The organism is Burkholderia sp. Bp9099 (genome assembly GCF_003857805.1).
GTDB lineage: Bacteria > Pseudomonadota > Gammaproteobacteria > Burkholderiales > Burkholderiaceae > Burkholderia.
The window spans coordinates 1-57,414 of sequence record NZ_QTPU01000002.1 but is presented as its reverse complement, the minus strand read 5'-3'; the positions used below and the strand labels follow the sequence as shown (position 1 = coordinate 57,414).

At 68.2% G+C, this 57,414-nt stretch carries 48 protein-coding genes and 1 pseudogene; 20 read left to right on the top strand and 29 right to left on the bottom strand.

All coding sequences use genetic code 11. The features are described from left to right. Positions 1-167 precede the first annotated feature (167 nt). The 4 genes from DIE17_RS01975 to DIE17_RS01960 form a co-directional block, all read right to left on the bottom strand. Positions 168-695: a hypothetical protein gene (locus DIE17_RS01975; RefSeq protein WP_082088721.1), complete on the bottom strand. Its 528-nt coding sequence runs from the start codon at positions 693-695 to the stop codon at positions 168-170. Next, positions 637-3,468, bottom strand: a complete 2,832-nt coding sequence (locus DIE17_RS01970; RefSeq protein ID WP_185641248.1) for an ABC transporter transmembrane domain-containing protein — start codon at positions 3,466-3,468, stop codon at positions 637-639. The genes DIE17_RS01975 and DIE17_RS01970 overlap by 59 nt, the downstream gene beginning before the upstream one ends. A gap of 53 nt (positions 3,469-3,521) precedes the next feature. Next, the gene (locus DIE17_RS01965; RefSeq protein ID WP_124521671.1) at positions 3,522-4,421 is read right to left on the bottom strand and encodes a BON domain-containing protein; all 900 of its coding nucleotides are present in this window, start codon (positions 4,419-4,421) and stop codon (positions 3,522-3,524) included. Positions 4,422-4,777: 356 nt separating this feature from the next. After that, on the bottom strand, positions 4,778-5,143 hold the full coding sequence (locus DIE17_RS01960; RefSeq protein ID WP_124485772.1) for a chemotaxis protein: 366 nt from the start codon (positions 5,141-5,143) through the stop codon (positions 4,778-4,780). 305 nt (positions 5,144-5,448) lie between these two features. Here DIE17_RS01960 and DIE17_RS01955 point away from each other — a divergent pair, with 305 nt between their 5' ends. Beyond that, positions 5,449-7,044: an ATP-binding protein gene (locus tag DIE17_RS01955; protein WP_124521669.1), complete on the top strand. Its 1,596-nt coding sequence runs from the start codon at positions 5,449-5,451 to the stop codon at positions 7,042-7,044. 4 nt (positions 7,045-7,048) lie between these two features. Here the strand turns inward: DIE17_RS01955 and DIE17_RS01950 are convergent, their stop codons facing one another. The 6 genes from DIE17_RS01950 to DIE17_RS01925 all read right to left on the bottom strand — a co-directional run bounded on the left by DIE17_RS01950 (position 7,049) and on the right by DIE17_RS01925 (position 13,459). Next, entirely contained in the window at positions 7,049-7,381 is a 333-nt protein-coding gene (locus tag DIE17_RS01950; RefSeq protein ID WP_124521807.1) for a four-helix bundle copper-binding protein, read from the bottom strand. 29 nt (positions 7,382-7,410) lie between these two features. Then, positions 7,411-8,616, bottom strand: a complete 1,206-nt coding sequence (locus DIE17_RS01945) for a zinc-dependent alcohol dehydrogenase (RefSeq protein WP_044848161.1) — start codon at positions 8,614-8,616, stop codon at positions 7,411-7,413. 397 nt (positions 8,617-9,013) lie between these two features. After that, positions 9,014-10,549 (bottom strand): FAD-dependent oxidoreductase, encoded by a 1,536-nt coding sequence (locus DIE17_RS01940; RefSeq protein WP_124521665.1) that lies wholly within the window; start codon positions 10,547-10,549, stop codon positions 9,014-9,016. Between the two features lie 318 nt (positions 10,550-10,867). Beyond that, a complete protein-coding gene (locus tag DIE17_RS01935; RefSeq protein WP_124521780.1) occupies positions 10,868-12,280 on the bottom strand; it encodes a PLP-dependent aminotransferase family protein in 1,413 nt (470 codons plus the stop codon). Between the two features lie 355 nt (positions 12,281-12,635). Beyond that, positions 12,636-13,088 (bottom strand): phosphate-starvation-inducible protein PsiE, encoded by a 453-nt coding sequence (locus tag DIE17_RS01930; RefSeq protein ID WP_044848158.1) that lies wholly within the window; start codon positions 13,086-13,088, stop codon positions 12,636-12,638. After that, positions 13,085-13,459 (bottom strand): LysR family transcriptional regulator, encoded by a 375-nt coding sequence (locus DIE17_RS01925; protein ID WP_260426162.1) that lies wholly within the window; start codon positions 13,457-13,459, stop codon positions 13,085-13,087. The genes DIE17_RS01930 and DIE17_RS01925 overlap by 4 nt, the downstream gene beginning before the upstream one ends. Before the next feature lie 417 nt (positions 13,460-13,876). Between DIE17_RS01925 and DIE17_RS01915 the strand changes: the two genes are divergently transcribed. From DIE17_RS01915 to DIE17_RS01895, 5 genes are all read left to right on the top strand, one after another. Further along, positions 13,877-14,956, top strand: a complete 1,080-nt coding sequence (locus tag DIE17_RS01915) for a Dyp-type peroxidase (RefSeq protein ID WP_124485766.1) — start codon at positions 13,877-13,879, stop codon at positions 14,954-14,956. Next, complete coding sequence (locus DIE17_RS01910; protein WP_044848156.1) at positions 14,949-15,764, top strand: family 1 encapsulin nanocompartment shell protein; 816 nt, start codon at positions 14,949-14,951, stop codon at positions 15,762-15,764. The genes DIE17_RS01915 and DIE17_RS01910 overlap by 8 nt, the downstream gene beginning before the upstream one ends. A 98-nt stretch (positions 15,765-15,862) precedes the next feature. Next, a complete protein-coding gene (locus DIE17_RS01905; protein ID WP_124521663.1) occupies positions 15,863-16,132 on the top strand; it encodes a hypothetical protein in 270 nt (89 codons plus the stop codon). A 610-nt stretch (positions 16,133-16,742) separates the two neighbouring features. Beyond that, complete coding sequence (locus DIE17_RS01900) at positions 16,743-19,574, top strand: ATP-dependent Clp protease ATP-binding subunit (protein ID WP_124521661.1); 2,832 nt, start codon at positions 16,743-16,745, stop codon at positions 19,572-19,574. 124 nt (positions 19,575-19,698) lie between these two features. Further along, positions 19,699-21,978: an FdhF/YdeP family oxidoreductase gene (locus DIE17_RS01895; protein ID WP_044848153.1), complete on the top strand. Its 2,280-nt coding sequence runs from the start codon at positions 19,699-19,701 to the stop codon at positions 21,976-21,978. A 226-nt stretch (positions 21,979-22,204) separates the two neighbouring features. Here DIE17_RS01895 and DIE17_RS01890 read toward each other — a convergent pair. Both DIE17_RS01890 and DIE17_RS01885 read right to left on the bottom strand, forming a co-directional pair. Beyond that, positions 22,205-22,612 (bottom strand): annotated as a pseudogene (locus tag DIE17_RS01890) (NAD(P)-binding domain-containing protein); the annotation flags it as partial. Positions 22,613-22,796: 184 nt separating this feature from the next. Then, positions 22,797-23,846 (bottom strand): tetratricopeptide repeat protein, encoded by a 1,050-nt coding sequence (locus DIE17_RS01885; RefSeq protein WP_260426163.1) that lies wholly within the window; start codon positions 23,844-23,846, stop codon positions 22,797-22,799. 430 nt (positions 23,847-24,276) lie between these two features. Here DIE17_RS01885 and DIE17_RS37245 point away from each other — a divergent pair, with 430 nt between their 5' ends. Together DIE17_RS37245 and trpS are read left to right on the top strand one after the other, a co-directional pair. Next, a complete protein-coding gene (locus DIE17_RS37245) occupies positions 24,277-24,432 on the top strand; it encodes a hypothetical protein (protein WP_185640925.1) in 156 nt (51 codons plus the stop codon). A gap of 210 nt (positions 24,433-24,642) precedes the next feature. Continuing rightward, positions 24,643-25,656, top strand: a complete 1,014-nt coding sequence (trpS, locus tag DIE17_RS01880) for a tryptophan--tRNA ligase (RefSeq protein ID WP_124521659.1) — start codon at positions 24,643-24,645, stop codon at positions 25,654-25,656. A gap of 119 nt (positions 25,657-25,775) precedes the next feature. Here the strand turns inward: trpS and DIE17_RS01875 are convergent, their stop codons facing one another. Beyond that, on the bottom strand, positions 25,776-26,189 hold the full coding sequence (locus tag DIE17_RS01875; protein WP_124521657.1) for a VOC family protein: 414 nt from the start codon (positions 26,187-26,189) through the stop codon (positions 25,776-25,778). 156 nt (positions 26,190-26,345) lie between these two features. On the opposite strand from DIE17_RS01875, the gene DIE17_RS37780 reads away from it, so the two are divergent. Continuing rightward, entirely contained in the window at positions 26,346-26,516 is a 171-nt protein-coding gene (locus DIE17_RS37780; protein ID WP_311767563.1) for a DUF1493 family protein, read from the top strand. A gap of 182 nt (positions 26,517-26,698) precedes the next feature. On the opposite strand, the gene DIE17_RS01865 is transcribed toward DIE17_RS37780, so the two are convergent. The 4 genes from DIE17_RS01865 to DIE17_RS01850 form a co-directional block, all read right to left on the bottom strand. Next, positions 26,699-27,085, bottom strand: coding sequence for a VOC family protein (locus tag DIE17_RS01865; protein ID WP_124485760.1), 387 nt, complete (start codon positions 27,083-27,085; stop codon positions 26,699-26,701). A gap of 51 nt (positions 27,086-27,136) precedes the next feature. After that, positions 27,137-28,057 carry a bestrophin family protein gene (locus DIE17_RS01860; protein WP_124485759.1) on the bottom strand — a complete coding sequence of 307 codons (921 nt, stop codon included), beginning with the start codon at positions 28,055-28,057 and terminating at the stop codon, positions 27,137-27,139. A 182-nt stretch (positions 28,058-28,239) separates the two neighbouring features. Beyond that, positions 28,240-29,247 (bottom strand): cytochrome d ubiquinol oxidase subunit II, encoded by a 1,008-nt coding sequence (gene cydB / locus DIE17_RS01855; protein WP_124521655.1) that lies wholly within the window; start codon positions 29,245-29,247, stop codon positions 28,240-28,242. Positions 29,248-29,250: 3 nt separating this feature from the next. After that, positions 29,251-30,651 carry a cytochrome ubiquinol oxidase subunit I gene (locus DIE17_RS01850; RefSeq protein WP_044848141.1) on the bottom strand — a complete coding sequence of 467 codons (1,401 nt, stop codon included), beginning with the start codon at positions 30,649-30,651 and terminating at the stop codon, positions 29,251-29,253. A 407-nt stretch (positions 30,652-31,058) separates the two neighbouring features. On the opposite strand from DIE17_RS01850, the gene fdhD reads away from it, so the two are divergent. The 5 genes from fdhD (at position 31,059) to DIE17_RS01815 (ending at position 35,379) form a co-directional block, all read left to right on the top strand. Then, positions 31,059-31,928, top strand: coding sequence for a formate dehydrogenase accessory sulfurtransferase FdhD (gene fdhD, locus DIE17_RS01840; RefSeq protein WP_124521653.1), 870 nt, complete (start codon positions 31,059-31,061; stop codon positions 31,926-31,928). After that, the gene (gene glp, locus DIE17_RS01835; RefSeq protein ID WP_124521651.1) at positions 31,928-33,142 is read left to right on the top strand and encodes a gephyrin-like molybdotransferase Glp; all 1,215 of its coding nucleotides are present in this window, start codon (positions 31,928-31,930) and stop codon (positions 33,140-33,142) included. Before fdhD ends, glp begins: the two co-directional genes overlap by 1 nt. 190 nt (positions 33,143-33,332) lie before the next feature. Beyond that, a complete protein-coding gene (moaA, locus tag DIE17_RS01825; RefSeq protein ID WP_124521805.1) occupies positions 33,333-34,451 on the top strand; it encodes a GTP 3',8-cyclase MoaA in 1,119 nt (372 codons plus the stop codon). Positions 34,452-34,496: 45 nt separating this feature from the next. Further along, complete coding sequence (locus DIE17_RS01820) at positions 34,497-35,060, top strand: molybdenum cofactor biosynthesis protein MoaE (protein WP_124521648.1); 564 nt, start codon at positions 34,497-34,499, stop codon at positions 35,058-35,060. A gap of 61 nt (positions 35,061-35,121) precedes the next feature. Continuing rightward, the gene (locus DIE17_RS01815; RefSeq protein WP_044848136.1) at positions 35,122-35,379 is read left to right on the top strand and encodes a MoaD/ThiS family protein; all 258 of its coding nucleotides are present in this window, start codon (positions 35,122-35,124) and stop codon (positions 35,377-35,379) included. A 391-nt stretch (positions 35,380-35,770) separates the two neighbouring features. Here the strand turns inward: DIE17_RS01815 and DIE17_RS01805 are convergent, their stop codons facing one another. Further along, positions 35,771-36,151 (bottom strand): nucleotide pyrophosphohydrolase, encoded by a 381-nt coding sequence (locus tag DIE17_RS01805; RefSeq protein WP_044848135.1) that lies wholly within the window; start codon positions 36,149-36,151, stop codon positions 35,771-35,773. 483 nt (positions 36,152-36,634) lie between these two features. Between DIE17_RS01805 and acnB the strand changes: the two genes are divergently transcribed. Beyond that, positions 36,635-39,220: a bifunctional aconitate hydratase 2/2-methylisocitrate dehydratase gene (gene acnB, locus DIE17_RS01800; RefSeq protein WP_124521645.1), complete on the top strand. Its 2,586-nt coding sequence runs from the start codon at positions 36,635-36,637 to the stop codon at positions 39,218-39,220. A 133-nt stretch (positions 39,221-39,353) separates the two neighbouring features. Here the strand turns inward: acnB and DIE17_RS01795 are convergent, their stop codons facing one another. Beyond that, on the bottom strand, positions 39,354-40,277 hold the full coding sequence (locus DIE17_RS01795; RefSeq protein ID WP_124521643.1) for a LysR family transcriptional regulator: 924 nt from the start codon (positions 40,275-40,277) through the stop codon (positions 39,354-39,356). A gap of 67 nt (positions 40,278-40,344) precedes the next feature. On the opposite strand from DIE17_RS01795, the gene DIE17_RS01790 reads away from it, so the two are divergent. Then, positions 40,345-40,962, top strand: a complete 618-nt coding sequence (locus tag DIE17_RS01790) for a LysE family translocator (protein ID WP_124521641.1) — start codon at positions 40,345-40,347, stop codon at positions 40,960-40,962. Positions 40,963-41,048: 86 nt separating this feature from the next. Here the strand turns inward: DIE17_RS01790 and DIE17_RS01785 are convergent, their stop codons facing one another. Both DIE17_RS01785 and DIE17_RS01780 read right to left on the bottom strand, forming a co-directional pair. Further along, the gene (locus DIE17_RS01785; protein ID WP_044848131.1) at positions 41,049-42,473 is read right to left on the bottom strand and encodes a PLP-dependent aminotransferase family protein; all 1,425 of its coding nucleotides are present in this window, start codon (positions 42,471-42,473) and stop codon (positions 41,049-41,051) included. A 748-nt stretch (positions 42,474-43,221) separates the two neighbouring features. Continuing rightward, positions 43,222-44,634 (bottom strand): PLP-dependent aminotransferase family protein, encoded by a 1,413-nt coding sequence (locus tag DIE17_RS01780; protein WP_044848130.1) that lies wholly within the window; start codon positions 44,632-44,634, stop codon positions 43,222-43,224. Between the two features lie 231 nt (positions 44,635-44,865). On the opposite strand from DIE17_RS01780, the gene DIE17_RS01775 reads away from it, so the two are divergent. Further along, complete coding sequence (locus tag DIE17_RS01775; protein WP_124485748.1) at positions 44,866-46,095, top strand: FAD-binding oxidoreductase; 1,230 nt, start codon at positions 44,866-44,868, stop codon at positions 46,093-46,095. Positions 46,096-46,131: 36 nt separating this feature from the next. Further along, entirely contained in the window at positions 46,132-47,283 is a 1,152-nt protein-coding gene (locus DIE17_RS01770) for a branched-chain amino acid ABC transporter substrate-binding protein (protein ID WP_124521804.1), read from the top strand. A gap of 30 nt (positions 47,284-47,313) precedes the next feature. Here DIE17_RS01770 and DIE17_RS01765 read toward each other — a convergent pair whose 3' ends face one another. From DIE17_RS01765 to DIE17_RS01745, 5 genes are all read right to left on the bottom strand, one after another. Next, positions 47,314-48,234: a hypothetical protein gene (locus DIE17_RS01765; RefSeq protein ID WP_124521638.1), complete on the bottom strand. Its 921-nt coding sequence runs from the start codon at positions 48,232-48,234 to the stop codon at positions 47,314-47,316. Positions 48,235-48,293: 59 nt separating this feature from the next. Next, positions 48,294-48,617 (bottom strand): TfoX/Sxy family protein, encoded by a 324-nt coding sequence (locus DIE17_RS01760; protein WP_044848126.1) that lies wholly within the window; start codon positions 48,615-48,617, stop codon positions 48,294-48,296. 107 nt (positions 48,618-48,724) lie between these two features. Further along, positions 48,725-50,461 carry a site-specific integrase gene (locus DIE17_RS01755; protein ID WP_124521636.1) on the bottom strand — a complete coding sequence of 579 codons (1,737 nt, stop codon included), beginning with the start codon at positions 50,459-50,461 and terminating at the stop codon, positions 48,725-48,727. Between the two features lie 149 nt (positions 50,462-50,610). Continuing rightward, positions 50,611-50,802, bottom strand: a complete 192-nt coding sequence (locus tag DIE17_RS01750) for a DUF2964 family protein (protein WP_124485744.1) — start codon at positions 50,800-50,802, stop codon at positions 50,611-50,613. A gap of 12 nt (positions 50,803-50,814) precedes the next feature. Next, positions 50,815-51,294: a universal stress protein gene (locus DIE17_RS01745; protein WP_124485743.1), complete on the bottom strand. Its 480-nt coding sequence runs from the start codon at positions 51,292-51,294 to the stop codon at positions 50,815-50,817. Positions 51,295-51,559: 265 nt separating this feature from the next. On the opposite strand from DIE17_RS01745, the gene DIE17_RS01740 reads away from it, so the two are divergent. Both DIE17_RS01740 and DIE17_RS01735 read left to right on the top strand, forming a co-directional pair. Further along, positions 51,560-52,321, top strand: a complete 762-nt coding sequence (locus DIE17_RS01740; RefSeq protein ID WP_124521803.1) for a 2-keto-4-pentenoate hydratase — start codon at positions 51,560-51,562, stop codon at positions 52,319-52,321. A gap of 134 nt (positions 52,322-52,455) precedes the next feature. Next, positions 52,456-53,862, top strand: coding sequence for a 3-deoxy-D-arabino-heptulosonate 7-phosphate synthase (locus DIE17_RS01735; protein WP_124521802.1), 1,407 nt, complete (start codon positions 52,456-52,458; stop codon positions 53,860-53,862). Positions 53,863-53,933: 71 nt separating this feature from the next. Here DIE17_RS01735 and DIE17_RS01730 read toward each other — a convergent pair whose 3' ends face one another. From DIE17_RS01730 to DIE17_RS01720, 3 genes are all read right to left on the bottom strand, one after another. Beyond that, positions 53,934-54,989, bottom strand: a complete 1,056-nt coding sequence (locus tag DIE17_RS01730) for a helix-turn-helix domain-containing protein (RefSeq protein ID WP_124521801.1) — start codon at positions 54,987-54,989, stop codon at positions 53,934-53,936. Positions 54,990-55,128: 139 nt separating this feature from the next. Then, complete coding sequence (locus tag DIE17_RS01725) at positions 55,129-55,455, bottom strand: hypothetical protein (protein ID WP_044848119.1); 327 nt, start codon at positions 55,453-55,455, stop codon at positions 55,129-55,131. A gap of 31 nt (positions 55,456-55,486) precedes the next feature. Next, a complete protein-coding gene (locus DIE17_RS01720; protein ID WP_124521799.1) occupies positions 55,487-57,004 on the bottom strand; it encodes a hypothetical protein in 1,518 nt (505 codons plus the stop codon). Positions 57,005-57,414: the final 410 nt, after the last annotated feature.

Here is a 57,414-nt window from a genome sequence, read left to right as displayed (position 1 = left end):
AAGCGTCCGGAATATCGAGGCGTTGACACTTGTCGTGACAAACGTCGTACCAGAGGTACAGCGAAAACCGTGCCATTGCGCGAACGCCCGCGCCACATCGCGCTCCCCCCGCGCGCCCGCTGGCTTTTTTATAACCGGCTGTAAAAACCGGCCCGCTCGCCCCGCGCTCAGATCGCGAGCGCGTCCGGCGTCGCCTGCGCGCGGTGTTTCGCGAGCGCACGCAGGCAGTGCGCGATGCAGCCCGCGAACGCCTCGTCGAACCAGGGCTGCGCACCCGACACGCCGACCACGATGCCGTGCTGCGCGACGCCGCCCCACAGGTTCGTGTCGCCCGCGCGCAGCCGGTACGGCTCGAGCGCCTGCACGACGTGGCCGTCGCGGCCGGTTTCCCACGACAGCCGCGCCTTCGCGCGGGCGTACGCACGATAATCGGCATCCCAGTCCTTCGGATCGGGCAGCGAGAACTCGTACAGGATCGCATCCTCGAACGCCGCGTCGCGCGGGCCGAGCGCCGGATCCATGATCACGACGTGCAGGCAGCCGCTGTCGCCGACGAAGTCGCTCTGCAACGCGGCCGACAACGTCGGCAACAGCAGCTCGACGGCGGCGACCGCGGCCTGGCGGTCGGCGAACGCGCTACCGGCGCGGCGCTCGGTCAGGACTTCGGGGGGCGTCGGATTCGAAAGGTTCGGCATGGATATCTCCGGAGGAAAGCGCGAGCGCCCGCAGCGTCGCGATCAGGTCGGCCGCTGCCGCGGGCTTGGTCAGATAGGCGTGGAAACCCGCTTCGACCGCGCGCGTGCGGTCGCGCTCGCGGGCATGGCCCGACAACGCGAGCGCTTCGAGCGGCGCCCGGCCGTCGCGCGCACGCTCGGCGTCGAGCTGGCGCACGCGGCGCATCACCGTGTAGCCGTCTTCCTCGTCGGCGCCAAGGTCGATGTCGCATACCAGGAGCGCCGGCCAGTCCGCGCGGCGCATGTTCCGCATCTCGTCGAGCAGCGCGTGGCCGGACGCGAACACACGCACGTCCGCACCGGCGACCTGCAGCAGCGCGGCAAGCGCTTCGCGCGCCTCGTCGTGATCGTCGACGCACGCGATGCGCACGCCGTCGAGCGGCTTCGCGTCCGCGGCCGCAACGGCGCCCGGCCCGGGATTCGGCGCGGCAGCGTCGGCCGGTTGCAGCGACGCCGGCGCAACCGCGCACAGCGGCAGCGACAGGTGCAACGTCACGCCGACGTCGTCGCGCTCGCGAACGACGTAGCCGCCCGCGTCCTCGATCGCGCCCTGCAGCCGTTCGAGATCGGCCAGCGACAGCTCCGGCGCGTCGACGCCGGTGCACGTGATCGTGATCCGCGCGTCGGGGTCGTGCCGCGCGGTGCGCACCTCGACCCGCCCGCCGCCGCTCGTGTCGATCCCGCCGCGACACAGCTCCCACACGAAGCGCCGCAGTGCGGCCGGATCGGCCTTGACGACCAGGTCCTCGTTCGACAGCTCGCGGAACACCGGCACGCCGCGGCGCGCGGCGGCTTCCGCCAGCGCATCGAGCACCTGCGCCACCAGCGGGTTGATCCGCACCGGCTGCAGCGCGAACTTCGCCTCGGTGCGCTCCAGTTCGCGCTGCTTCGCCTGCAGCGACCACATCTGCGCATACACGCCGTCGCTCGCCAGCAGTTCGTCGTGGGTGCCCTGCTCGACGAGCCGGCCATGCTCCATCACGAGGATCCGGTCCGCGTCGACGATCGTCGACAGCCGGTGCGCGATGACGAGACTCGTGCGGTGCCGCGCGACGCGCATCAGTTCCTGCTGGATCGCGCGCTCCGAGCGCGTATCGAGCGCCGACGTCGCCTCGTCGAACACGACGATCGGCGGCGCCTTCAGCAGCGCGCGCGCGATCGCGACACGCTGCCGCTCGCCGCCGGACAGCCGCACGCCGCGCTCGCCGACACGCGTGTCGTACGCATCGGGCAGCCGCTCGATGAACGCGTCGAGTTGCGCGCCGCGCGCGGCCGCGATCACGTCGCCACGCGTCGCGTCGCGCTTGCCGTATGCGATGTTGTAGGCCAGCGTGTCGTTGAACAGGATCGTGTCCTGCGGCACGATGCCGAGCGCATCGCGCAGGCTGCGCTCGGTCACGAGGCGCAGGTCCTGGCCGTCGATCCGGATCGTCCCCGCATCGGGCTGGTACAGCCGGAACAGCAGCCGCGCGAGCGTCGACTTCCCCGAGCCGCTCCCGCCGACCACCGCGACCGACTGTCCCGGCTCGACGCGAAACGACACGTCCCACAGAATCTGGCGGCTCGGCTCGTAGCCGAAGTCGACGTGCTCGAACTCGATCGCGCCGCCGCGCACCGCGAGCGGCTGCGCGCCGGGCGCGTCGCCCTCCTCGCCCGGCTTGCCGCGGGCGTCGAGCAGGCCGAACAATCGTTCGATGTTCGTCATCGCGTCGTGCGCCTCGCGGAACACGAAGCCGAGCGCATTCAGCGGCAGGCTGATCTGGATGATGTACGCGTTGATCAGCACCAGATCGCCGACCGTCATCGTGCCGCGCGCGACATGCTGGCCGGCGAGCAGCATCACCGCCGCGATGCCCGCACCGATGCATGCGCTCTGCCCGATATGCAGCGCCGACAGCGCGTACTGGTTGTCGACGCCGGCCTCGCGCCATGCGTCGAGCACGCGTTCGAGCCGGCTGCGCTCGACGTCCTCGCGCGCGAAGTACTTGACCGTATCGACGTTGAGCAGGCTGTCGACCACGCGCGCGTTCGATTCGGCCTCGAGCACGTTCACGCGACGCTGGTAGCGCATCCGCCGGCGCGTGAAGACGGTCGTGTAGGCCGCATAGACGGCGAACGTGACGAGGATGATCGCGGTGAAGCCGCCGCCATACTTGCCGATCACGATCACCAGCACCGAGCCGATCTCGATCGCGGTCGGCACGACGGTAAACACCGCGACGCCGAGCAGGTAGCCGATCCCGGCCGTGCCTTTCTCGAGGTCGCGCACGACGGCGCCGGTCTCGCGCTGCGAATGAAAGCGCGCGCCGAGCCGGTGCAGATGACCGAACGTGCGGACCGTAAACGACGCGACCGCGTGCTGCGTGACCTGCACGAACGTCATGTCGCGCACTTCGTTCAGCGCGTTCGCCGCGAAGCGCACGACCGCATACGCGAACAGCAGCAGAACCGGCAGCGCGACCGGCTGGCCGGCCGTGCGGCCCAGCCCGTCGACGATGTCCTTCAGCAGCAGCGGCACCGAAACGGCCGCCGCCTTCGCGAGCAGCAGCAGCGCCAGCGCGGCCAGCACGCGCGCGCGGTAATGCCGGATCGCGCGCCACAGCTCGACCGCGATGCGCGCGCGCAGGCCACGTGCGTCGCGGCCGCGACCGTCGCGCGGCGCGCTGGCGCTCGAGTCGCGATCGTCGCGAATGTCGCCGTCGTCACGCGGTCCGTCGTCAGAGCCGGTCGTCATGCGCGCATTGGCTGTGTCCGTGGCCTTGGCCGAGTCGTCCCGCGCATCGGCCGTCAACGGCGCGGATCGCGCTCGCGACCGGCGCCGCTACCCGGTTCGGGATCGCGCGCCGCAGGCTGCGTCGGCGTGACCGTGCGTTGGGACGGATGCAGCACCATGCCCGTATCGGGTTGTTCGCCGTCGCGGCGCACGCGCACGCGGTTCTCGACGTCGCGCACGCCCATGCAGCCGTCGGCGATGTCCTCGATGTCGTGCTTCATCCAGCGCTGCGGCACGGTGCCGTCGAGTTCGACGCGGCCGTCGCGCACCTGCACGGAGACATCGCTCACGTCGATGTCGAGCGCATGCGCGAGCCGCTCGCAGACGTCCTCGCGAATCCGCTCGTCCGAACGCGTGTAGCCTTTCGGGCCGCGCCGATGCCGCATGGCCTCGCGTTGCGCGGCGTCGCCGAAGCGCGACAGGCCGGACGTATCGGCACGGCGCTGGTCGCGCCCGTTGTAGGCGTCGTAGTCGCCCTCGCCGCCATGCCAGCCCGTCCGGTGCTGGCCGCGGAACCGCGGCTGGTCGGCATGGGCGCCTTCACGTCCCTGGCCGCCTTCCGCTGTGCGGCCGCGGTTGCCGTAGCCGCGCCCGGACTCCCACGCCGGATCGCGCGAACCGCCGGGGCCGCCCGGCCCGCCCGGCGCACCGCGCCAGTCGGCGCCGGCGTCTGCGCCGCGCTGTTCGGCCGACGAGCGGGCCGAGCGCTCGCTCCATTCGCTGCCCCAGTCTTCCGGGCCGACGTCCTCGCTCGCGAACCGCCGGTACGCGGATTCGTAGTCGGCATCGTGGCGCCGGGATTCGTCGCCGCGAAAATCGCGCTCGCCGGTGTCCCGGTACGCGCGTTCGCCGCGCTCCTGCCAGTCGGGCGGGCCGCTCCGTTCGGCTTGCCGTCCGGGAGATCGTCGTTGCATCGTGTCCCTCCTTGATCGCGCCTGTGCCTGATCGCGCGTGTGCCGCGTGCGGACCCGGACCCATGTCGCGTCGCGGCGCACGTCGGTCAGGTTGATGCAAGTCGCGTGCCGCCCGTTGGCCAGCACACCGCGGGGGCGCGGCGAAGCCCAGGGCGGCACGCCCGCGCCGACGATCGCGGTCCACGTCGCGATCGCCGCGCAGCGCGCTGACGGGGGCAATGCGGATCGTCGCGCCTCGGCGGGTGTCCCTGGCAGGGCGCACCTGGCCGGGCACCCTTTGCGCGGTGCCCCTGGCCGGACGCCCCTATCTGCAACGCAATTGCAGTTTTTGCGCGGAGGGTCGCGGTACAGCGACCCTATGCGCCGCCCGCACCCGGTTCGTCCGGCGCATCCGGATCCTCGGTGCCGCCGGGCTCGCTCAGCCGTTCCGTGCGATCCGGCTCGATATCGGCGCCTTCCTCGAGCCCCGCGTCGCCGTCCGCCGACGCGCGCTCGCCAGTGCCCGCGCGGTCCGTATCGCTGTCGAGGGCCGCGTCGCCGCGCTCCAGCGCGTGCTCGTCGAGCGGCGAATCGACGTCGAACGGATGGCGCCGCGCGCCGGCCGTGTCGCTGCCGCTGTCGGACGAATCGCTCGGACCCAGCGCGCGGCCGTCGCGGCCGCGCCGTACGTTGTCGTCGTCCGGGCCGGCCGGTTCGTTGTCGGGGTTCAGTGTGCTGTTCATGTCGATGCCCTCGGGTAGCCGTGAAGCGGCGCGCCGCCGCCGGAGGCCGGCTTTCGCGCCGGGCCGGCCGCGGCGTGCGGACCGGAGGGCGACGCAATCGGCATGCCGCGCCGCCGTCGCCGGGCCGCCACCGGCAGGATTTCGCACTGCGGGCGCGACGCGGCACAGGCCATGCGCCCCCATTGATCAGGCGATTCGACCTCCCTTATGCTTTCGGGGTGTCAATCCGATTTGAATGGCCGCAGCCGGCTCGTCCGGCCGCGGCGGGGCGGCGTTTCTCCGCCCGCATCCGACTTGCCGTTCCGATGAAGAAAGACGACGCCATTTCCGATCTCCACCCGCCGCTCGGGCCCGCCGATGCACGCGACCTGCTGCACCGCTTCGCCGAGTTCCGTTTCGAGACCGTCGTCGGTGCGATCACCGACTATGCGGTGTTCATGCTCGACGCGCACGGTAACGTCGCGACGTGGAACGCGGGCGCGGAGCGCATCAAGGGCTATCGGACGGCCGAGATCGTCGGCCACCATTTCTCGCGTTTCTATCCGCCCGATGCGATCGTCGCCGGGCGGCCCGCATTCGGGCTCCGCGAAGCCGTCGTGCACGGCCGCTTCGAGGACGAAGGCTGGCGCGTGCGCAAGGACGGTTCGCTGTTCTGGGCCAGCGTGACGATCACGGCCGTGCACGACCATGCGGGCCAGCTGGCCGGCTTCATCAAGATCACGCGCGACATGACCGAGCGCAAGCGGCTCGCCGAACTCGAGGTGTCGACGCACCGGCTCAGCGTGTTCATCGCGATGCTCGCGCACGAGCTGCGCAACCATCTCGCGCCGCTGCGCAATTCGGTCGGCGTGCTGCAGAGCCTGCCCGATCCGGCACCCGCGCTCGCGCAATGCCGCGACGCCGTGCATCGCCAGGTCGGCCAGCTGACGCGGCTGGTCGACGACCTGCTCGACGTCGGGCGCATCACCGCCGGCAAGGTCCAACTCGACCACGCGCCGGTGACCGTGCGCGACGTCGTCTGCCGCGGCGTGGAAAGCGTCCAGCCGAAGCTGGCCGCACGCGAGCAGAACATTCGCGTCGACCTGCCGGCCGATCCGCTGGTGGTGCGCGGCGACGCCGCGCGGCTCGTGCAGGTGCTGCACAACCTGCTCGACAACGCGTCGAAATTCTCGCCGCAGGGCGCGCGCATCGACGTCAGCGCGAGCGCCGAAGGGGCGGTCGTCGCGATTCGCATCACCGATCACGGCGTCGGCATCGCGCCGGGTTCGCTCGAATCGATCTTCGACCTGTTCGAACAGGAAAGCGTGCCGGGCCGGCGCGCGTCGGACGGCTTCGGGCTCGGCCTCGCGATCTGCCGGTCGTTCGTCGAGCTGCACGGCGGGAGGATCACCGCGGAAAGCGCCGGCCCCGGCCACGGCGCGACGTTCACGGTGCGGCTGCCGCTCGAGCGCGCGATGCGCCCGACGCCGGGCGACGCGCCGGCGCCGGCGCCGCGCACGACCGAGCCGCCGGCCGGCGCGCCGCTGCGCATCGTCATAGTCGACGACAATCGCGACTCCGCCGACACGCTCGCCGTGCTGCTGCAGATCAAGGGCCACGCGCCGCGCGTCGCGTACCACGCGGACGACGCGCTGGCGCTCGCGCGCGACATCGTTCCGCACCTGATGCTCGTCGACTTGTCGATGCCCGACGTCGACGGCTTCACGCTGCTGCGCGAACTGCGCGCGATCGATGCGCTGGCCGGCACGACCTGCGTCGCGTTGTCCGGCCATGCGAGCCCGGCCGACTTCGCACGCACCGCGAGCGAGGGCTTCGACGATCACCTCGTGAAGCCCGTCGAGATGGCGGTGCTCGACGCGCTGCTGGAGCGCGTCGCGCGCAAGGTTCACGGCGCGCCGTAGCCGCTCATGCCATCGCGCGGCACATCGCCGCGCACGCATCGCATGCCAGCGCGCAGCGCCGGCAATGGTCGTGCGCATGCAGCAGGCATTCGGCCGCGCACACCTCGCACGCACGCGCGCACAGGGCGCACACCTGCGGCGCGAGCACGCTGTCGCGAGCCATCGCGGCCGAGGCAAGGCGGCACAGCTGCGCGCACTCGATGTCGAGCGCGATGCAAGCGGCCAGGGCGTGCGTGTCGGGGTCCGCCAGGCACCCCGCCGTACACGCGTCGCATGCATGCGCGCACGCATCGCACGCGGACATGCAGTTGTCGTAGAGATCATGGAACCCGTTCATGGCAGCACTCCTCGTTGCGGTTCGCAGCGTCATGGCGTCAGCTTCACTTTCAGCCAGCCCGGCTCGCGCACGTCGAACGCGCGATACGCGTCGATCGCGTTCGTCAGCGGCTCGCAGCGCGTCAGCACGGACGCCGGGTCGAACGCACCGCTGCGCACGAGCTCGATCAGGTGCGGCGTGACGGTCCGGTGATTGCAGTTGCCCATCTTGATCGTGAGGTTCCGGTTCATCGCCTCGCCGACCGGAAACACGCGCGCCTGCGGCGGATACACGCCGATCACCGCGACCGTGCCCGCCTTCGCGACCGCGCGCACCGCCCATTGCAGTACCTGCGAGGGCCCGTCGCCGGGCGTCCAGTAGCGGCCGTCGGGCTTGCGGCGCGGCGCGACGGCGTCGACTTCCGCATCGAATGCACGCGCCGCGTCGTGGTCGGCGGCGGCCGGCCCATGCGTCGCGCGCATCGCGTCGACGCCCACCGCATCGATCGCACGATCGACCCCGATCCCGCCGGTGAGCCGCAGCACCGTGTCGACGGGGTCTTCCTCGGAGAAGTCGATGGTCTCGGCGCCCTGCGCGCAGGCCATCTCGAGCCGCGACGCGATGCGGTCGATCGCGATCACGCGCCCGGCGCCCATCAGCTTCGCGCTCGCGATCGCGAACTGGCCGACCGGCCCGGCGCCGAACACGGCCACCGTGTCGCCCGGCTTCACTTCCGCGAGCTGCGCGCCGAAGTAGCCGGTCGGAAAAATGTCGGACATCAGGATCGCCCGGTCGTCGTCGATCGCGTCCGGCAACCGGATCAGGCTCGCGTTCGCGAGTGGCGTGCGCGCGTATTCGGCCTGCAGCCCGTCGAACGGCCCCGTGTCGGCCGGGCCGCCGTAGAACGCGGTGCCCGCGCGCGGCCCGCCCGGGTTCGCGACGTCGCATTGCGCGGTGTAGCCCGCGCGGCAGTACACGCAGCTGCCGCACGCGATCGTCGACGGAATCAGCACGCGATCGCCGCGCTTCAGGTTGCGCACGTCGCGCCCGACCGTCTCGACGATGCCGACACCCTCATGGCCGAGGATCGTGCCGGGCTTCATCCCGCCGAGCGTGCCGCGCACCATGTGCAGGTCGGTGCCGCAGATCGCGCTGGCCGTCAGGCGCACGACCGCATCGGTCACGTCGACGACTTGCGGGTCGGGTACCGTATCGATGCGAATGTCGCCGATGCCGTGAAATACGACTGCTTTCATGTCAGGCCCTCCTTGTCGAAAGCGGTAACGGTGCAAGTACCGTCACACTGTTCGAGCAAGGCGCGCGCCCGTGCGCGCAGGGGTCGGTGCGGTGCGTGGTCAGCCGGCCGGTGCGTCGTCGTCGATCGACATGCCGATCGCGGCCGGCAGCGCGGCCGTGCGGCGCATCGTGTCGACTGCACCTCCATGTCGGCACCGGAAATACCGGAATGTTCACGCTCGGGTTCATGATCGCGAACGGCGCCGCGATCACCTCGGTCGAGAAACCGCAGTCGAGAGTCACGGGAGTCTGTCCGGCTCGGCGGTCTCTGCGCAAGCCGCGACGATGCGATGACAGTTGTGTGCGCAACTCTTTTTTCCAGAGCGTGTACCGGTCAGCGCACAGTCGGCAGCCCGTTCACGCGCGCGTCGTGCCCTGCTGCTCGAGCGCCGCTTCCGCGCGCAGGCAGTCGAGATCGCGGCCGATCGTCGCGACCGCGAGCCGTGCGTTGCCGCGCCAGAACGCGACCGAAGCGTCATGCGTGCGCAGGTCGCCGTCGATCTCGACGCGGTCCCATTGCTCCGCATGTCCGACATAACGGACCGTCAGGTCGTAGTGCTGGCTCCAGAAGAACGGCACCGCGTCGAACGGCCGCTGCTGGCCGAGCATGTTGCGCGCCGCGGCGATGCCCTGCCGCTCAGCAACGACCCAGTGCTCGACGCGTATGCGTTCGCCCGTCAACGGATCGGGCCAGCGCGCGATGTCGCCGGCCGCGTAGATGTCCGGTGCGCTCGTCCGCAGGAAACGGTCGACCGTCACGCCGCGATCGACGGCGAGCCCCGCATCCTGCGCGAGCGCGAGGTCCGGATGCACGCCGATGCCGACCACCACCACATCGGCCGGCAGCGCGTCGCCGTTCGACAGCGTCACGCGCTCCGGCGCGATCTGCGTGGGCGTCGCGCCGAGATGGAACACCACGCCGTGCGCTTCGTGCAGCGCGCGGATCGTGTCGCCGAGCGCTTCGCCGAGCACGCGCGCCATCGGATGCGCGTCGGGCGCGACCACCTGCACGTCGAGCCCGCGCGTGCGCAGCGCGGCGGCCGCTTCGAGGCCGATGAAGCTCGCGCCGATCACGACGCAGCGCCGCGCCGTCTTCAGCTTGCCGATCAGCGCCTCGCAATCGGCCCGCGAACGCAGCACGCACACGTGCGGCAGATCCGCACCCGGCACGGTCAGCCGGTTCGGCTCGGCGCCGGTGGCCAGCAGCAGCGCGCCGTAGCCGACGCGGCTGCCGTCCGCGAGCTCGACCGCGTGCTGCGCGGGATCGATCCGCGTGACGCGCATGCCGCAGCGCACGTCGATGCGCTGGTCGGTATAGAACGACGCGCCGCGCAACGGCAGCCAGTCGGCCTCGGCCGTGCCGGCCAGATAGTCCTTCGACAGGTTCGGCCGGTCGTACGGCGGCTCGCTGTCCGCGCTCAGCAGCGTGATCGCATGCGGATAGCCTTCCTGGCGCAGCGTCACGGCCGCCGCGATCGCGGCCGCACCGCCGCCGACGATCACCACCGATGCGGGCAGCCCCGCCGCGTTCAGCGCGGGCGGCGATGCGGCTGGCCGCGCATCGAGCACGACCGCGCGGCCGTCGCGCCGCTCGACGCGCCAGCACGTCAGGCCGTCGAGCGCCGGCGCGCGCAACAGCTCGCCGGTGCGCAGGCAGAACGCCGCGTGATGCCACGGACAGCGGATCGTATCGCCGACCAGCAGCCCGTCGGCGAGCGGCGCGCCGTAGTGCGGGCATTGCGCGCCCACGGCAAACAGTTCGTCGGCGCGGCGCACCAGCAGCACCGTGGCGTCGCCGACCTGGCCCTCGATCATCGCGCCGTCGGCGAGGTCGTCGAGCGCGATCCCCTGCGCGAGATCGGGACGTGAAGACGAGGCGTCGCTTCCGGACATGGCGTGGCTCCCGGAGTGTGGGGTAACGATCCCATTATCGGCGTCCTTCCCGAAAAGAACAGGTACAGACGACCCCGCAGCGCACGCAAACACGGACTGTGGCTTGTACGCGATCCGCGACCGGCGTAGAACGTCATCGACGTTGCGGCGCAACACGCCGGATGCCCGTGCGCGGGGGGCCGGCGAGCCGAGCAATCCGCGTACCGCCCCGCCTTCATCCCGTCACGAGGAGCGACCCGATGGCGACCGTTCTATGCGTGCTCTATCCCGACCCGGTCGACGGCTATCCGCCGCATCACGTGCGCGACGCGATTCAGGTCATAACGCGAGCTTGCCGACCGTGACGATCGCGCGTTCGATCTCCGGCGACCACGGGCTGCTGTAGTTCAGCCGGATGAAATTGCGGTAGGTGTCCGCGATCGAGAACATGTAGCCGGGCCCGATCGTGATCCCCTGCTCCAGCGCGAGCTGGTACAACCGCATCGCATCGACCTGCGCCGGCAACTCGACCCACAGCACGTAGCCGCCCGCCGGGCTCGAGATGCGCGTGCCTTCCGGGAAGAACCGCGACACCATCGCGCGCATCAGGTTCGCTTGCTGCGCATACGCCTTGCGAATCCGCCGCAGGTGATGCTCGTAACCGTCGCGTTCGAGGAACTCGGCGATCGCCAGCTGCGGCAGCGACGGCGTCGCCAGCGTGTTCAGGAACTTCAGCTTCTCGACCTGTTCGCGATAACGGCCCGGCAACGCCCAGCCGATCCGGTACGCGGCCGTCAGGCTTTTCGAGAACGACGCGCAGTGCAGCACGATCCCGTTGCGGTCGAACGCCTTCAGCGCACTCGGGTGCGCATTGCCGAAATACAGTTCGTTGTATACGCCGTTCTCGATCACCGGCATATCGGCTTTCGTTGCGAATTCAACCAGTTCGCGCTTGCGCTCGTCGGGCATCTGGAAGCCGAGCGGATTCTGGAAGTTCGGCATCACCATGCATGCGGCGATCGGCTGCGACTTCGCGATCGCCGCCAGCGCCGCGATGTCGATTCCGTATTCAGGATGGGTCGCGACCTCGATCGCCTTCATCCCCATCCGTTCGATCGCGTGCAGCATCGCGTAGAACGTCGGCGACTCCACCGCGATCGTGTCGCCCGGTTTCGCGACCGCCTGCAGGCACAGGTTGATCGCCTCGGTCGCGCCGACCGTCACGATGATCTCGTTCGGGTCGACCGACATCCCGTTTTCCAGGTAGCGCCGTGCGATCTGCCGGATCAGGCGCGGATGGCCGGGCGGCAGCCCGTCGGTCACGCCCCACAGCGACTTGTCGCGGCCGGCCGCGTACGCGTAGCGGTTCAGCTTCTCGAACGGGAACAGGCTCGGGTCCGGGTACGGCGAGCCGAGCGGCACCGCGTCGTCGGTGCCGATCGCGCGCAGCGTGGACAGCACGAGCCGGCTCATGTCCACCGACGACGAGATCGCGATCGGCTTCGACGGCCGCAGCTCGCGCACCGGCGCGTGCCCGTCGTCGTTGCGCAGGTTCACGAAGTACCCCGACTGCGGGCGGCTCTCCAGCAGCCCGCGGCTTTCGAGCAGCAGGTACGCGTGCAGCACGGTCGTGATGCTGATCCGGTGCTGCTGGCTCGCCTGCCGCACCGACGGCACACGATCGCCATGTCGATACACGCGTTGCCGGATGAGTCTCTCTATGTCGTTCGCGAATTTCTCGTAGAGCTTCATCCGCCTCGCCCCGCCAGCGGTGAACCAGCCTGCGACGCGCAGGTGCGCGTGCCGTGCCGCTGCACGAAGCCGCATAGCCGTGTCCGGCCGCGGGCGTTCCGGTGCGAGCCACGTCCATTACCGAAATTGAAGGCGGATAGCAATGCGAAATCCATCATGAGAAGGATCGGCATCCTACTGCGTCATTTCGGCGAATGTAAGTGACAGTTTGGCGATCAAACCTCAAATCGCACACGTGTGGTGAACAGATGGAAACGCGGCAGCCGCGAGTCGGCGCCGCACCGAATCAATCTCGGTATAACGAAATGAACTACCGAACCGACACCCCCATCGATCGGCCCCGCACACACACGCATCACCGACGCGCGTGCACATCGTCCTCGACGTCGTCGACCTCCGCCGGAAAGCGATGCTGGCCGAAGCTGAGGATCAACACGCCTACCGCGAGCAGCACGATTCCGAACGTGGTCATCAGCATCCGCTCGGGGCTGTCGGTGGCGCCGCGCAGGATCAGGTCGCGCGCGAGCGACGTCATCGCAATGAACAGCGGAAAGCGCACCGGCAGCCGGCCGAGCCGCAGGTAACGCACGTTCATCGCGAGCACTTCGAGATAGAGGAACATCAGCAGCAGGTCGGTCAGCGACACCTCGCCCGCGAGCACGACCTTCCACGCTTCCTGCGTCATCGCGAACGCGGTCGCGAGGCCGATCACGATCAGCCCGGCCAGCTCGGCCGCGTGGAGGAAGTGTCCGAAGCGGCGGCGGATGCGCTCGGCGGCCGTATCGGCGGAAACAGTGGACGTATTCAAGGCGATGACCGGTGCAATGAGGGTTGTGCCGCGATCGACGCTGGGTCGACACGGCGGATGGTTTCGGGCGGCGGAAAGCCCGCGACGCGCGCATCGGGAAAGGTTGCGCACGCACCGGCCGCGGTGGTGGCCTGCGCGACCGCGGACAGCGTGCGCCGGCAGCACTGGTGGAACGCGACGCCCGCATCGGTACACGCCACGTCGCCGCCCGCACGCGCCAGCAACAGCTGGCAGCCGAGATACCGTTCGAGGCGGTCCAGCCGCTCGCTGACTTGCGCGCGTCCGAGCTTCAGTTCGGACGCCGCGGCGGACACCCCGCCATGCTCGACCACCGCGACATAAATACGCATCGCTTCCAGCAGGTTCATCATGATGGTCCTCGTCGGCGGGCGGAGCGAACCTAATCTACTGCACGCGCCACGCCCGCTCAAGAGCACAGCGCCGCGGGTTTCAGGAGTACAGCTGCAGGCCCGCGACGCAGAATCGGACCCCGATCAACCCATTCGAATGACAGATTGGCGATACGTGTTCCAAAGACCCGCCGAAGCTGCTAGATTGCATGCTCGACGACGTTACGCGGTGCGGCGAGGTCGCGCGCCGGGCGAACGCGCGGCCACCGAGCCTGCCTCCCCCTTGCGCGCCCGGGCGGCAGGCCGCCGCCGCTGCGGCCCGTTGCGCGATGCCCGCGCAACGTCCTTCATCCGCATGTCACAAAGAGAACAGTCGCATGACACAGTCCAACCGTTCGTCTTCGCGCGCCGCGGCATCCGCGGCCCGTCCGTCCCGACATGACTGACCGGCAGGCCGCGATGCAAACCCGTCCCCCGCTTTCCCAGGCCGTTCACAGCCCGGTCACGCGCAGCGCGATCTTCCTCGTTGCCACCGTCAACCCCGGCGCCGAGCGCGCCGACACGATCCGCGCGTGGTGCGGCGACATCGCCGCGCTCGTGCGCTCGGTCGGCAAGCGCGTGCCGGACGGCAACCTGTCCTGCGTATGCGGCTTCGGCGCCGACGCCTGGGATGCGCTGTTCGGCGATCCGCGCCCCGCGTCGCTGCATCCGTTCCGCGAATTCGGCGCCGGCCAGCGCGTCGCGATCGCGACGCCCGGCGACATCCTGCTGCACATCCGCGCCGACGCGATGGACCTGTGCTTCGAACTCGCGACCCAATTGCTCGGCGCGCTCGGCGACGCGGTCACGGTCGTCGACGAGGTGCACGGCTTCCGCAACTTCGACCAGCGCGCGATGATCGGCTTCGTCGACGGCACCGAGAACCCGGAGGGCCGCGACGCGGTCGACTTCACGGTGATCGGCGACGAAGATGCCGAATTCGCGGGCGGCAGCTACGTGATCGTGCAGAAGTACCTGCACGACATGGCCGGCTGGAATGCGCTCGCGGTCGAGACGCAGGAGCGCATCATCGGGCGCACCAAATTGTCCGACATCGAGCTCGCGCCGGACGTGAAGCCGTCGTGCTCGCACAGCTCGCTGACCACGCTCGACGAGAACGGCCAGGAAGTGAAGATCCTGCGCGACAACATGCCGTTCGGGCGCCCCGGCTCCGGCGAATTCGGCACCTACTTCATCGGCTACGCGCGCTCGCCGGCGCCGATCGAGCAGATGCTCGAGAACATGTTCGTCGGCCGCCCGCCCGGCAACTACGACCGGCTGCTCGACTATAGCCGCGCGGTCACCGGCTCGCTGTTCTTCGTGCCGTCGGCCGACCTGCTCGAGGCGCTCGCCGATCGCCCCGCACCGGGCGCCGAAGCCACCGCCACCGCCGCGCAGCCGGCCCCCGCATCGCCCGAGTCGCGTCGTGACGGCTCGCTGAACATCGGATCGCTGAAAGGAGCCAAAGCCTATGAATAACCTGCACCGCGAACTCGCGCCGATTTCCTCGTCCGCCTGGGAGCAGATCGAGGAAGAAGTCGCACGCACCTTCAAGCGCTCGGTGGCCGGGCGCCGCGTTGTCGACGTCGAGGGCCCGGCCGGCCCCGAGCTGTCGGCCGTCGGCACCGGGCACCTGCGCGAGGTCGCGGCACCGCGCGAGCTGGTCGGCGCACGGCTGCGCGAAGTCCGCACGATCGTCGAGCTGACGGTGCCGTTCGAGCTGAGCCGCGACGCGATCGACAGCGTCGAGCGCGGCGCGCGCGATGCCGACTGGCAGCCGGCGAAGGATGCCGCGCAACGGCTCGCGTTCGCGGAAGACGGCGCGATCTTCGACGGCTATCTGGCCGCGGACATCGTCGGCATCCGCGAAGGCACGTCGAACCGCAAGCTCACGCTGCCGGCCGACGTCAGCGCATATCCGGACGCGATCAGCGACGCGCTGGAAGCGCTGCGGCTCGCCGGCGTGGACGGCCCGTACTCGGTCGTGCTCGGCTCGGACGCCTACACGGCGCTCAGCGAGGCGCGCGACCAGGGCTATCCGGTCCTCGGCCACATCAAGCGCATCGTCAGCGGCGAGATCATCTGGGCGCCGGCGATCAGCGGCGGCTGCGTGCTGTCCACCCGCGGCGGCGACTATGAACTGCACCTCGGCGAAGACGTGTCGATCGGCTACACGAGCCATACCGACAAGGTCGTTCGCCTTTACCTGCGCGAAACGTTCACGTTCCTGATGCTGACGAGCGAGGCATCGGTGGCCGTGGCGCCGCAGGGCAACCCGGCGACCTGACGTTCCGCCCGCGCGATGCCCGACCGGCATCGCGCCCACCGGCCGCATGGCCGGCCGCACGTTCGTCGCCGATCGAACCATCCTGCATGGAGCGAGAAATGAGCGAATCGAATGAAGCACTACAGGCACTGCAAGCGTCGATCGACAGCCTGAAGCAGGCCGTCGACGCGAACGCGAGCCGCCAGGCCGGCGACACCGCCGTATTGTTCACCGTGGTGGCGCTGATGCTGGCCGAACTGCCGCCCGACACCCGCAACCTGATCGAGGATTCGTTCTCCGTCTGGGCCAATGGTCTGCAGAATGCGGCACTGTCAACCGACGTGAAGCAGATCGCACGGCAGAAACTTGCGATGACGCTCTCCGACTGACGCCGCCGCCTCGTCACGGTTGGGCCATGTCCGGCCCGCACCGTGCAAGCCGCCCGCTTCGCCAGCGGCCGCGCGCCACGCACCGGTTGCGGTGCGCGCGCGGCCCGGCCTGACCCGTGCGCGCACGCTGCCGCGCTGCGCGCTCGCGCCGATGCGCGCGCGCCGCGTTGCGTCGCGCGTCCCCCTTCCCGTTGGCTCCCTGCCGGCGCCCTGCGCGCCGATGTCGCACCGCGCTTCGCGCGCGTCGCACGCCGCCACGTTTGCGCAGCCCGCACGCCGCACCCGCATGCGCGCTCGTCTGTACTCCTTGCGTCTCATGCTCGCACGCTTGTGAGGGTGCAATTCCCGGCCGGGCCGATGCGGAACTGTGTCTTGGAGGCCCCGGGCCGATTCGCTATTTTGAACGCAGTCGAAGTGATGGCGCAGGCGCCGCGAAGCAACGGTATTGCCGGCGTCGAGCACGGCAGGTCGCCATGCCTGCGCGCGTGGCGCAAGGGCGCCGGCATGGCGCGCGCGCCGCCGGTCGCGTCGTGCGGCAGGCACGCCCCGGCGCCCTCGCGCATCGGGACTTCCCTTTCGATTCACGTTCATTGACAGGAGCCAGACCACCATGCCCGCACTTTGCGACATCTGTCACGCCCGGCCGGCCGTCGCGCGCGCCACCGTGATGCAGGACGGCGAGCGCAAGACGATCTCGATCTGCGACTACCACTTCCGTCAGCTGATGCGGCATCAGAGCATGCTGAACCCGTTCGACTCGCTGCTGGGCGGCGGCGCGTCGTCGCTGTTCGGCGAGTCCGGCGACACGTCGCCGCTTGCCGCGGAGATTCCGCGCGAGTCGGTCGACCCGACCGACGCATTCAGCGAGCAGACGCTCGAACTGCTGCAGCGCGCGGCCGAGAAGGCGCACGAGCTGCGCCGCAGCGAACTCGACACCGAACACCTGCTGTACGCGCTCGCGGACACCGACGTGTGCGCCGCGCTGCTGAAGGAACTGAAGCTGTCGCCGCAGGACATCAAGTCGTACATCGACGAGCACGCGCATACCGGCACGGCCTCCCCCGATGCGTCGCTCGACAAGCTGTCGATCTCGCCGCGCGTGAAGAAGGCCGTGCAGTACGCGTTCCAGGCGTCGCGCGACCTCGGTCACTCGTACATCGGCCCCGAGCACCTGCTGATCGGTCTCGCGTCGGTGCCGGACAGCATCGCCGGCACGCTGCTGAAGAAATACGGCGTGACGCCGGAGGCGCTGCGCCAGAAGGTCGTGAAGGTCGTCGGCAAGGGCGCGGAAGACGGCCGCGTCGATGCGCCGACCGGCACGCCGAATCTCGACAAGTTCGGCCGCGACCTCACCGCGATCGCGCGCCAGGGCAAGCTCGATCCGGTGCTCGGCCGCGCGCAGGAAATCGAGAGCACGATCGAGGTGCTCGCGCGCCGCAAGAAGAACAACCCGGTGCTGATCGGCGAGCCGGGCGTCGGCAAGACCGCGATCGTCGAAGGCCTCGCGCAGCGGATCGTGAACGGCGACGTGCCCGAAGTGCTGCGCGGCAAGCGGCTCGTCGAAGTCAACATCAACTCGATGGTCGCCGGCGCGAAGTATCGCGGCGAATTCGAGGAGCGCGCGAAGCAGCTGATCGACGAAGTGACCGCCAAGCATGACGAACTGATCCTGTTCATCGACGAGCTGCATACGATCGTCGGCGCGGGCCAGGGCGGCGGCGAAGGCGGGCTCGACATCGCGAACGTGCTGAAGCCGGCGCTCGCGCGCGGCGAGCTGAGCCTGATCGGCGCGACCACGCTGAACGAATACCAGAAGCACATCGAGAAGGACGCGGCGCTGGAGCGGCGCTTCCAGCCGGTGTTCGTGCCGGAGCCGAGCGTCGAGCAGACGATCGTGATCCTGCGCGGGCTGCGCGACAGCCTCGAGGCGCACCATCAGGTGACGTTCGCCGACGACGCGTTCGTCGCGGCCGCCGAGTTCGCCGACCGCTACATCACCGCGCGCTTCCTGCCCGACAAGGCGATCGACCTGATCGACCAGGCCGCCGCGCGCGTGCGGATCGGCGCGACCTCGCGCCCCGTCGACATCCAGGAAGGCGAAGCGCAGATCGCGCAGTTGAAGCGCGAGCAGGACTACGCGACGTCGCGCAAGCGCTTCGACGAAGCGAAGCAGTTCGAAGAACAGATCAACGAGAAGCAGAAGTCGCTCGACGAAAAGATGGAAGCTTGGCAGCGCAAGACCGGTTCCGAGACGCTCGAGGTGACCGTCGAATCGGTCGCCGAAGTCGTGTCGCGGCTGACCGGCATCCCGGTGTCCGAGCTTACACAGGAAGAGCGCCAGAAGCTGCTGAAGATGGAGGAGCAGCTGCGCGAGCGCGTGGTCGGCCAGAACGACGCGGTGGTCGCCGTCAGCGACGCGGTGCGGCTGTCGCGCGCCGGGCTCGGCCAGACGCACCGTCCGATCGCGACGTTCCTGTTCCTCGGGCCGACCGGCGTCGGCAAGACCGAGCTCGCGAAGGCGCTGGCCGAGACCGTGTTCGGCGACGAGCAGGCGATCATCCGCATCGACATGTCCGAGTACATGGAGCGGCACGCGGTCGCGCGGCTGATCGGCGCGCCGCCCGGCTACGTCGGCTACGACGAAGGCGGCCAGCTCACCGAGCGCGTGCGGCGCCGCCCGTACAGCGTGATCCTGCTCGACGAGATCGAGAAGGCCCATCCGGACGTCTACAACGTGCTGCTGCAGGTGTTCGACGACGGCCGGCTGACCGACGGCAAGGGCCGCGTGGTCGACTTCAGCAACACGATCATCATCGCGACGAGCAACCTCGGCGCCGCGATCATCATGGACAACCTCACGCAGCCGGAAGCCGCGCGCAAGACCGACAAGGCGATCCGCGAGCAGCTGATGCAGGTGCTGAAGGGCCATTTCCGCCCCGAGTTCCTGAACCGGATCGACGAGGTGATCGTGTTCCATGCGCTGTCGAAGGAGAACATCCGCTCGATCGTGCAGATCCAGCTCGACCGCGTGGTGCGCACCGCCGCCGCGCAGGACATCACGCTCGTGATGGGCGACTCGCTCGTCGAACACCTGACCGAAGCCGGCTACCAGCCGGAGTTCGGCGCGCGCGAGCTGAAGCGGCAAGTTCGGCAGATCATCGAAACGAAGCTCGCGAAGGAGATCCTCGCGGACAAGCTTCAGTCGGGCGACCGCGTCGAAGTCGACTACGACACGGCCGGCGACACGGTGACGTTCAACAAGCTCGCGCCGCCTGATGTGAAGGACGCGAAGCAGGACGCCGACGGCAAGGCCAGGCCGAACGGAAAGGCCACGAAGGCATCGGCCAATGAAAAGGATGACGAAGCAAATGCCGATACGCCGCCGCCCGTCGCGAAGGCATCCGGCAAGAAGTCGTCCGGTGCGAAGAAGGACGCGCACTGATACCACGCGGGCCCGCATGTCCGGGCCCGCATGACCGGCGCCGTCCGCCGGACGGCGCCGCCCCACGCCGCGACGCGGCGCAACCCGAGCCACCCCGCAGCGGGCCCGGCTCATGGAGATTCACATGACAAATCGACGCGAAGTGCCAGGCATCAGGAAGTACGATGGGCCCGCCGGCGGTTGGGGCGCGCTTCGCGCGACAGCCGAGGCCGTGCGCACGCAGATGGAAACCATCGAGGCGCCGATCGTGCTGATGCGGACCAACCAGCCCGACGGTTTCGACTGTCCCGGCTGCGCGTGGCCCGACAAGGAACACAAGTCGACGTTCCAGTTCTGCGAGAACGGCGCGAAGGCCGTCACGTGGGAGGCCACGACCAAGCGCGTGACGCCCGAGTTCTTCGCGGCGAACACCGTGTCGTCGCTGCTGCGGATGTCCGACTACGAGCTGGAGAACATGGGCCGGCTCACGCATCCGCTCGTCTACGATCGCGCGACCGACACGTTCCGCGCGGTCGAATGGGACGACGCGTTCGCGCGCATCGGCGAGGTGCTGCGTGCGCTGCCGCCCGAGCAGGTCGAGTTCTATACGTCGGGGCGCGCGTCGAACGAAGCCGCGTACCTGTATCAGCTGTTCGCGCGCGAGCTCGGCACCAACAACTTCCCCGACTGCTCGAACATGTGCCACGAGCCGACCAGCGTCGGCCTGCCGCAGTCGATCGGGATCGGCAAGGGCACCGTTTCGCTGGAGGATTTCGACCACTGCGAGCTGATCATCTCGATCGGCCACAACCCCGGCACGAACCATCCGCGGATGATGGGCACGCTGCACGAGTGCTCGCGCCGCAACGTGCCGATCATCGTGTTCAACCCGTTGCGCGAGCGCGCGCTCGAACGCTTCGCCGATCCGCAGGACATGATCGAGATGGCGTCGTTCGGTTCGACGCGCATCGCGTCGACGTACTACCAGGTCGACGCGGGCGGCGACGCGGCCGCTCTGAAGGGCATCATGAAGGCGCTGCTGCAGCTCGAGGCCGAGCGCGGCGACGTGCTCGACCGCGACTTCATCGCGCAGCACACCAGCGGCTTCGACGCGTTCTCCACCGACCTGCAGGCCACGTCGTGGGACGACATCGAGCGCGCGAGCGGCCTGAGCCAGGCGCAGCTCGAACAGGTTGCGCTCGCCTATGCGAAGTCGAACGCGACGATCGTCACGTACGGGATGGGTGTCACGCAGCACAACAAGGGCACCGCGACCGTGCGCCTGATCGCCGACCTGCTGCTGATGCGCGGCAACTTCGGCAAGCCCGGCGCGGGCGTATGCCCGCTGCGCGGCCACTCCAACGTGCAGGGCAACCGCACGGTCGGCATCACCGAGAAGCCGTCGGCCGAGTTCCTGCAGAAGATCGAGGACGTGTGCGGCTTCAAGCCGCCCGCGCATCATGGGCACGACGCCGTGCAGGCCATGCAGGCGATGGTCGACGGCCAGGCCAAGGCGCTGCTGTGCCTCGGCGGCAACTTCGCGGTCGCGCTGCCCGATCCCGAGCTGTCGTTCCCCGCGATGGCGAAGCTCGATCTCAGCGTGCATCTCGGCACGAAGCTGAACCGCTCGCATCTGCTGGTTGCGAAGGAAACCTACATCCTGCCCGTGCTCGGCCGCACCGAGCTCGACATGCAGGCGAGCGGCCGGCAATCGATCACCGTCGAGGATTCGATGTCGATGGTCCACGCGTCGGCCGGCAAGCTCAAGCCGGCGTCCGACGCGTTGCGCTCGGAGCCCGCGATCGTCGCGGGGATCGCGCATGCGACGCTGCCGAACAGCAAGGTCGCGTGGCTCGACCTGATCGCCGACTACGACCGTATCCGCGACCTGATCGACAAGACGGTGCCCGGCTTCGAGGCGTTCAACGAACGGATCCGCACGCCGGGCGGCTTCCGCCTGCCGCTGCCGCCCACCGAGCGCGTGTGGCCCACGCCGACCGGCAAGGCGATGTTCTCGGTCTACACGGGCGTGAAGGAAGACGCGGACGTGCTCGGCGCCGAACAGGTGCTGCGGCTGATCACGCTGCGCAGCCACGACCAGTACAACACGACGATCTACGGGCTCGACGACCGCTATCGCGGCGTGTTCGGGCGGCGCGACGTGCTGTTCATGAACGCGGCCGATCTCGCGAAGTACGGGCTCGAACACGGCGACCTCGTCGACATCGAGACGATCACCGCCTCGGGCCGCACGCTGCGCCTCGAGAAGATCACCGCGATCGAGTACGACATCGCGCCGGGCTCGGTCGGCGCGTACTACCCGGAAGCGAACGTGCTCGTGCCGCTCGATTACATCGACAAGGAAAGCGGCACGCCGTCGTACAAGTCGGTGCCGGTGCGGGTCGCGCGTTCCGCGGTCGTGTGATCCGCGGGCGCGGCAGGTTCGCGACGTACGGCACGCATGTGACATGCCGTGACGCCGAGAACCTGCCTGCCGCCCCGCCTCCCCGCTCTCCCGGCCGCTGCATCGCCTCCGATGCGGCGGCCGCTTCGTTTTCACGTGGCGAACGGCACGCGCCTTACCGCGCCGCCGACGGCGGCAGAGCCGCGCCCGTCTGCCGGCGACGGTACGCGCTGTCGCGCGTCGCGAGCGGACCCGTCGCGACGACCACGCGGTTCGCCTCGATCGTGCCGTCCGAGGTTTCGACGATGAACCCCGTCTTGCCCATGTTGCGCACGACGTTCTTCACTTCGACGCCGGTGCGGATCGGCGCGTCGAACTTGCGCGCATAGGCTTCGAAGTAGTCGGCGACCTGGTCCTTCGTGGCGAACGCATCGGGATCGAGGCCGTCGAATTCGAGGCCCGGAAAGCGGTCGTGCCACGCGGGGCCGTTCGCGACCAGCGAATCCCAGCGCCCGGTGCGCCAGCGCTCGGCGATGCGGTCGCGCTCCAGCACGAGATGCGGCACGCCGAGCTTGCCCAGGTGCTCGCTCATGGCCACGCCGGCCTGGCCGGCCCCGACGACCAGCGTATCGATTGAGGTTGTTTCCACTGCCACGGCTGTCTCCTTGAAGTGCGGCTCGCGGCGATGCTCGTGTCGTCGCGCGAGGGGGAATGGAGACATTCTGCTGACAGGCTCGCTAGGGCGAAACGATCATTTTTGTGGTTGTTGACGAGAAAAAAGCTGGGGCGATCGAGCATGGCTGGCGGAACGGGCATACCGCGCCGCGTTCGGTCCAACGCTATTCCTGCGTATGTGCGCGGTCAATGCGATGCCCGGAGGAAACGGGAAGCGTGTCCGAAACCGGCAGCGCCGGTTTCGCCGCATCGATCAACGTCGCTTTGTTGCCGTCCCACTTGGGCAGTTTGGCCGGCGGCAGCGGCACGACCTTGTCAAGGTTCGGCAGGCGAAGGTCCGGATCGCGCTCGAGGCGGTCGGCGAGTACGCTGTAACGCTCGGCACGAGCACGATCCTTCACGTTACCAACCACCGGATCACCATCGTCGAATGCGCCGAACAAATACCCGGCGCTCTTGGCGCTCCCGTATTTCACGCCATCATGCAGAATCTTGAGGGCTCGGTCGTTGTCTTCGCCAAGCGACTTGTCCGCGCCCACGAGTGTTGTCCCGAGCGCATAGGCGGCATCCCCGCTACCTTGGGCATATCCGCATTCCAGCATTTGAAGCGCAATCTTGCGATTACCCCAAAAGCCTGCTTTGGGATCGTCATAAATCGCGTCCATCTTGCCCCCCAGATATGCCATCGCATTCGGACTCCCCATATCCGCAGCCAGTTGCCAGAATGCATGGGCTCTGCTCGCATCCTGCTTCACCCCCATCCCGTCCATGTAATACGTGCCCATCAGATCGTAGGCCGCCGGAATGCCGAGTTTCATCGCCTGTTCAGCGATCTGAACGGCGTGTTCGGAATCACCATCCACACCTTCGCCGCGAGCGTACGCATTCGCCAGATTCAGCATCGCCTTCCAGTGTTTGCGCTCGGCGGCCTTCGCCCATAACTCGACGGCCCCCCTATAGTCGCGCTGATTCGGCCACAGCAACGAACTGGTGAGCGCGATCGCTCGCGTATTCCAACGATCTGCCTCTGGATCGATCCGAGGAACAACGTCGGCTTCATGCTTGCATTCGAACGCTTCGCGGTGCGGATTGAACGCAGTCAGCGACATGTTGCGAGGAAGCGAATCGTTCCTTGAACAGGCGGCACATCCAGCGATCAGAACAACGGAAGCCAATCGGATCAGCCGGCCACGGTCCACGGTAATCAGACGCAATCGAATTCGCACGATATCGAATACCTTGCACGACAAGAAATGAATGCACGGTCACGTGCGCGGTATGGAACGGCACAAACGGCCTGCTGACAAGGCCCTCATCCGGCAATTTCATGGGCCGTCGGCAATGGCCCGCAGTCGGGACAGCATCTCCGTTCATATGCCGCTGATTTTACGTTGCGTCCCTTTAACCTGTCCCCACCCCACAATTCTTGACTATGCGCACGCCGTCGAACTGGTAGGATGCGCATCACTAGGCGAGACGCATCCGGCGCACCTGATCGTTCCCCTTTTCGATCTCCCGCACGCGATCCCCTTGCCGCGCCGAGCCACCGGCTCAGCCCCCCGTCGAACCCCGCAACACCCCGGTGTCGGCCCCACCCGACCCGTTGCAGCAACCGTTGGAGTAGCGCACGTTGCGCCTGCAAGCATGAAGAAACTGAAGCAGCACTTCCGCATCCTGGGCGAGATCGATCGCACGCCGCTGGTACGCGCCGGCGCGCTGCTGTTGATGGCCGGCCTGCTGTACCTGCTGTGGCCGTCGGCCGAAACCGCCTACCTCGCGATGGAGTCGGTCATACGCTGACGCAGCACGCCCGTCCCCGCACTACGCTATACTCGCGCAATGGAAACCAAACCTGCCTCGCCGAACGTGCATCGCTGGTGGCGCGCCTGACCCAGGCGGCCCGTTTCCTTTTGCATGTCCCGAACGTGATGCCGCCAGCCATGGCGGCATTGTCGTTTCTGCGCCCGAATCATGGCTGGTGGCTTCGATAACCCGGAGCCAATCCACACCATGACGCACCCGACCCGACCGACCATCCTCACCGGCGACCGCACGACCGGCCCGCTGCATCTCGGCCACTACATCGGCTCGCTGCGCGCGCGCGTGCAGATGCAGCACGACGCGACGCAGTTCCTGCTGCTCGCCGACACGCAGGCGCTGACCGACAACATGGGCCGTCGCCAGCGCGTCACCGAGAACGTGATCGAGGTCGCGCTCGACTACCTGGCCGTCGGCATCGACCCGGCGATCTCGACGATCGTCGTCCAGTCGCAGGTGCCCGAGCTCGCCGAGCTGTCGCAATACCTGCTCAACCTCGTCACGGTCGCGCGCCTCGAGCGCAATCCGACCATCAAGGAAGAGATCCGCCTGCGCGGCTTCGAGCGCGACATCCCGGCCGGCTTCCTGACCTATCCCGTCAGCCAGGCCGCCGACATCACCGCGTTCAAGGCGACGCACGTGCCGGTCGGCGACGACCAGCTGCCGATGATCGAACAGACCAACGAACTCGTGCGCCGCTTCAACGCGACGGTCGACAAGCCGGTGCTGGTGGAATGCGAGGCCGTGCTGTCGGCGGTCACGCGGCTGCCGGGCATCGACGGCAAGGCGAAGATGAGCAAGTCGCTCGGCAACGCGATCACGCTCGGCTCGACGCCGGACGAGATCACGCAGGCCGTGAAGGACATGTACACGGATCCGAACCACCTGCGCGTCAGCGATCCCGGCCAGGTCGAAGGCAACGTCGTGTTCACGTTCCTCGACGCGTTCGAGCCCGACGTGCAGAAGGTCGACGAACTGAAGGCGCACTATCGCCGCGGCGGCCTCGGCGACAGCGTCGTCAAGCGCGTGCTGAACGAGCGGCTGCAGGCGCTGATCGAGCCGATCCGTGCGCGCCGCCGCGAATTCGAGGCGGACAAGGCGGAGGTAATGGCGATCCTGAAGCGCGGCACGATGCATGCGCGCGAGGTGGCCGGCGCGACGCTGGCCGAGGTGAAAGGCGCGATGGGGCTCACGTATTTCGATTGAGCCGTGCGCGGCAAACGCGGCCGGGCGGCGTGGCGTGGCGTGGCGCAATGCCGGCGCCGCGCTTACCCCGATGTCCACCGGCACACCGCGAAGCCGCGGTCAGTCGCCCGCAAGCACCGTCACGACCGCTCGTGCGCCGACGGCGCTACGTGGCACACAGCCTCGATCCGGTTGCCGGCAGGGTCGACGAGAAACGCCGCGTAGTAATCGGCGTGATAATGCGGCCTCAATCCGGGATCGCCGTCGGACTGGCCGCCCGCGGAAAGCCCTGCCTCGAAGAATGCATGTACCTGCTCGCGAGAAGCGGCCTTGAAGCACCAGTGCCGCTTGCTCGTTCCGACTTCGGCGGGATCGAGATACACGGCCAGGAAAGTCGAGGCGGTGTCGTTTGCATTGCAGCGTTCGCCGTAACCGAGTGCGGCGGGCCGGTCGTAAACCTTGGCCGCGCCAAGTGCGGCCATGATGCCGTCATAGAAAGGGCGTGCCTGGTCGATATCAGGAACGCCGATGGACACGTGGTCGAGAAGTTGCATGGGATTGGCTCCGTTGAACGAGCACGAGTCTACACAAACATGTCACTTCGAACCGGCTAGCGGTACAACCAGATCGCAAAACCGGAGGACAGGATTCCATGACGGACGACCGCCGCATTTGGGAAGCACTGGAAGCTCGTTCGCGAGGAGGCGGCAATATCGAGCAAACAGCGGATTACCGCGGAGACCTCGATCGCCGACGATCTCGGACAAGCCGGAGACGACGCGGACATCTTCATGGAGCGCTTCTTCGCCCGATTCGGTGTGGATCGCCGCGACTACGATTTCGGGCGTTACTTCCTGATGGAGGGTGAAGGGCTCCTGTAACACCTGGTTCGCAACTTCATTCTCAGGAAGCCCCATACGTTCGATCGAGACGCATTGACCGTCGGCATGCTGGGCAAAGCCATCGCGCTGGGTGCGTGGGACGCCGATGCGATCAGGAACTGATGCTCACGCAGCGTCACCGACGCTTTGATCGGCACGTCGAACACCGCGCCCGCCACGCGTCACTTCATCTGCATCAGCTGCACGAGGTTGCCGCACGTATCGTCGAGCACCGCGACGCGCACGGGCCCCGCGTCCATCGGCGCCAGCGTGAAGCGCACGCCGAGCGCGTCGAGCCGCGCGAACTCCGCGTCGAGATCGTCGACCTGGAACGACGCCGCCGGAATGCCGTCCTCGTAGAGCGCCTGACGAAAAGGCCCGACCGCGCGATGATGGCTCGGCTCGAGCATCAGCTCGGTGCCGTCAGGCTGATCCTTCGACACGACCGTCAGCCAGCGGTACTCGCCCACCGGCACGTTGTTCTTCAACCGGAAGCCGAGGGTGTCGGTATAGAACGCGAGTGCCTTGTCCTGATCGTCGACAAAGATGCTCGTCACGTAGATGCGCATGTGATGTTCTCCGAATCACGCGTGCCGCCGCGCGCGTCGTCGCCGTGCCGCTCACGTGATCTGATACGTCGATGCCGGCACGAATTCCTCCGGCATCGCGCGATCGCCCAGCTCGAGCACCGACCGTTCGATCGTGCGCGCCATCGCATCGAGCGCGAGCGCGTTCGGCGCGAGGCCGAACGGCTCCGCGACCTCGTTCGCGATCGCTTCGAGCGCGATCAGCGTGTACGAAATGAACACGCAAATCAGCGGCGTGAAAAACTCCGTCGAATCGACGAGGCCGAACGGCAGCAGCACGCAATAAGCATAGACGGTGCGATGCAGCAGTACGCTGTACGAGAACGGAATCGGCGTCGTCAGGATCCGCTCGCAACCGCCCACCGCCTTGCCGAGTTCGACCAGCTGCGCATCGAACATCCAGCACGTCGCGTCGCTGCCCGGCGCGCGGCCCAGCGCGCGGACGATCCCGCCGCGCAGTTCGTCGAGAATCGCGACGGGCTGGTAGCACTTGTGCGCGAACGCGGCGGCGCGCTCGGCGCCGAGGATGCGCTGCAGGTCTTGCGCCGGATCGGTATGGCGCAGCTGATGCTTCAGCGCATACGTGAACGCGATCAGCAGATCGGCGAGCCGGTTGCGCTCCGCGTCGCCGACGCTGTCGGGCAGGTAGCGCCGCAGTTGCGACGTGACGGTGCGCGCGGCGATCAGCAGGTTGCCCCACAGAAGCCGCGCCTCCTTGAAGCGCTCGAAGCTCGCGTTGTTGCGAAACGCGAGAAAGATCGCGAGCGCGAGCCCGAACAGCGTGAACGGCGCGGTGTTCAGCGGAATCTTCTCGCCGAAGATGCGCCCGTTCGTGAAGACCGCCAGCGTGCTGACGACCGCCATGAACACGAGTTGCGGAATGATCGACTGCAGCACGGAGCCGTTCCATACGAACAGCATCCTGAGCCAGTTTTGTCGTGGTCTGACGATCATGGTGTTGTCTCGACTGCCAAGGGAATACGCAATGCGGCGCGCCGCCGCCCGATGTGCGACGGCCCGCGCGTGGCGGGCCGCTGTCCGATCGCAACCGGGCCGGGTGACGAGCCGCACGGCGGCTGCGCGAGATGATACGCCCGCGCACGCCGCACGCCGCACGCCGTCACCGGCCGCGCCGGTCAGTGATAGCCGGCGTCGCCCTCGCGCACCTTGCCGCGGAACACGCGGTACTGCATCGCGTTGTACACGAGGATGATCGGCAGCACGATCACGGTGCCGACGAGCGCGAACAGCTGGCTCGAATGGCTCGACGACGCATCCCAGATCGTCAGCGACGGCGGCACGATGTTCGGCCAGATGCTGATCACGAGGCCGGTATAGCCGAGGAACACGAGCGCGAGCGTCAGCAGGAACGGCGTTGCCTCGTGCCGGCGCTTCAGCGTGTGGAAGATGCCCCACACGCATGCGACGACGAGGACCGGCACCGGCAGGAACCAGCCGAGGTAGCCGCTGCCGAACCAGCGGTGCGCGACGGCCGGCAGCCCGATCACGGTCCACAGGCTGACCACGCCCATCACGGCGAGCAGCACGCCCGCGAGCGGCTTCATCAGCACGCGCATCTTGCGCTGCAGTTCGCCGTCGACCTTCAGGATCAGCCAGCCGCAGCCGAGCGTCGCATAGGTGACGAGCACGCCGATCCCGCAGAACAGGCTGAACGGCGACAGCCAGTCGAACGGCCCGCCCGCGAACTGGTTGTTCACGATCCGGATGCCCTGCAGCAGCGAACCGAGCGTGACGCCCTGGCAGAACGCGGCCAGCGCGGAGCCACCGATGAACGCGAGATCCCACAGGTGTTGCGTGCGGTTCGCCTTCGCGCGCAACTCGAACGCCGCGCCGCGGAAGATCAGCCCGACCACCATCAGGATCAGCGGCAGGTAGTTCGCCGGCAACAGCGTCGAGTAGACGACCGGGAATGCGCCGTACAGGCCCGCGCCGCCGAGCACCAGAAAGGTCTCGTTGCCGTCCCACACCGGCGCGACGGTATTCAGCATCACTTCGCGTTCGACCTTGGCGTCGAAGAACGGAAACAGCAGGCCGATGCCGAGGTCGAAGCCGTCCAGCATCACGTAGAGGAACACGCCGAGGCCGATGATCGCGGCCCACACGACAGGAAGATCGATCTGCATGGCTTACTCCGCTTCGGTGACGTTCAGCGGCGTGGACAGCGCGCTCTTGCGCAGCCCCGGATGCCGGTGCAGCTCGATGTATCCGGCGTGGGCAGCCGGTCCGCGCTTCATCAGGTTCAGCATGTAGTAGATACCCGTTCCGAACACCAGGAAATACACGACCACGAAGATCAGCAGCGACACGCCGACCTGCTGCGCGCTGAGCGGCGCGACCGAATCGACGGTGCGCAGCACGCCGTAGACGGTCCACGGCTGCCGCCCGACCTCGGTCGTGATCCAGCCGGCCAGCAGCGCGACGATGCCCGACGGCCCCATGCACACGACGAACCACTGGAACCAGCGCGTTTCATACAGGCGTCCGCCCTTTCTCAGCAGCAGGCCGAGCAGCGCGGTGAGCAGCATCAGCATCCCGAGGCCGGCCATGATCCGGAAGGTCCAGAACACGATCGGCGAATACGGACGGTCCTGCGCCGGGAATTCCTTCAGTCCGCGAATCTCGCCGCTCCAGCTGTGCGTGAGGATCAGGCTCCCGAGGTGCGGCACCTGGATCGCATAGCGCGTCGTCTCGGCCTGCATGTCGGGCAGGCCGACGAGGTTCAGCGCGGTGCCGCCCTTCTCGGTTTCCCACAGCCCTTCGATCGCCGCGATCTTCGCCGGCTGGTATTCGCGCGTGTTCAGCCCGTGCGCGTCGCCGACGACGATCTGGATCGGCGCGAGCAGCAGCAGCATCCACAGCGCCATCGAGAAGCTGCGCTTGACCGGCTCGTCGCGACGCCCCTTCAGCAGGTGCCACGCGCCGCACGCGGCGACGATGAAGCCCGCGACGATGAACGCGGCGATCGTCATGTGCACGAGGCGATACGGGAACGACGGGTTGAAGATGATCTTGAACCAGTCGACCGGCACGACGAGGCCGTTCTCGATCTTGTAGCCCTGCGGCGTCTGCATGAAGCTGTTCGACGCGAGGATCCAGAACGTCGAGATCAGCGTGCCGACCGCGACCATCAGCGTCGCGAAGAAGTGCGCGCGCGGGCTGACGCGCTGCCAGCCGAACAGCATCACGCCGAGGAAGCCGGCCTCGAGGAAGAAGGCCGTCAGGACTTCGTACGTGAGCAGCGGGCCGGTGATGTTGCCCGCGACGCGCGAGAAGCCCGCCCAGTTCGTGCCGAACTCGTAGGCCATCACGACGCCGGAGACGACGCCCATCCCGAAGCCGATCGCGAAGATCTTCGACCAGAACTGGAACATGGATTTGTAGGCGGCGTCGCCGGTGACGAGATAGCGCCATTCCAGCACCGCCAGGAAGCTCGCCATGCCGATGCTGATCGCCGGAAACACGATGTGGAACGACACCGTGAACGCGAATTGCAATCGGGCGAGATGGAACGCATCGAAGATTTCCATGACCGTAATTTGCTCGTGGTTGTGAGGACGTCAGCTCGAAGCAGGAAATCGCGCGACGGCTTCGCGACGGCACGTGCACACAACGACGGATCGCAGTGCACGGCAACGAAGCGTGAATGACGATATCGCGTTTCAGACGATACTCGCAATCGCGCGGACGTGCGCTGAAACTGTGCTTTCCCCGGGGCCGAAGATGTGTGTACGGAAAACCCGTTTCGGCGCCGCGAGGCTCTCGGCTGTACTGCTTTCCGCTCTGCAACGCTGTGCATCCGCGGCACCGCCGAACGCCCGTACCATCGGCTCCTGGCCTGCCCGTGGCGAGCGAGCGCGACCCCGCGCACCGCCCCCGCAGAATCCGTTTCGATCGCCCGGCGCCCGCGCCGGCCGATCCCCCTGGAGAAACCCGCATGGAGCCCAGCGACCGCCCCGACGATCCGGCCGGCACCCGCGCGTGTCATGTGACGCGTCATCGTGCCGGCGACGCGCGGGACACCGTCGATCGCGTGGTGGACGAAACGCCGGTTGCACTCGTATTCAACGGCATCGCGCACACGGTGATGATGGCGACGCCGATCGACCTCGACGCGTTCGGCCTCGGCTTCGCGCTGAGCGAAGGGATCGTCGAGCGCGCGTCGGACGTCTTCGATATCGAAAGCGAATGCCGGCCCGGCAGTGCCGAAGTGCGGCTCACCGTGGCGCAGCAGGCGTTCATGGCGCTGAAGGCGCACCGGCGCGCGCTGGCCGGCCGCACCGGCTGCGGCGTCTGCGGGATCGAGAGCATCGCGCAGCTCGACCTGCATCCGCCGCGCATCGCGGCCGCGGGCGCGGCGGCCGGCATCGGCGCCGACGCCGTCGCGCGCGCCGCCCGCGCGCTGCCGCAGCGGCAGCCGCTGATGCACGCGACCGGCGGCATCCACGCGGCCGCGTGGTGCGAGCGCGACGGCACGGTGCTGGAAGTCGTCGAGGACGTCGGCCGCCACAACGCGCTCGACAAGCTGATCGGCCGGCTGGCGCGGCGCCGCGCCGACCTGGGCGCGGGCTTCGTGTTCCTGTCCAGCCGCGCGAGCTACGAGCTCGTGCGCAAGGCCGCACGCGTCGGCATCCCGATGATCGCGACGATTTCTGCGCCGACCTCGCTCGCGATCGACGTCGCCCGCGAAGCCGGCGTGCGGCTGCTCGGCTTCTGCCGCGACGACGGCTTCGTCGAATACGTGTCGCCCGACCCGCTCCCGTTACCCGAACCGACGCCTGCGCAAGCGCAGGCGCTCACCGCTTGATGAAACCCCTGACCGATTTCGACACCGCCCAACGGCAGTTCGCCGGCGTATTTGCGCCGCCGCATGCGGCCGTCTCCATCCCGGTCGCGCAGGCGGCCGGCCACGTGCTCGCCACGCCGCTCACCGCCGTGCTCGACCAGCCGCCCGCCGACCAGAGCGCGATGGACGGCTACGCGGTCCGTCACGCGGACCTCGAACACGGCGAGCCGCTGCGCGTCGCGCAGCGCTGCTATGCGGGCGACGCGCCGGCGCCGCTCGCGCCGCGCACGGCCGCGCGCATCTTTACCGGCAGCCTGATTCCGCCGGGCGCCGACACCGTCGTGATGCAGGAGCACGCGCACGAACAGGATGGCTGGGTTGCGTTCGACACACCGCAGCGCAGCGGATCGCATATCCGCCGCCGCGGCGAGGAAGTGCGCGCGGGCGCCCTGCTGATGCCGGCCGGCATGCGGCTCGGCGCGATGCACGTCGGCGTCGCCGCCGCGCAGGGTTGCGCGCGCATCGACGTGCGCCCGCCGCTGCGGGTCGGCATCCTGACGACCGGCGACGAGCTTGTCCCGTGCGGCCAGCCGCGCGCGCCGCAGCAGATCTACAACAGCAACGCGCCGATGCTCGCCGCGCTGGTGTCGGGAACCGGTGCCGGCGTCGCGGCGAGCGAGCACGCCGCCGACACGCCGGCCGCCGTCGATCAGGCGCTGCGCGGCATGGCCGCGCGCTGCGACCTGGTCGTCTGCGTCGGCGGTGCATCGGTCGGCGACAAGGACCTGCTGCGTCCCGCGCTGACCGCGCTCGGCGCCGCGTTCGTGGTGTCGGGCGTGCGGATGAAACCCGGCAAGCCGGTCGCGCTCGCGCGGCTCGACGAACGGCCCGTGGTGCTGCTGCCCGGCAATCCGGGCGCCGCGATGACCGCGTTCGCGCTGTTCGTCACGCCGCTGATCCGCTGCCTGCAGGGGCGCGACGACTGCCTGCCAGCCGTGCCGTCGCTGCCGATCGACATCGACGTCGAACCCGATGCGCAGCGCGAGCGCTTCGTCCGCGTGCGCCGCACCCTCGACGCCAACGGCGCGCCCGTACTCGATACGCTGCGGCAACAAGGCGCCGGCACGCTGCAATCGCTCGTTCAGGCGAGCGGGCTCGCGCGGCTGCCGGCCGGCCGACGCATCGCGCGCGGCGACGCGGTGCCGTATTACGATTTCGCGCACTGGCTCGCGTGAGCATGCCCATGCGCGTCATGTCCGCCTTGCGTGCAGGCAGGATCACGAACTGTATTCCTGCATTTCGGGCGGGATTGTGTCCCTGTCGGAAAAATCCGGCGGACTATCCTCACGAAGAGGCTCGTCACGACCCGTGCGCCGACACGTCGGCACACAGGCGGCCGACCGGCGACGCCGTTCCGCTCACTTCATGCAGGTCGAAAAACCGATCGTGAATGCCATCGCTCCCGCACCGGCCGCCACTGCATCCGGCGGCGCATCGCCCGGCGCCTTCCCCCGCCCGCTCGACACGCTCGCGCGGCCGCTGCGCGATCTGCGGCTGTCCGTCATCGACCAGTGCAACTTCCGCTGCGGCTATTGCATGCCGCGCGACAGCTTCGGGCCCGACTATGCGTTCATGCCGTCGTCCGAGCGGCTGTCGTTCGCGCAACTGGAGAAGATCGCGCGCGCGTTCGTCTCGCTCGGCGTCGAGAAGATCCGCCTCACCGGCGGCGAGCCGCTGCTGCGCCGCAATCTCGAAGCGCTGATCGAACGGCTCGCGACGCTGACGACCGCCGACGGCAAGCCCATCGAAATCGCGCTGACGACCAACGGTTCGCTGCTCGCCGCGAAGGCACGCACGCTGCGCGATGCGGGCCTGTCGCGCGTGACCGTGAGCCTCGACGCGATCGACGATGCCGTGTTCCGCCGGATGACCGATACCGACGTGCCGGTCGCGCGCGTGCTGGCCGGCATCGAGGCTGCGCAGGCGGCCGGGCTCGCGCCCGTGAAGGTCAACGCCGTGATCGAGCGCGGCGCCAACGACGACCAGATCCTGCCGCTCGTGCGCCACTTCCGTCATAGCGGCGTGGCCGTGCGCTTCATCGAATACATGGACGTCGGCGGCGCGAGCGCGTGGTCCGGCGACAAGGTCGTGCCGGCCGCGCGGATGCGCGAACGCATCGACGCGAGTTATCCGCTCGTGCTCGTCGGCGAACCGGGCCACGACGCCACCGCCATCCGCTGCCGGCACATCGACGGCGCGGGCGAGGTCGGCTTCATCGCGAGCGTGTCGCATCCGTTCTGCGGCACGTGCTCGCGCGCCCGCGTGTCGGCCGACGGCCAGCTCTATACGTGCCTGTTCGCGATGCAGGGCACCGACCTGCGGCCGTGGCTCGACGACGGCGCATCGGTCGACCACCTCGCCGACGCCGTGCGTGCGCGATGGACGCGGCGCGACGACCGCTATTCCGAGCGGCGCGCCACGCGTGCGGCCCGGCCGTCGGGCAAGACCTATCCGACCGTGCGCATGTCGCTCGTCGGCGGCTGACGGCTGCCGCGCGCGGCGGCGCGCACCGCTTACTGGAGAACCGTCATGACGAGTTTCACCGAATCCCGTGCCGCGTCACCCGACGATCCGTCGCGTGACGCCGCCCATGCCGAACCCGCCGAGCCGCACGCCGAGCCGCCGCCGGCGATTGCCGCCGGCTTCGAGGTGCGTGTGCAGTACGCGGCGATCGACGCCGGCACCGAGATCGCACCGATCGTTCGGAATCCGAATGTCGGCGCGGTCGTGAATTTCCTCGGTGTCGTGCGCAACGAGGGCGACGTCGACGACGTGATCGCGCTCGAAGTCGAACACTATCCGACGATGACCGAGCAGGCGCTCTGGAGCATCGTCGAGGAAGCCAGCGCGCGCTGGCGGCTCGAAGCGGTCAGGATCGTGCATCGCGTCGGGCGCATTCCGCTCGGCCAGCCGGTCGTGATCGTCGTGGTGGCCGCCGCGCATCGTGCGTCGGCATTCGATGCGTGTGAATTCATCATGGACTTCCTGAAGACGCATGCGCCGTTCTGGAAGAAGGAGATCCGGCACGACGGCGTGGCCGGCTGGGTCGAGCCGAAGGTGCACGACGATCAGGCGATGCGGCGATGGGGTTGAGCGTGCCGGTCAATGCGTTGCCGATTCCGCCCATTCCGCCGATTTCGCCCGGGACATTTCAATGAAACTGACGATCAAATACTTTGCGAGCATTCGCGAACAGCTGCATATCGATCAGGAAGTCGTCGAGATCGATGCGCACGAGGTCACCGTCGACGCGCTGCGCGGCACGCTCGCCGCACGCGACGCGCGCAGCGGCGAAGCGTTGCGGATGGACCGGCCCGTGCGGGCGGCCGTGAATCTCGAGATGGTGACCGGGGGATTCGTCGTGCGGGAGGATAGCGAGGTGGCGTTCTTTCCGCCGGTGACGGGCGGGTGATCCGTTCGCATCGGGCGGCGACCGGCGGGCTTAGGCTGCCCGATGCCTGACTGGCGGCTAGACGAGCTCGCGAAGAAAATCCGGGACGGGTGGTCGATCGACGTCGGGTAGCCGGCCGGCGCGCCGGCCACTTTCCGCACGGCCGGACGCGCGGGCATCCGTTCGCGCCGGGCGAGCCGGTTCGGTGTTTCGGCCGTCGTCGGCGCGCCCTTGCGCGTGCCGAACAACGGCGTCATGTAGAACGCGATGCGCGCGTACGAAAAGGCTGCATCCAGCCCCCAAATTGGGGTCGACTACATTTCCGGTCGCAACGAAGTTGTCATGAACCCCGCCCGAGAAACAGACAAATGGATCATCAAGCCACGCGACTTGCCGTGACCTGCATCCAGCCTCATTTCTCCTGATTTTTATATTCAGAGTATTTTCGCGAGTCGCCCCTCACTCTGTCAGCCGGATACTTTGCCCGGTTGAGCTCCATCTTCTCAAGCACCGCCTGAAAAAGATCGACATCCATCTTGTCCGCGAGGCGAACCAGATACACCAATACGTCGGCCATCTCGTGACGAACGGCCGTCAGGTTGGCTTCGCCAAGTTCGCTCTTGTCGCCCGAAACGAGCCATTGAAACGGCTCCAGCAATTCACTCGCTTCGATGCTGAGCGCTGTCGCCAGGTTCTTCGGCGTGTGGAATTTGTCCCAGTCGCGCTCGTCGACAAACTGGCGGACGAGTTCGCGCAGTTCCACCAGATCATTCCGTAACTCAGACTTTTCCACGTAGCGACTCCTGGTGCATATCCAAAATCTATCGATGCCTTCGACGGCATGCGGGCATGAGAAATCCGCCCTTCGGCCTGCAAGTACAGCTCCCGCGCACGGACAGACCCGAATGATATAGGAGCTGGAAGCTGCCACGGCAAGCGTCGCACCAAGGGCAAGCGAAATGCCGTCCCGCCGTCAGGGCATCGTAGCGACGGCCCAAATTCACGATCGCGCCCCTGCGTCGAACCGTCCCGCTCCGGCCCACGCAGTTCGCGATTTTCCGCCCGCTTCGCATCCAGCTTCGATGCGCCCCGCCGGAGACCCGGCAAGACGGCTCACCCGCCACGCGCCGCAACTCTTATATAAGACATAAGACATTTGACGCCTGACCATATTGCGACTAGAATCCCGTCCAAGCAGTGAAGCAGTATCCGGAACAGCAGCCTCGGCGTGCCTGGAAAGCCCTTCCCCTGAAACGCAATCTCAGCAGGTCCCCCCATGCTTGAAAACTTTCGTGCTCACGTGGCCGCCCGCGCCGCGCTCGGTATTCCCCCCCTGCCGCTGACGGCCCAGCAAACCGCCGAACTGGTGGAACTGCTGGCGCACCCGCCCGCAGGCGAAGAGCAGACGCTGCTCGACCTGATCACCCACCGCGTGCCCGCCGGCGTCGACGAAGCCGCGCGCGTGAAGGCCGGCTTCCTGGCCGCCGTCGCGAAGGGCGAGACGGCCTGCCCGCTGATCTCGCGCGAGCGCGCGACCGAGCTGCTCGGCACGATGCTCGGCGGCTACAACATCCAGCCGCTGATCGAGCTGCTGTCCGACGAAGCGGTCGCGGCCGTCGCTGCCGACGCGCTGAAGAAAACCCTGCTGATGTTCGACCAGTTCCATGACGTGAAGGAACTCGCCGACCAGGGCAACGCGCACGCGAAGGCCGTGCTGCAGAGCTGGGCCGACGCCGAATGGTTCACGAGCCGTCCGGAAGTGCCGGAAAGCCTGACCATCACGGTGTTCAAGGTCACGGGCGAAACCAACACCGACGACCTGTCGCCGGCCCCGGACGCCACCACCCGCCCGGACATCCCGATGCACGCGCTGGCGATGCTGAAGAACGCGCGCCCCGGCATCACGCCGGAAGAAGACGGCAAGCGCGGCCCGGTCAAGTTCATCGAATCGCTGAAGGAAAAGGGTCACCTGGTCGCCTACGTCGGCGACGTGGTCGGCACCGGCTCCTCGCGCAAGTCGGCCACCAACTCGGTGCTGTGGTTCACCGGCGAAGACATCCCGTTCGTCCCGAACAAGCGCTTCGGCGGCGTGTGCCTCGGCGGCAAGATCGCCCCAATCTTCTACAACACGATGGAAGACGCCGGCGCGCTGCCGATCGAACTCGACGTGTCGCAGATGAACATGGGCGACGTGGTCGAACTGCGCCCGTACGAAGGCAAGGCGCTGAAGGACGGCAACGTGATCGCCGAATTCCAGGTCAAGTCCGACGTGCTGTTCGACGAAGTGCGCGCCGGCGGCCGCATTCCGCTGATCATCGGCCGCGGCCTGACCGCGAAGGCGCGTGAAGCGCTGGGCCTCGCCCCGTCGACGCTGTTCCGCCTGCCGCACCAGCCGGCCGACAGCGGCAAGGGCTTCTCGCTCGCGCAGAAGATGGTCGGCCGCGCATGCGGTTTGCCGGAAGGCCAGGGCGTACGCCCGGGCACGTACTGCGAACCGAAGATGACCTCGGTCGGCTCGCAGGACACCACGGGCCCGATGACCCGCGACGAACTGAAGGATCTGGCGTGCCTCGGCTTCTCGGCCGACCTCGTGATGCAGTCGTTCTGCCACACCGCCGCTTATCCGAAGCCCGTCGACGTGAAGACGCACCAGACGCTGCCGAACTTCATCAGCACCCGTGGCGGCATCGCGCTGCGTCCGGGCGACGGCGTGATCCACTCGTGGCTGAACCGCATGCTGCTGCCCGACACCGTCGGCACCGGCGGCGACTCGCACACGCGCTTCCCGATCGGCATCAGCTTCCCGGCAGGCTCGGGCCTGGTCGCGTTCGCGGCTGCCACCGGCACGATGCCGCTCGACATGCCGGAGTCGGTGCTCGTCCGCTTCAAGGGCAAGATGCAGCCGGGCGTCACGCTGCGTGACCTCGTCAACGCGATTCCGCTGTACGCGATCAAGCAGGGCATGCTGACGGTCGCCAAGCAAGGCAAGAAGAACATCTTCTCGGGCCGCATCCTCGAAATCGAAGGCCTGCCCGACCTGAAGGTCGAGCAAGCGTTCGAGCTGTCGGATGCGTCGGCAGAGCGTTCGGCCGCCGGTTGCACGGTGCGCCTGAACAAGGAACCGATCATCGAATACCTGAACAGCAATATCACGCTGCTGAAGTGGATGATTGCGCAGGGCTACCAGGATCCGCGCAGCCTGCAGCGCCGTATCGCGGCGATGGAGCAATGGCTGGCCGACCCGCAACTGCTCGCGCCGGATGCCGACGCCGAATACGCGGCCGTCATCGAGATCGACCTCGCCGACATCCACGAGCCGATCGTCGCATGCCCGAACGACCCGGACGACGTGAAGACGCTGTCCGACGTGGCTGGCGCCAAGATCGACGAAGTGTTCATCGGCTCGTGCATGACCAACATCGGTCACTTCCGTGCCGCGTCGAAGCTGCTGGAGGGCAAGCGCGACATCCCGGTCAAGCTGTGGGTCGCGCCGCCGACCAAGATGGACCAGAAGCAGCTGACGGAAGAAGGTCACTACGGCGTGTTCGGCACGGCCGGCGCACGCACCGAAATGCCGGGCTGCTCGCTGTGCATGGGTAACCAGGCACAGGTGCGCGAAGGCGCGACGGTGATGTCGACGTCGACCCGCAACTTCCCGAACCGCCTGGGCAAGAACACGAACGTGTACCTCGGCTCGGCGGAGCTGGCGGCGATCTGCTCGCGTCTGGGCAAGATCCCGACCAAGGAAGAGTACATGGCCGACATGGGCGTGCTCACGGCAAACGGCGACAAGATCTACCAGTACATGAACTTCGACCAGATCGAAGACTTCAAGGAAGTCGCCGACACCGTGCAGATCTAAGCATGCTGTCGCGCTGCGGCGGGTGATGCCCGTCGTGGCGATACGCAATGGCGCCGCGGGCTGAATGGCCGCGGCGCCATTTTTTTTGGATTTTTGAATGTCGCCGGCGCTATAAAACGGTCCGGCTCACACGTCAGGCCATCGCCTTCAGCCAGCCGAGCAGATCCGACTGCGCGCTTCCGTCCTTCACGGGCTCCGGCGTCAGCAGGCAATAGTGCGAGCCGTCCTCGACGAAACCCATCGGCGCGACCAGCACGCCGCTTTCGAGGTCGTCGCGAACGAGATGCCACGGCCCGATCGCGACACCCAGCCCCGCGACGGCCGCCTGAAGGCTGAAATAGAAATGGTCGAACATCTGCCCGCGTTCGCTTCCCGCCGGCTGATGCGCGGCCGCCGCCCAATCCTTCCACGCGTCCGGCCGCGTCCGGGTATGCAGTCGCGGCGCGCCCCGCTTCAACGCGCGGTCATGCCGACTGCCTGAAAACCACGCATCGACCTTGTCGGGCCGGCACACGGGACCGACCTTCTCCGCGAACAGTCGCTCCGCGTGATAGCCGGCGGGCCACGCAAAGTCATTGCGGCGAATCGCCATGTCGATGCCGTTGTCGAACGAGAACGGGCCGCCCGCCGCGGCGAGATGGATATCGACGCCCGCGTAAGCCGCCTGGAAATCCGGCCAGCGCGGAATCAGCCAGCGCATCAGCAGCGTCGGTTCGCACGACAGCACCCAACGCTGCGCGCGGGCCGCCTCGGTCCGCAATTCATGCGCGGCCTGTTTCATCAGATGCAGGCCGTCATGGACGGCCTGCGCCAGCTTGCGGCCCGCGTCGGTCAGGAAGACCCGACGACTGCGCCGCTCGAACAACGCCACACCGAGATCGTCTTCGAGCAGACGCACCGCGCGACTGACGGCGCCGTGCGTCAGATGCAGTTCATCGGCGGCGCGGCTGAAATGCTCATGGCGCGCCGCCGCCTCGAAGCAGCGCAGGGCCATCAACGACGGCAGATTGGCTCTAATTTCATGTGAGTCAAACTCACCATCCTGGTCAGAAAACATCGCTTTTCCTCGCGAATCGTGATCCCTAATATTCGCTCATCACGATGAATTTCAAAAGGACGAAGCAATGACGGAATGGATAGTCGTAGTCACCATCACGCTGCTGGCCGTCGTCAGCCCCGGGCCGGATTTCGCGATGGTCACACGCAACAGCCTGATGCTGTCGCGCCGCTCGGGCCTGCTCACCGCGTGGGGAATCGGCTTGGGTGTGACGGTTCACGTGAGCTACACGCTGCTCGGCGTCGGCCTCCTGATCCGCCAGTCGCTGTGGCTCTTCAATGCCGTGAAGCTCGTCGGCGCGCTCTACCTGATCTACCTCGGCGTGAAGATGCTCGCGGCCAAACCCGTGGACGGCCGCCCCGCGACGCAGGCCGCGCCCCTGTCGGATCTGGCGGCGCTGCGCACCGGCTTTCTGACGAACGCGCTGAATCCGAAAACCACCGTGTTCATCGTCAGCCTGTTCATGCAGGCGGTCCGCCCCGACACGCCATTACCGGTGCAGATCGGCTACGGCCTGTTCATCGCGCTGGCGCACGCGGGCTGGTTCAGTCTCGTGGCGCTCTGTTTCTCCGCCGACGCCGTCCGCGATCGCTTGCTGTCCTTGCGTCACTGGATCGATCGCACGTTTGGCGTGTTGCTCGTCGGCTTTGGCGTGATGCTGGCCATCGCGCGCGGCAGCCGCTGATCGCCGCACGCCGACGCCCGGGCGCGCATCAGCCCGGATATCGGCATCGAGCGAGCCGGCGCATGCGACGCGCACCGGCCTTCGACTCACCGCATGCACGACGCCGCGAGCTTGCCGACCGCGATCACCGCCTGCTCGATCTCCGGCGACCACGGGCTGCTGTAGTTCAGCCGGATGAAGTTCCGGTAGTTGTCGGTGATCGAGAACATGTAACCCGGACCGATCGTGATCCCCTGCTCCAGCGCGAGCTGGTATAGCCGCATCGCATCGACCTGCGCCGGCAACTCGACCCACAGCACGTAGCCGCCCGCCGGGCTCGAGATGCGCGTGCCTTCCGGGAAGAACCGCGACACCATCGCGCGCATCAGGTTCGCCTGCTGCGCATACGCCTTGCGCAGGCGCCGCAGGTGATGCTCGTAACCGTCGCGTTCGAGAAACTCGGCGATCGCCAGCTGCGGCAGCGACGGCGTCGCCAGCGTGTTCAGGAACTTCAGCTTCTCGACCTGATCGCGATACCGGCCCGGCAACGCCCAGCCGATCCGGTACGCGGCCGTCAGGCTCTTCGAGAACGACGCGCAGTGCAGCACGATCCCGCTGCGGTCGTAGGACTTCAGCGTGCTCGGATGCGACTCGCCGAAATACAGTTCGTTATACACACCGTTCTCGATGATCGGCATGTCTATTTTAGTTGCGAACTCAACCAGTTCGCGCTTGCGCTCGTCGGGCATCTGGAAGCCGAGCGGATTCTGGAAGTTCGGCATCACCATGCACGCGGCGATCGGCTGAGACTTCGCGATCGCCGCCAGCGCCGCGATGTCGATTCCGTATTCCGGATGCGTCGCCACCTCGATCGCCTTCATCCCCATCCGTTCGATCGCGTGCAGCATCGCGTAGAACGTCGGCGATTCCACCGCGATCGTGTCGCCCGGTTTCGCGACCGCCTGCAGGCACAGGTTGATCGCCTCCGTCGCGCCGACCGTCACGATGATCTCGTTCGGGTCGACCGACATCCCGTTTTCCAGGTAGCGTCGTGCGATCTGCCGGATCAGGCGCGGATGGCCCGGCGGCAGCCCGTCGGTCACGCCCCACAGCGACTTGTCGCGGCCGGCGGCGTACGCGTAGCGGTTCAGCTTCTCGAACGGGAACAGGCTCGGGTCCGGATACGGCGAGCCGAGCGGCACCGCGTCGTCGGTACCGATCGAGCGCAGCGTCGACAGCACGAGCCGGCTCATGTCCACCGACGACGAGATCGCGATCGGCTTCGACGGGCGCAGTTCGCGCACCGGCGCATGGTTGTCGTCGCGCCGCAGGTTCACGAAGTAGCCCGACTGCGGGCGGCTTTCCAGCAGCCCGCGGCTTTCGAGCAGCAGGTACGCGTGCAGCACGGTCGTGATGCTGATCCGGTGCTGCTGGCTCGCCTGCCGCACCGACGGAATCCGGTCGCCGTGCCGGTACACGCCCTGGCGGATCAGGCGTTCGATGTCGTCCGCGAGTTTTTCGTAGAGCTTCATCGCATGCTCCCCGCCGGCGCGCGCATGCGCGCCGCCCCTCCGTGCGCGTCCGATGCGCGCGTGTTCTGCCCGCCGACCGGGCTGTCGTGATGCCTGACTGCTTCCTCCGGTTTTGCCTTTTCCATCGCCGTGGCTCGCTTTTGAAGATGCGCCGGGCGGCCCGTGACGTCTGGGCTTGCGGCACTGTGCACTTGATGATCGAATCTTAAAAGCAGAACAGTTGGCGCGGAGTACACACATCGGATACGCACACAAGAGTACAGTTCGGCGCGAATTGGCGATTTCTAGCGAACTGTACGTCTTATGAATTGGGCGCAGAGGCTGGGAAATTGATGCGGTGGCTGGGGATTCGAGAGCGGTACCGTGCGATCGCGCAGTTCGCGGTTGCGTCCGCGGCATCCTGCGATGCAGTCCGGGCCCGGCAGGAATGGGTCGCGCCGACCCGCGATCGTCCCGTCGTGAAAATCACGCCAGAACGCCGCGGCGATTGGCACGCGCGTGAGCGCGTGTCTCCATGGTCGAGGAATCGGGCCCGGACGAGGTGCGGTCGCGCTCCGGTGAGAACACGGCATGCGGGCCGTTCGCCGACGCCCGGCGTGAGGATCACCATCGGCTGGCCCGATACAGGCAGCGAACCGTCAGCCGCCAGCCGCTGCACGCGATATCGCGCGCTGCGTGACGGCACAGCGCCGCTGCCGCGGCGGATCGTCGAAGTCGTTGCGGGTTGGCTCGGCGCGAACGGCGCGCGTCAGATCGACCCGAACAGCGCGCGCGGCCGGTCCTTCAGCGTGCCGGCCAGAATCCGCAGCCCGTTCACGAGTTCGTCGCGGGTCGCCGGACACGCGAGATTGATGCGCACGCCGTGCTCGATTTCCGCGCGATCGACCGCGAACGTCGACGACGGCATCACGATCACGCCGCGCGCCTTCGCGTTCGCGGCGAAGTCGTCGGCCCGCCACGGCGGCGGCAGCCGCAGCCACACGAACATGCATGCGGGATCCGACTTCAGGTGACCGGCCGGCAGCAGTTCCCGCGCCAGATCGACGCGCGCACGGATCTCCGCCAGCTGCGCGCTCATGATCCGCTCGGCGGTGCCGTTCTCGATCCACACCGTCGCGATCAGCATCGACGTCGGCGCGGGCATCCACGCGGTGGTGCGCACGGCTTCCGCGCACAGCGCGACGCTGTCGCGCGGGCAGCTCAGGTAGCCGAGGCGCAGCCCGGGCGCGAGGATCTTCGACGTCGCGCCGATATGGAACGTGAGCTCGGGACACAAGCCCGCGATCGCCGGCAGCCGGTCGCGCACGAGCGGCCCGTACACGTCGTCCTCGATGATCGTCACGTGATGGCGACGCGCGACGTCGACGAGCGCCATGCGGCGCGCGAGGCTCATCGTCGTCACGGTCGGGTTCTGCAGGTTCGGCACGACGAAGATCGCCTTGACGGGCATGCGCTGGCAGATCCGCTCGATCTCGTCGGGCAGCAGGCCGTCGTCGTCGGCCGGCGCGCTGACGATCTCGAACTGGAACACCGGCGCGAGCGCCTTCAGGCCGTAATACGTGAGCCGGTCGGCGACGATCACGCCGTCGGTGCCGATCAGGCTGTTCAGCACCGCATAAAGCCCGTGCTGCGCGCCGCTCGTGACGACCACCTGGTCGCGCGACGGCGTGAAGCCCGGCGCGGCCAGCCACTGCGCGCCCGCGGCGCGCGCCCAGTCGGGGCCCTGCGGCGGCTGGTATTCCTGCAGCGAAGCGAACCGCGGATCGGCCGGCAGCGTGCCGAACGTCTGCGCGAGGCACGCCAGAAACTCGCCGGTCGCCGGCCTGTTCACCGTCAGGTCGATCACCCCGTTGCCCGCCGCGAGCGACGCGCGGGCCGGCTCGATGCTCGGCATCGCGCCGCCGGTGACGAGCGACCCGCGCCGCTTGCTGCCGATCACGAGGCCGCGCAGCTGCAGCTCCTTGTACGCGCGCGACACGGTCGACACGTTGATGCCGAGCTCCGTCGCGAGCTGGCGCTGCGGCGGCAGGCGGCTGCCCGGCGGGTACATGCCGTTGCGGATTTCCGCCTCGATCGAGCTCGATACCTCGACATAGGTCGGCCGCTTCGCCTGCGCCGGCGCGTCGCCGTCGCGCTCACCGGAAAATTTGTCTGCTGCCATTCGTCGCCTGTATCCACACAAAAAGCGTTTGTCTGCCGTTCAAGCCTGCCCAGCGATTGTATATGACATCCCCTTCCGGTCAAACGTCAGCCGAAAGGTCAGTCAAAACAGTGACTTGAAATCGGGTAAACGCTAGCGCCATACAATCGCTTTTTGATTGCACACAAAAAATTACTGTGTGATTCTTTATCCCATCTTTGTGTGAATCACGCGTGCCGGAGGAGAGGCGACATGGCGAACATCGCCATCGTGGGTGCAGGTTTCATCGGACTCGGCGCGGCGGCCTGGCTGCAGCGCGACGGGCACCGCGTCACGCTGTTCGATCCGGCCGGCGTCGGCCATGGCGCATCATTCGGCAACGCCGCGACGTTCGCGCCGTATGGCTGCGTGCCCGTCAACGGCCCGTCCGTGTTCCGCGACATGCCGCACTTCCTGTTCGGCGCCGACAGCCCGCTGCGCATCCGCTGGCCTTACCTGCTGCGCGGCGCGCCGTGGCTCGCACGGTTCCTGGTCGCGTCGACGCCCGCGCATCACGCGCGCAGCGCGAGCGCGCTGGCCGCGCTGCTGACGCGCGCCGCCGACGGCTATGCGCCGTTGCTCGCGCCGTCGCGGCTCGCGGCATTCGTGCGGCCGCGCGAATGCCTGTATCTGTACGCACGGCAGGCGTCGTTCGACGCCGCGCAGCCGTCGCTCGCGCTGCGGCGCCGGCTCGGCGTGCCGTTCGACACGCTCGACGCGGACGCGATCCGCCGGCTCGAGCCCGCGCTCGCGCCGATCTTCACGCGCGGCGTGCTGTTCCACGGGAGCTGGCATTTCTCCGATCCCTGCGGGTTCCTCGACGAACTGTTCGCGCACCTGGCAACCGGCGGCGCGACGCTCGAACGCGCGCAGGTCGAACGGATCGAGCCCGTCGGCGACGGCGTGAGCCTGCATGCGGGCGGCACCGTGCGCCGCTTCGATCATGTGGTGATTGCCGCCGGCGCCCGCTCGCGCGCATTCGCCGCCGCGTGCGGCGACGCCGTACCGCTCGACACCGAGCGCGGCTACCACGTGCAGTTCGCCGCGCACGAGCAGATCGTTACGCGGCCGGTCGGCTGGGCCGAGCGCGGGTTCTACATGACGCCGCTCGACGAAGGATTGCGCGCGGCCGGCACCGTCGAACTCGGCGGCTTCGACGCCGGCATGAACCGCTCGCTGGTCGCGCTGCTCACCCGCTCCGCGCGCGAGGCATTGCCATCGCTCGGCGCGCCGACGCGCAGCTGGCTCGGCTTTCGGCCCACGCTGCCGGACGGCGTGCCCGTGATCGGCCGCGCGCGGCGCAGCGAGCGCGTGATCCACGCGTTCGGCCACCAGCATCTCGGCGTCACGCTCGCCGGCATCACCGGGCGGATCGTCGCCGATCTCGTCGCGCAACGCGCGCCGCCGCTGGATCTCACCCCATACCGGGCCGCGCGATTCTGACGCGCGCCGCCACTTCCACCACTGCAAGGAGGCATCATGAATCGTCGTAACTGGCTGGCATGGCTGGCCGTCTGCTCGATCGGCACGGTCACCGCGTCCGCGCAGGCCGCGGACCCGGAAACCGTCAAGATCGGCTTCGCCGGCCCGCTGACGGGCCCGGTCGCGCGCGTCGGCAAGGACCTGCAATACGGCGCGCAGCTCGCGCTCGACGAGGAGAACGCGAAACACCCGACCATCGGCGGCAAGCCCGTGCGCTTCGTGCTCGACGTGCAGGACGACCAGGCCGATCCGCGCATCGCGATCCAGGTCGGGCAGAAGCTCGTCGACGACGGCGTGGTCGGCGTGGTCGGCCACTACAACTCGGGCTGCAGCATCCCCGCGTCGGCCGTCTACCGGCAGGCGAACGTCGCGATGATCACGCCCGGCTCGACCAACCCGCAACTGACGATGCAGGGCTTCAAGAACGTGTTCCGCACGATGGGGCACGACGGCGTCGGCGGCGTGGTCGCCGGACGCTTCGCGGTCGAGCAGCTGAAGGCCAAGCGGATCGGCATCATCGATGACCGCACCGCATTCGGCCAGGGGCTCGCGGACGCATTCGAGAAAGGCGTGAAGGACGCGCACGGCACCATCGTCGGCCGCGAATACACGAACGACAAGGCGGTCGATTTCCGCGGCATCCTGACCACGATGAAGAGCAACAACATCGACCTGCTGTTCTTCGGCGGCCTCGACGAACAGGGCGCGATGCTCGTCAAGCAGATGCGCTCGCTCGGCATCCGCGCGCAGCTGTTCGGCGCCGGCGCGCTGAAAAGCAATGCGTTCCTGAAGATCGCCGGCAATGCGGGCGAAGGTACGCAGGATCTCGAACCGGGGCCGGCGCTCGACAAGCTGCCGTCGGCGATCGCGTTCGCGCAGCGCTACAAGGCGCGCTTCAACCAGGACGTCGAGCTGTATGCGCCGTTTGCGTACGACGCGACGCTCGCGATGATCGCGGCGATCCGCAAGGCCGACTCGGTCGACCGCAGCAAGATCGTCGCGAGCCTGCCGGGCGTGTCGGTCACGGGCGTGACCGGGAAGATCTCGTTCGACGAGCGCGGCGACCTGATCAAGCCGCCCTACACGCTGTTCCGCGTCGAACAGGGGCAGTGGCACAGCATTCGCACGGTCGGCGGCGCGTCGAACTGATCGACGCCGAGCAGCGCGCGGCAGGCGGCGTCATCGCGCCGTCTGCTGCCGCTGCACCTCCTGCGCCTTCATCTGCAGATACGCGCCGCGCTCGACTTCGTGCAGTTGCTGCGGATACTGCTCGGTCGCGTCGAACCAGCGCGCGAGGCGCTGGTCGAGCGGCTTGTCGAGCGTCGCGAGATAGGTGTCGATCGCGAGGTAGTAGCGCATCGTGTTGCGCTCCAGCAAGCCGCGCACGCCGCCGATGTATTGCGGCTGCGCAGCCGATGCGCCGCTCGCGGCCGTGAACCCGACCTTGTCGCTGCCGACCGTCGCGAGGTAGGTCTTCATCGCCATGCGGCCGACCGTGCCGAAGCCGTACGAATACGTGAGGTGCAGGAACGTGCGCGACGCGCCGACCGGCACGGCCTCCAGCGCGATCCGGTAATCCTTCGTGCCCATCGGGCCGCTGTCGGCGGTCAGGTCGACCTGGAAGTAGTCGGGCGTCGCGGCGGCCACGCGGTAGCGGAACTGCACGCGGTAGGTGTCCGACAGCTTCTGCTCGATCTTGCGGCCGAGGTTCACGTCGAGCACCGGACCGTTGCCGCCGGTCGACGCGTGACAGTACTTCGTGTTCAGGTGCAGGATCAGCACCGCGCACCAGTTCGCGGGGCCCTGCGCGGGATCGTTCAGCTTGCCGTTGACGACGGCGAACGGATAGTCGACGACCGCGTAGATATCGCCCTTCAGCGATGACGATGCCTCGGACGATTCGAGGTACAGCGGGCGGTGGAACGGGTTGTTCTTCAGTTGCTCGCCGAGGCTGTGGTAACGGTCGAGCAGGGCCGCCGCGCCTTCGGCGCCATCCGCGCCGAACGACAGCGCGCTCCAGCCGACGCATAGCGCCGCGACGAGCGCGTGCCAGGCGCGGCGGGCGTAGCGCGGGGCTTGCGGGTATGTGGATGTCTCCATTCTTGTGCTCCAGCGGGGGCGCGGGGGAAGCGCGCATGGTTCACAGAATACGCCGACCGCTATCGGCTCCGCTTCACCGGCACCGGCAGTTGCGCGGCCGTGATCCGGATCAGCGTCGACAGCCATTCGCGGTCGTCCCAGCGCTCTCCTCCAATGACGAGATGCGGCTTCGCCGACGGATACGGCGGACCTTCCTCGCACGCACCGAGAAACGCACGCCCGTCGGGCGTCGGCTTGACGAACAACCGGTCGTCGCACACCAGCGCGACCATCTTGCCGTCGCAGTAGATGCCGTATTCGCCGAACATCTTGCGGGCCGACACGGCGCCCGCCGCAGCCATCTGCTCGACGATGAAATCGACGGTTCCCTGACTCGATGCCATTCATGCGCTCCGTGATCGAATAACCGTTCTGACCGTCACCGATGCGGTGTCGTTCCGTTCAATCGTCGCGCAATCGCTCGTGCACCGTGCTCCCCCTGCTCCCCAGCTCATTTGTCAGCCGAAAACGCACTCGACATCTGCCGCGCCCGCTTCACGTCGTCCCCATGCAGATAGATCGACGTCGTCGAGATCGACGCATGCCGCAGGTTGTCGCGCACCGTCGTCAGCTCCGCGCCGCGCGCGAGCGCATGCGTCGCGTGCGTATGGCGCATCCAGTGCGGGCTGGCCTGCCGCAGCTTCTGCGCGAGCGCAGGCTTGTCGTCATCGACCAGCGCGGCCGTCTGCGCGAAGAACCGCTGCATCACCTTCCACAGCCGCACGCTCGTGATGCCGGCCGCGCCGTCTTCCGCGAGGCTCGGAATCAGCGGCGTATCCGGCCGCCAGCGCGCCGGCGTCACCGGCAGCCGCCGCGCGACCAGATGCCGGTCGAGCGCCGTGCGCGCGAGCGGCGGCAGCGCGACACGCGCGGCCTTGCTGCCTTTGCCGATCACCTTCAGCCATGCATCGCCGTGCGCGTCCGTTTCGATGTCGCCGAGCGTCGCGCCGACCAGCTCGCTCGCACGCAGCCCGGTCGCATAGCCGAAATCGAGGATGAAGCGCAGCCGTTGCGCGGCGGCCGGCGTCCAGCCGGACCGCGGCGCGCCGGAGGGTTTGTCCTTGCGGAACTCGAGCCCGTCCGCGATCGTGCGCACGAGCAGCCACTCGCCTTCGGTGAACGCATGCGACGTGTCGAGCGCATTCGCGCCGCGCGTGTCGCGCACCTTGACGCCCGCGAACGGATTCGCGAGCAGGTAGCGCTGCTCGATCAGCCAGCGGAACAGCGCGCCGAGCACCGACAGCGTGTACGCGGCCGAGCGCGCGGACAGCCCGCCCGAAAACGGCCGCCAGTCCGGCGCGCCGCGCGGCCGCACCGGCCCGACCCAGCGCTCGTGCGGCGCCGGGTTGCGCAGGAACGCGCGATACGCGACCGCATCCTCGGTGGTCAGCGACGACAGCGCGCGCCCGCGCTCGACGATCGCCCACAGGATCAGCCGCTCGGCTTCCTTCCGGTACGCGCGGCGCGTCGCGGCCGATTCGTGCAGCGACAGCCACGCGTGCACGGCCGCGTAATCGTTGTCCGCGTCGAGCGTGCTGGTTGCGCGCGGGGCGCGGAACGTGCCGTTCGATCCGTCGACTTCGTGCGGCAGCTTCAGCTGCTCCCACGGCACGATGCCGCTGCGCGGCGTGGCCGCGATCAGCGCGCGCGCCCGCTCGGTCAGGTCGGGATGCGCGGAAAAGAACGCCTCGATATGCCGCGCGCTCGCCATGCCGAGCCCCGCGATCGCGCGCCACCACTGACGCCGCCGCGGAATCCGCACGGTCAGGTCGGCCAGCGTCGCGATCCCGTGCGCACGCAGCGCGACGACGGCGCGCGCCGGCAGCCACAAGCCGACGTCGTCGCTGATCTGCGGCACCGGCGCGCGCGCATGGCGCAGCACGCCGATCGCATCGGTCGCGGCCTTCGCCATCCGGATGCGCGCGCTGTCGGCATGACCGAGCTGCTCCGCGAGGTCGGGTCGCCCGGCCTGCCGCGCGACGCGCACGAGGCCGCGACGAATCCCGCCGATCACGCCGCGCGCCGACCGCCCGTCGCCAAGACGATCGGGCAGATAGCGCTCGACGGCCTGACGCACGGTCATGCCCGCATACCACGCACGCAGCGCGGCCAGTTCGTCGGCATCGGGAAAGCCTGCGGGCGCAGGCGCGGAATCGGAGGAAGGCGGTGAGGCGAGGCGCGGTGTCATGGGCGCCAGTTTGACAGAACTGCCGACGCTCGAAAACGCCTCGAGCGCTGCGAGACACGCGCGCGATGCCGGGGTTTACGGCTTCGCGCGGGAACGGTCAGCCTGTCACAGGCATGCGCCGCATGGGCACAACCGACGCCGGCCGCGCGTCACCCCTCGCCCTTCGGCCCCGGGTTGAGCATCACGACAAAGCACGCCACGCCGACGATCAACGCGATCGCACCGCCGCGCAGCGCGATCGTCGTGTCGAACAGCAGCCCGGTCACGACGGCCATCATCCCCGCAAGCGACACGAACACGGCGATCGCCGCGACGACGATCCGGTACTGGCGACGTATCATCGCGCGCTCGCGTCAGGCTGCCGCGGCGGACGCCGGCTCGCCGGCATCGTCGCCGCGAATCAGCAGCACCGGGCACTTCGCGCCGCGCACGAAGCGCTCGGCGACGCTCCCGAGCAGCACGCGCCGGATGCCGCGCCGCCCGTGCGTGCCGACCACCGCGAGATCGATCCCACGCTCCGTCACGTAACGCTGCAGGCGTTCCGCGACGTCCTCGCCGATGCTCTCGGTTTCGACGAGCTCGCCCTCGCCCTTCGCGCCGGCCAGCGCGATGATCTGTTCGGCTTCACGCAGCACCTTGCGCCCGTCGTCGCGGATTTCCTCGATGAGCGCGTGCGGGTCGAAACGGCCCGCGTACGTGAACAGCACCGACTTGTCGACCACATAGACGGCGCTGACGTGCGTGTCGCCCGCCAGTGCCACCTTCACTGCCTCGGCAAGCGCCTGTTTCGACGAAGCGCTGCCGTCGACGGCCACCATGATCTTCTTGTACATGCGAACCTCGCTGGGGTGAGTTGCCGGGCGCGGTCGCGCGCGGCCATGTGCCCATCATCGGCGGACGGCCGGTTCGAAGGTTGACGGCGATCAAGATTCCCCGAAAGCGGGTCGTGCGGCAAAGCGCCACGCGGAGCAGCCGGGGCGCCGTCCCGGTGGCCGAACCGTGCTGCCGAGCGGCCATGCCGCCGAAGGCGCTATCATCGACGTTACGACCTTCGTCCGGCCCTTTTTTGCCGGCCCACTTTCAACTCGCTCAACCGACATGACAACGACTACCGAACGCGTGGACGGCGCCGCCCAGCATCTCGTCGCCGCCCGCCATGCCGGCGTGCCCGGCCCGCTGCTGCCCGACGCCTTGCGCCCCGAGAACGTCGATACCGCACTCGCGATCCAGCATCGCGTCGCCGACCTGCTCGGCGAATCCATCGGCGGATGGAAATGCGCGCTGCCGCCGCCCGACCGCGTGATCGTCGCGCCGATCTTCGCGTCGACGATCCGCGCGGCCGATGCGCCGTACCGCGTCGTCGGCGGCCCGATCGTGCGGATCGAGCCGGAAATCGCGTTCGTGCTCGATCGCGACCTGCCCGCCCGCGCGCAGCCGTACGACGAGCACGACGTGCGCGGCGCGATCCGCGAAGTGCGCATCGTGCTCGAGGTGCTGGGTTGCCGCTATGCGGAGCCCGCACGCGCATCGAAGTTCGAACTGCTTGCCGACGGGCAGTTCAACCAGGGATTGTGCGTGGGTCCCGTCGTGCCCGACGGATTGAACGTGCCGCTCGAGACGCTCGCGCTGTCGTTCGAGGGTGCGCTGAATCGCACGATCGACGGCCGTCATCCGGACGGCGATCCGCTCAAGCCGCTGGTATGGCTGGTCAATTTCCTCGCATCGCGCGGCGCCGGCGCGCAGGCCGGCCAGATCGTGACGACCGGTTCGTATGCGGGTGCGATCGACGTGCCGCTCGGCGATGCGCTGACGGTGCGCTTCGGCGAACTCGGCAGCCTGTCGGTGACGCTGACGGCTTGACGGGCTGACGGCCTGACGTTCAGCGGCGGGGGCGGCTCGCGACGAACGCGGCGCCCGCCCCGCCTGCCGACGCTGCGTGATACCGTTGCACAACGCCCGTCACGCTTGAACCGCGTGCCTTTCCGTCATTCGCCATGCCGCCGACACCGTTGCCCGCCCTGCTGGACGAAGTCCTGCGCACCGTCGATCGCCGCTACCGGTTGCCGCCGCTCGTGCGCGCGCCGTCGCTGGCCGACGCCGCGAACCCGGCCGTCGTCATCGCCGTCGCGATCGAGGAAGCGCGCCGGATGCAGGCCGACGGCCGCACGCCCGACCCCGCATTGCAACGCCGCTTCATCGATGCGCTCGCGCGGATGATCGGCGACGCGATGGACCCGCAAACCGGCGACCCCGCCTTCCAGGCCGCGGTGCTTCGGCATCGCGCGGCGGCCGTGCGCGAATACGCATCGCTCGCCGCGCATGCCGAGCAGGACCGGCGCGCGCTGCGCTCGGCCGTCAACACGATCGCGCATCCGGCCCGGCTCGAACGGCATGCGCAGGCATGGCAACGCGAGCCGCTCGCGCGGCTGCATGCGGCTGCGGCCGGCGCGTCGTGGGACGATCTCGACGCCGCGCTGCGGCAGCTGCTCGCGCGGCCGGAGATGGCGACCGACACCGCGTTCGAACAGGACGTCGCCAGACTGAAGGACAGCGCCGCGCTCGCCCGGCTGCGGCGTCTCGATGCGCTGGCGCCGGATCCGGACGTCCGGCAGTACCGCACGCTGTGGAGCCGCCAGGGTCCGCTCGAAGGCAGCGCGCTCGCCGTCGCGCAAGGTGTCACGTCGCAACAGCGGGGCGCGGCCGTCGAGGCGCTGGCCGCGCAGGCGCTCGACGCCCTGGCCGCGCAGCTCGACGCGAGCGATGCGCAGCGCACGTATCGCGTGGTCACGTCGATGCGCGTGCCGGCCTCGATACCGGCCAAGCACGACCGCGCGAAAACCGAGTGGGATGCGGTGCTGCTCGGGCGCGCGCGCGGCGACGATCCGTCGGCCGCGTGGCACGTCGTATTTCTCGTCGAAGCGAAAGCGTCCGCGGATGCCGCGACGACCGATCTGCCGCGCCTGCTGCGCGGCCTGAGCCTGCTCGCGCAAGCCGATCCGGACACCGTCTATGCGTTCGACACGCGCGAAGGCACGGTACGCCTGCACGGCGCGTCGCTGCGCGCGCTGACGATCGACGACGCGGCCTTGCAGCGCGAAGTGCTGTACTGCTGCGATGCGTCGGCAGACCCGGCGCCACGCCTGCTGGGTGCCGCGAGCCGGATGCAGTTGCTGTCGGCGCCGGCGAGCCTCGAATACGCGAGCGCGCTCGCGCAATGCACGGATGCCGATCCGCACGGCCTCGGCGCCGTCTGGCAAGCGCTGCTGGAACTGCCGTCATGGCGCACGGTGCTGCATCAGTACGAATCGCTGCGGCAGGTTCGGGCGCTGATGGTGAGCGTCGACGATCTGATGGCCGCGATCGAAGGCGACCTGGGCGACAGCGCTGCGAACGAGGCGTGACGTGCGAGCGCGAATGGAACGAATGGAACGAATGGCGCGACTTCCGCGTTGAATCGTCACGCGTCATTTGCTCAGTTGTTCAGCACCCCGAACGGTAGCGTCCACCCCTTCAGTCGCCCGCCGTCTCCCCAGCGGCTTTCATCGTCCGCGCCGAACGGCAGCAGAACCGGCGCCGCCGCGCATGCCGGCGTTTCCTTCGGCGTATGGCCGAACTCGGCCTTGAACAGCCGATGGAAGTACTTCTCGTCCGGAAAGCCGTGCGCCCATGCAATCTCCGCGATGCGCTGGTGCCGGCGCTGCGGATCGCCGAGCACGTGGTACGCGTGACGCAGCCGCCTGCGCGTGAGCTGCCGCATCACGCCGCCCTCTTCCTTGAACAGCTGATAAAGCCGCGCCCGCGACACGCCGATGTCCCGGCAGATCCGCTCGGGTGCGAGGTCGGGCTCCAGCAGGTGCGCGTCGATATAGCGCCGCACGCGCTCGATCAGCGCGGTGTCGATCGGGCTGCGCGCCTCGTCGAACGCCTGTGCGCTCGGGGCGACGGCCGCGCTCATGAGCAGCAGCAACGATTGCACGACGCTCGGCAATTCGTGCGTGCGCAGGTTCGGCAGGTTGCGGTGCAGCGACAGCATCTGGTCGCCGAGCAGCCGCCCGACACCGCTCGCCAGCGTCTGCCCGTGCGCGTTCGCCGCATGGGCCGGCAGCAGATAGCGCGGCACCACGAGGCTGATCACGTCGCCGGCCTCGACCCGGCAATCGTTGACCTGCGCGACGTCATAGACGAACAGGTCGCCCGCGCGCTTGACCAGCTCCGGCCCGCCGGTGCGGCACGTGAGGTGCCCGCCCAGCAGCAGCGTGAAGCGGATCGAATCCTGGCCGTCGAGCCGGATCCGCCGCGTCGTGCGGTGCACCGAGTAGGTCGGCGCGCGCGACCGCCAGCGCCGGCTCGAGAAGATCAGCGGGCCGAGCGCCGCGCCGGTCGCTTCCGCGTTGAACGCGCCGTAGCCGCCGACGTCGTCCAGCCGGTAGTCGCAGAGCATGTCCTTGACCCACACGTGGAATCGGTCCCGCACCGGATAGTCGGTGGTACGAAACTTGAAGACGGGGATGGCATCCGCTTGATCCATGGCAGTTTTCATTCGAGCCGACAGGAAAGGAAGGGATCGGTTCGTCGATTATCGGACCAAAATGCGGCGGTGGACAGCGGGTTCGTCGCAGTGCCCGCCGCGCCGTCGATCGACAGGCGCGCGGCGGGCAGCGCGGGCGTCAGCGACGCGGATGGCATTCCCAGTCGTTGTACGTCGGCCGGTCGATCGGCGTGAGACCGGGAATCATGAACACGGTGCAGGTGAAGCGCCGTCCCTTGCCGGTGGTCGCGTCGTAACTCACCTGCTGGCCGCCGAGCCCGTTCTTCTTCCCGTACTGCACGTTGGCGATCGTGATTTCGTCCGACGACGCAAGGCCGATCGTCTTCGCGGTCGATGTCTGCACGTCGGTCATGTTCATCTGCGTCGTGCCGCAACCGGCCAGCGCGAGGCCGGCGGCCGCGGCGCCCAGCGCGGTCCGTACGGTGCAAAGCAAGGTCTTCTTCATGGCTTCTCCTTCGGTTTCCCGTGCAACGCGATCACGAGCCCGGGGTATAGAAACTGGACTGCAGCTGGCTGCCGATACTCGCGACGTACGATTGCCAGAGGAGTGCCATCGACCCCGTCGCGTTGACGGCCAGCGCCGGCCACGATGCGCTCTGTGGCGCCACCGTCGACGCGCTCCACGCCCCGTCCCGGTAGCGGGCCGCGATGACGGCCGACGCGCCCGGCAAGCCCGTGTCCTGCCATGCGACCGTCACGTGGCCCGCCGCGTCGATCACCAGCGGCGGGTACTGGGCGGCCGCCCCGTTCAGGTGTTCCGTCAGCCGCTGCAGCGGCCCCCAGTTTCCGCTGGCATCGGACACGCTCGCCTGCAGCACCGCGCCGCCCTCCGCCCACATCACGGCCGCGATGCCGTTGTCGTTGACGGTCAGCATCGGCGTCGCGATGAAGCCGGTCGGCTCCGTGATCGCCGGCGCCACCGGTGCGGCCGGCTGCCACCTGGTGCCGGCGACGAAGCGTTGCGCCATCGTGGTCGTCTCGAGATGCCCGCCGGTCACATCGAGCTGCCCCCACACCAGCGTGATGTTGCCCTTCGCGTCCATGCCGGCCGCCGGCGAGATGATCGTCGTAAACAGGCTCGTGTTCGACACGGCCTGGTTGACGTCGGTCCAGCCGTTGGTCGGGTCGTACGTGGCCGTCCACAGCGCCGAATGCGTATGGTTGGTCTGCCGCCACGCGAGCACCGCGCGGCCGGACGACAGGACCGACATCATCGGCCTCACGTTGTCCGTATCGCCGGTCACCGCACCCGGCCCGGTCTGCACCGGCATCTGGATCAGCGCCGTGGGCGACCACTGTCCCGCCTGCGTATAACGCGTCCAGGCGATGCGCGTATCGAGCAGGCTGATCGACTGCGTCCAGGCGACGAGCGCGTTGCCCTGGCTGTCGATCCCGGCCGTATAGGACGAACCGCTCATGTCCGCTGCCAGTTCGGACGCCGTGCCCCAGCCGGCGCCCGGGCTGTACGGGCGCGCCCACAATGCGTACGTGTTGGGGCCCGGCATCCATTCGGTCCAGAACGCGACCGCCTGGCCGCTCGCATTGCCGACCAGCAGCGGCAGAACGCCGGTCAACCCGTTCATCGAATGCGTACCGTCGCTCGTGTCGAGCCGCGTCGCGCTTTGCCAGCCCGAACCGGGGACATAGCGCGCGCCCCACATTTCGTTGCCGTACGGACTGGCCGGGTCGACGGTCATCCAGGTGGCGAGTGCATTGCCGCTCGCGTCGATCGTCACGCTCGGGTCGCCTTCCCGCCCCTTGCCGTCCACCGCGACGGCCATCGACCAGCCGGCCTGCGGCTGCGTGGTTCCGCCGCCGGTCGGCCCGCCATTCGAGCCGCCGTTCGAGCCGCCGCCGGGCGATGTCGTGCCGGAAGGTGATCCGGGAGAGGTCGGTGTCGACTGCGACGCACCGCTCTTGGTCGAGACGTCGTCGCCGCCGCATGCGGTCAACGCGAGAACGACGGCCATGGCCGTCCAGGTAACGGGTTTCATCACAATCCTCTTGTTCTGGATTGACGGCATGTGCTTGCCCGTGCAGCAGGTCGAACCTGCCGCGCATATTGATAAGCAGTGCCATTCAATGGATATGGAATGCCGCGCTTTCGTCGAGCCTCGCCCGGTTCGATCGCACGGACGGCCTTTGCTTCCGGTACGGACGACGGCTTGCGTACTGCCTCTGTCGCCCAGCGCCGGACACCCCGAAGTGCCGGCTGCATCTTAATTCATACGATCCGGAATCAAGGTGGGGTTGCGTCTACAGTGAGTGGAGATGCATTTCGCCGGGCATTGGCACGCGCATGAGCCGGTGATGCGCGGATGCGGATTGCCGCGCCAGCCGCCAGCCGCCAGCCGCGGGGTGCGGGGTGCGGGGTGCGGGGTGCGGGGTGCGGGGTGCGGGGTGC

What these genes read in the sequence shown, in the direction of transcription:
- DIE17_RS01975 (WP_082088721.1), bottom strand. Translation starts at nt 695, where the DNA reads ATGCCGAACCTTTCGAATCCGACGCCCCCCGAAGTCCTGACCGAGCGC.
- DIE17_RS01970 (WP_185641248.1), bottom strand. Translation starts at nt 3,468, where the DNA reads ATGACGACCGGCTCTGACGACGGACCGCGTGACGACGGCGACATTCGC.
- DIE17_RS01965 (WP_124521671.1), bottom strand. Translation starts at nt 4,421, where the DNA reads ATGCAACGACGATCTCCCGGACGGCAAGCCGAACGGAGCGGCCCGCCC.
- DIE17_RS01960 (WP_124485772.1), bottom strand. Translation starts at nt 5,143, where the DNA reads ATGAACAGCACACTGAACCCCGACAACGAACCGGCCGGCCCGGACGAC.
- DIE17_RS01955 (WP_124521669.1), top strand. Translation starts at nt 5,449, where the DNA reads ATGAAGAAAGACGACGCCATTTCCGATCTCCACCCGCCGCTCGGGCCC.
- DIE17_RS01950 (WP_124521807.1), bottom strand. Translation starts at nt 7,381, where the DNA reads ATGAACGGGTTCCATGATCTCTACGACAACTGCATGTCCGCGTGCGAT.
- DIE17_RS01945 (WP_044848161.1), bottom strand. Translation starts at nt 8,616, where the DNA reads ATGAAAGCAGTCGTATTTCACGGCATCGGCGACATTCGCATCGATACG.
- DIE17_RS01940 (WP_124521665.1), bottom strand. Translation starts at nt 10,549, where the DNA reads ATGTCCGGAAGCGACGCCTCGTCTTCACGTCCCGATCTCGCGCAGGGG.
- DIE17_RS01935 (WP_124521780.1), bottom strand. Translation starts at nt 12,280, where the DNA reads ATGAAGCTCTACGAGAAATTCGCGAACGACATAGAGAGACTCATCCGG.
- DIE17_RS01925 (WP_260426162.1), bottom strand. Translation starts at nt 13,459, where the DNA reads ATGATGAACCTGCTGGAAGCGATGCGTATTTATGTCGCGGTGGTCGAG.
- DIE17_RS01915 (WP_124485766.1), top strand. Translation starts at nt 13,877, where the DNA reads ATGACTGACCGGCAGGCCGCGATGCAAACCCGTCCCCCGCTTTCCCAG.
- DIE17_RS01910 (WP_044848156.1), top strand. Translation starts at nt 14,949, where the DNA reads ATGAATAACCTGCACCGCGAACTCGCGCCGATTTCCTCGTCCGCCTGG.
- DIE17_RS01905 (WP_124521663.1), top strand. Translation starts at nt 15,863, where the DNA reads ATGAGCGAATCGAATGAAGCACTACAGGCACTGCAAGCGTCGATCGAC.
- DIE17_RS01900 (WP_124521661.1), top strand. Translation starts at nt 16,743, where the DNA reads ATGCCCGCACTTTGCGACATCTGTCACGCCCGGCCGGCCGTCGCGCGC.
- DIE17_RS01895 (WP_044848153.1), top strand. Translation starts at nt 19,699, where the DNA reads ATGACAAATCGACGCGAAGTGCCAGGCATCAGGAAGTACGATGGGCCC.
- DIE17_RS37245 (WP_185640925.1), top strand. Translation starts at nt 24,277, where the DNA reads ATGAAGAAACTGAAGCAGCACTTCCGCATCCTGGGCGAGATCGATCGC.
- trpS (WP_124521659.1), top strand. Translation starts at nt 24,643, where the DNA reads ATGACGCACCCGACCCGACCGACCATCCTCACCGGCGACCGCACGACC.
- DIE17_RS01875 (WP_124521657.1), bottom strand. Translation starts at nt 26,189, where the DNA reads ATGCAACTTCTCGACCACGTGTCCATCGGCGTTCCTGATATCGACCAG.
- DIE17_RS01865 (WP_124485760.1), bottom strand. Translation starts at nt 27,085, where the DNA reads ATGCGCATCTACGTGACGAGCATCTTTGTCGACGATCAGGACAAGGCA.
- DIE17_RS01860 (WP_124485759.1), bottom strand. Translation starts at nt 28,057, where the DNA reads ATGATCGTCAGACCACGACAAAACTGGCTCAGGATGCTGTTCGTATGG.
- cydB (WP_124521655.1), bottom strand. Translation starts at nt 29,247, where the DNA reads ATGCAGATCGATCTTCCTGTCGTGTGGGCCGCGATCATCGGCCTCGGC.
- DIE17_RS01850 (WP_044848141.1), bottom strand. Translation starts at nt 30,651, where the DNA reads ATGGAAATCTTCGATGCGTTCCATCTCGCCCGATTGCAATTCGCGTTC.
- fdhD (WP_124521653.1), top strand. Translation starts at nt 31,059, where the DNA reads ATGGAGCCCAGCGACCGCCCCGACGATCCGGCCGGCACCCGCGCGTGT.
- glp (WP_124521651.1), top strand. Translation starts at nt 31,928, where the DNA reads ATGAAACCCCTGACCGATTTCGACACCGCCCAACGGCAGTTCGCCGGC.
- moaA (WP_124521805.1), top strand. Translation starts at nt 33,333, where the DNA reads ATGCAGGTCGAAAAACCGATCGTGAATGCCATCGCTCCCGCACCGGCC.
- DIE17_RS01820 (WP_124521648.1), top strand. Translation starts at nt 34,497, where the DNA reads ATGACGAGTTTCACCGAATCCCGTGCCGCGTCACCCGACGATCCGTCG.
- DIE17_RS01815 (WP_044848136.1), top strand. Translation starts at nt 35,122, where the DNA reads ATGAAACTGACGATCAAATACTTTGCGAGCATTCGCGAACAGCTGCAT.
- acnB (WP_124521645.1), top strand. Translation starts at nt 36,635, where the DNA reads ATGCTTGAAAACTTTCGTGCTCACGTGGCCGCCCGCGCCGCGCTCGGT.
- DIE17_RS01795 (WP_124521643.1), bottom strand. Translation starts at nt 40,277, where the DNA reads ATGTTTTCTGACCAGGATGGTGAGTTTGACTCACATGAAATTAGAGCC.
- DIE17_RS01790 (WP_124521641.1), top strand. Translation starts at nt 40,345, where the DNA reads ATGACGGAATGGATAGTCGTAGTCACCATCACGCTGCTGGCCGTCGTC.
- DIE17_RS01785 (WP_044848131.1), bottom strand. Translation starts at nt 42,473, where the DNA reads ATGAAGCTCTACGAAAAACTCGCGGACGACATCGAACGCCTGATCCGC.
- DIE17_RS01780 (WP_044848130.1), bottom strand. Translation starts at nt 44,634, where the DNA reads ATGGCAGCAGACAAATTTTCCGGTGAGCGCGACGGCGACGCGCCGGCG.
- DIE17_RS01775 (WP_124485748.1), top strand. Translation starts at nt 44,866, where the DNA reads ATGGCGAACATCGCCATCGTGGGTGCAGGTTTCATCGGACTCGGCGCG.
- DIE17_RS01770 (WP_124521804.1), top strand. Translation starts at nt 46,132, where the DNA reads ATGAATCGTCGTAACTGGCTGGCATGGCTGGCCGTCTGCTCGATCGGC.
- DIE17_RS01765 (WP_124521638.1), bottom strand. Translation starts at nt 48,234, where the DNA reads ATGGAGACATCCACATACCCGCAAGCCCCGCGCTACGCCCGCCGCGCC.
- DIE17_RS01760 (WP_044848126.1), bottom strand. Translation starts at nt 48,617, where the DNA reads ATGGCATCGAGTCAGGGAACCGTCGATTTCATCGTCGAGCAGATGGCT.
- DIE17_RS01755 (WP_124521636.1), bottom strand. Translation starts at nt 50,461, where the DNA reads ATGACACCGCGCCTCGCCTCACCGCCTTCCTCCGATTCCGCGCCTGCG.
- DIE17_RS01750 (WP_124485744.1), bottom strand. Translation starts at nt 50,802, where the DNA reads ATGATACGTCGCCAGTACCGGATCGTCGTCGCGGCGATCGCCGTGTTC.
- DIE17_RS01745 (WP_124485743.1), bottom strand. Translation starts at nt 51,294, where the DNA reads ATGTACAAGAAGATCATGGTGGCCGTCGACGGCAGCGCTTCGTCGAAA.
- DIE17_RS01740 (WP_124521803.1), top strand. Translation starts at nt 51,560, where the DNA reads ATGACAACGACTACCGAACGCGTGGACGGCGCCGCCCAGCATCTCGTC.
- DIE17_RS01735 (WP_124521802.1), top strand. Translation starts at nt 52,456, where the DNA reads ATGCCGCCGACACCGTTGCCCGCCCTGCTGGACGAAGTCCTGCGCACC.
- DIE17_RS01730 (WP_124521801.1), bottom strand. Translation starts at nt 54,989, where the DNA reads ATGGATCAAGCGGATGCCATCCCCGTCTTCAAGTTTCGTACCACCGAC.
- DIE17_RS01725 (WP_044848119.1), bottom strand. Translation starts at nt 55,455, where the DNA reads ATGAAGAAGACCTTGCTTTGCACCGTACGGACCGCGCTGGGCGCCGCG.
- DIE17_RS01720 (WP_124521799.1), bottom strand. Translation starts at nt 57,004, where the DNA reads ATGAAACCCGTTACCTGGACGGCCATGGCCGTCGTTCTCGCGTTGACC.